48 protein-coding genes (2 of these 48 running past the window's edge) are annotated in these 57,671 nt (G+C 69.2%); 19 read left to right on the forward strand and 29 right to left on the reverse strand.

Annotated features, from left to right (window positions below):
• The 5 genes from ACFYV5_RS10990 to ACFYV5_RS11010 all read right to left on the reverse strand — a co-directional run.
• On the reverse strand, nt 1–2,211 hold the 5' portion of the coding sequence (locus ACFYV5_RS10990; protein ID WP_389166982.1) for a glycoside hydrolase family 3 protein. The gene continues 228 nt to the left of window position 1, outside the view; the window shows 2,211 of its 2,439 coding nt (coding positions 1–2,211); its start codon is at nt 2,209–2,211; its stop codon lies beyond the left edge, outside the window.
• Between the two features lie 28 nt (nt 2,212–2,239).
• The gene (locus tag ACFYV5_RS10995; RefSeq protein WP_389166985.1) at nt 2,240–3,316 is read right to left on the reverse strand and encodes a DUF1996 domain-containing protein; all 1,077 of its coding nucleotides are present in this window, start codon (nt 3,314–3,316) and stop codon (nt 2,240–2,242) included.
• 89 nt (nt 3,317–3,405) lie between these two features.
• Entirely contained in the window at nt 3,406–5,580 is a 2,175-nt protein-coding gene (locus tag ACFYV5_RS11000; RefSeq protein ID WP_389166988.1) for a discoidin domain-containing protein, read from the reverse strand.
• Between the two features lie 112 nt (nt 5,581–5,692).
• Entirely contained in the window at nt 5,693–7,891 is a 2,199-nt protein-coding gene (locus ACFYV5_RS11005) for a discoidin domain-containing protein (RefSeq protein WP_389166990.1), read from the reverse strand.
• Between the two features lie 220 nt (nt 7,892–8,111).
• Complete coding sequence (locus ACFYV5_RS11010; protein WP_389166993.1) at nt 8,112–8,711, reverse strand: VanZ family protein; 600 nt, start codon at nt 8,709–8,711, stop codon at nt 8,112–8,114.
• A 374-nt stretch (nt 8,712–9,085) separates the two neighbouring features.
• Here ACFYV5_RS11010 and ACFYV5_RS11015 point away from each other — a divergent pair, with 374 nt between their 5' ends.
• Nucleotides 9,086–9,502: an STAS domain-containing protein gene (locus ACFYV5_RS11015; RefSeq protein WP_389166996.1), complete on the forward strand. Its 417-nt coding sequence runs from the start codon at nt 9,086–9,088 to the stop codon at nt 9,500–9,502.
• A 75-nt stretch (nt 9,503–9,577) separates the two neighbouring features.
• On the opposite strand, the gene ACFYV5_RS11020 is transcribed toward ACFYV5_RS11015, so the two are convergent.
• Together ACFYV5_RS11020 and ACFYV5_RS11025 are read right to left on the reverse strand one after the other, a co-directional pair.
• Complete coding sequence (locus ACFYV5_RS11020; RefSeq protein WP_389166999.1) at nt 9,578–12,085, reverse strand: SpoIIE family protein phosphatase; 2,508 nt, start codon at nt 12,083–12,085, stop codon at nt 9,578–9,580.
• Nucleotides 12,082–16,392 carry a HAMP domain-containing protein gene (locus ACFYV5_RS11025; protein ID WP_389167002.1) on the reverse strand — a complete coding sequence of 1,437 codons (4,311 nt, stop codon included), beginning with the start codon at nt 16,390–16,392 and terminating at the stop codon, nt 12,082–12,084. Before ACFYV5_RS11025 ends, ACFYV5_RS11020 begins: the two co-directional genes overlap by 4 nt.
• Nucleotides 16,393–16,653: 261 nt before the next feature.
• Here ACFYV5_RS11025 and ACFYV5_RS11030 point away from each other — a divergent pair, with 261 nt between their 5' ends.
• The gene (locus ACFYV5_RS11030; RefSeq protein ID WP_389167828.1) at nt 16,654–17,505 is read left to right on the forward strand and encodes an RNA polymerase sigma factor SigF; all 852 of its coding nucleotides are present in this window, start codon (nt 16,654–16,656) and stop codon (nt 17,503–17,505) included.
• Here the strand turns inward: ACFYV5_RS11030 and ACFYV5_RS11035 are convergent.
• A complete protein-coding gene (locus ACFYV5_RS11035) occupies nt 17,446–17,973 on the reverse strand; it encodes a MarR family transcriptional regulator (protein WP_355114232.1) in 528 nt (175 codons plus the stop codon). The genes ACFYV5_RS11030 and ACFYV5_RS11035 overlap by 60 nt on opposite strands.
• Nucleotides 17,974–18,513: 540 nt before the next feature.
• Between ACFYV5_RS11035 and ACFYV5_RS11040 the strand changes: the two genes are divergently transcribed.
• Nucleotides 18,514–19,713 (forward strand): globin domain-containing protein, encoded by a 1,200-nt coding sequence (locus ACFYV5_RS11040; protein WP_389167005.1) that lies wholly within the window; start codon nt 18,514–18,516, stop codon nt 19,711–19,713.
• A 54-nt stretch (nt 19,714–19,767) separates the two neighbouring features.
• Here the strand turns inward: ACFYV5_RS11040 and ACFYV5_RS11045 are convergent, their stop codons facing one another.
• Entirely contained in the window at nt 19,768–20,613 is an 846-nt protein-coding gene (locus ACFYV5_RS11045) for a PP2C family protein-serine/threonine phosphatase (RefSeq protein ID WP_389167008.1), read from the reverse strand.
• 407 nt (nt 20,614–21,020) lie between these two features.
• On the opposite strand from ACFYV5_RS11045, the gene ACFYV5_RS11050 reads away from it, so the two are divergent.
• The 3 genes from ACFYV5_RS11050 (at nt 21,021) to ACFYV5_RS11060 (ending at nt 22,826) form a co-directional block, all read left to right on the forward strand.
• Nucleotides 21,021–21,527 (forward strand): MarR family transcriptional regulator, encoded by a 507-nt coding sequence (locus ACFYV5_RS11050; RefSeq protein WP_355114226.1) that lies wholly within the window; start codon nt 21,021–21,023, stop codon nt 21,525–21,527.
• A 170-nt stretch (nt 21,528–21,697) separates the two neighbouring features.
• Nucleotides 21,698–22,105, forward strand: a complete 408-nt coding sequence (locus ACFYV5_RS11055) for an STAS domain-containing protein (RefSeq protein WP_389167011.1) — start codon at nt 21,698–21,700, stop codon at nt 22,103–22,105.
• A gap of 214 nt (nt 22,106–22,319) precedes the next feature.
• Nucleotides 22,320–22,826, forward strand: a complete 507-nt coding sequence (locus ACFYV5_RS11060; protein WP_389167014.1) for a MarR family winged helix-turn-helix transcriptional regulator — start codon at nt 22,320–22,322, stop codon at nt 22,824–22,826.
• A 55-nt stretch (nt 22,827–22,881) separates the two neighbouring features.
• Here ACFYV5_RS11060 and ACFYV5_RS11065 read toward each other — a convergent pair whose 3' ends face one another.
• On the reverse strand, nt 22,882–24,078 hold the full coding sequence (locus tag ACFYV5_RS11065; protein ID WP_389167017.1) for a PP2C family protein-serine/threonine phosphatase: 1,197 nt from the start codon (nt 24,076–24,078) through the stop codon (nt 22,882–22,884).
• Nucleotides 24,079–24,317: 239 nt separating this feature from the next.
• On the opposite strand from ACFYV5_RS11065, the gene ACFYV5_RS11070 reads away from it, so the two are divergent.
• Nucleotides 24,318–25,295 (forward strand): YihY/virulence factor BrkB family protein, encoded by a 978-nt coding sequence (locus tag ACFYV5_RS11070; protein ID WP_389167020.1) that lies wholly within the window; start codon nt 24,318–24,320, stop codon nt 25,293–25,295.
• 12 nt (nt 25,296–25,307) lie between these two features.
• Here the strand turns inward: ACFYV5_RS11070 and ACFYV5_RS11075 are convergent, their stop codons facing one another.
• The 5 genes from ACFYV5_RS11075 to ACFYV5_RS11095 all read right to left on the reverse strand — a co-directional run bounded on the left by ACFYV5_RS11075 (nt 25,308) and on the right by ACFYV5_RS11095 (nt 29,428).
• Nucleotides 25,308–26,549, reverse strand: a complete 1,242-nt coding sequence (locus ACFYV5_RS11075) for a PP2C family protein-serine/threonine phosphatase (protein WP_389167023.1) — start codon at nt 26,547–26,549, stop codon at nt 25,308–25,310.
• Nucleotides 26,546–27,550: a SpoIIE family protein phosphatase gene (locus ACFYV5_RS11080; protein WP_389167026.1), complete on the reverse strand. Its 1,005-nt coding sequence runs from the start codon at nt 27,548–27,550 to the stop codon at nt 26,546–26,548. The genes ACFYV5_RS11075 and ACFYV5_RS11080 overlap by 4 nt, the downstream gene beginning before the upstream one ends.
• Nucleotides 27,547–27,930 (reverse strand): ATP-binding protein, encoded by a 384-nt coding sequence (locus tag ACFYV5_RS11085; RefSeq protein WP_389167830.1) that lies wholly within the window; start codon nt 27,928–27,930, stop codon nt 27,547–27,549. Before ACFYV5_RS11085 ends, ACFYV5_RS11080 begins: the two co-directional genes overlap by 4 nt.
• A 170-nt stretch (nt 27,931–28,100) precedes the next feature.
• Nucleotides 28,101–28,520, reverse strand: coding sequence for an STAS domain-containing protein (locus tag ACFYV5_RS11090; protein WP_355114215.1), 420 nt, complete (start codon nt 28,518–28,520; stop codon nt 28,101–28,103).
• The gene (locus ACFYV5_RS11095; RefSeq protein ID WP_389167029.1) at nt 28,517–29,428 is read right to left on the reverse strand and encodes an STAS domain-containing protein; all 912 of its coding nucleotides are present in this window, start codon (nt 29,426–29,428) and stop codon (nt 28,517–28,519) included. Before ACFYV5_RS11095 ends, ACFYV5_RS11090 begins: the two co-directional genes overlap by 4 nt.
• A gap of 638 nt (nt 29,429–30,066) precedes the next feature.
• Here ACFYV5_RS11095 and ACFYV5_RS11100 point away from each other — a divergent pair.
• On the forward strand, nt 30,067–30,489 hold the full coding sequence (locus ACFYV5_RS11100) for an ATP-binding protein (protein WP_389167032.1): 423 nt from the start codon (nt 30,067–30,069) through the stop codon (nt 30,487–30,489).
• A gap of 129 nt (nt 30,490–30,618) precedes the next feature.
• On the opposite strand, the gene ACFYV5_RS11105 is transcribed toward ACFYV5_RS11100, so the two are convergent.
• Complete coding sequence (locus ACFYV5_RS11105) at nt 30,619–32,325, reverse strand: SpoIIE family protein phosphatase (RefSeq protein ID WP_389167035.1); 1,707 nt, start codon at nt 32,323–32,325, stop codon at nt 30,619–30,621.
• A gap of 140 nt (nt 32,326–32,465) precedes the next feature.
• Nucleotides 32,466–32,888 (reverse strand): DUF6003 family protein, encoded by a 423-nt coding sequence (locus tag ACFYV5_RS11110; RefSeq protein WP_389167038.1) that lies wholly within the window; start codon nt 32,886–32,888, stop codon nt 32,466–32,468.
• 613 nt (nt 32,889–33,501) lie between these two features.
• Here ACFYV5_RS11110 and ACFYV5_RS11115 point away from each other — a divergent pair.
• The 3 genes from ACFYV5_RS11115 (at nt 33,502) to ACFYV5_RS11125 (ending at nt 35,195) form a co-directional block, all read left to right on the forward strand.
• Nucleotides 33,502–33,810: an ATP-binding protein gene (locus tag ACFYV5_RS11115; protein ID WP_389167041.1), complete on the forward strand. Its 309-nt coding sequence runs from the start codon at nt 33,502–33,504 to the stop codon at nt 33,808–33,810.
• 132 nt (nt 33,811–33,942) lie between these two features.
• Entirely contained in the window at nt 33,943–34,356 is a 414-nt protein-coding gene (locus ACFYV5_RS11120; RefSeq protein WP_389167042.1) for a DUF4190 domain-containing protein, read from the forward strand.
• A gap of 311 nt (nt 34,357–34,667) precedes the next feature.
• The gene (locus ACFYV5_RS11125; protein ID WP_389167045.1) at nt 34,668–35,195 is read left to right on the forward strand and encodes a hypothetical protein; all 528 of its coding nucleotides are present in this window, start codon (nt 34,668–34,670) and stop codon (nt 35,193–35,195) included.
• Between the two features lie 137 nt (nt 35,196–35,332).
• On the opposite strand, the gene ACFYV5_RS11130 is transcribed toward ACFYV5_RS11125, so the two are convergent.
• Nucleotides 35,333–35,725, reverse strand: a complete 393-nt coding sequence (locus ACFYV5_RS11130; RefSeq protein WP_389167048.1) for a DUF2267 domain-containing protein — start codon at nt 35,723–35,725, stop codon at nt 35,333–35,335.
• A 179-nt stretch (nt 35,726–35,904) separates the two neighbouring features.
• Nucleotides 35,905–37,077, reverse strand: coding sequence for a PP2C family protein-serine/threonine phosphatase (locus ACFYV5_RS11135; RefSeq protein WP_389167833.1), 1,173 nt, complete (start codon nt 37,075–37,077; stop codon nt 35,905–35,907).
• 103 nt (nt 37,078–37,180) lie between these two features.
• Between ACFYV5_RS11135 and ACFYV5_RS11140 the strand changes: the two genes are divergently transcribed.
• Entirely contained in the window at nt 37,181–37,681 is a 501-nt protein-coding gene (locus ACFYV5_RS11140; RefSeq protein ID WP_389167051.1) for a MarR family winged helix-turn-helix transcriptional regulator, read from the forward strand.
• 286 nt (nt 37,682–37,967) lie between these two features.
• Here ACFYV5_RS11140 and ACFYV5_RS11145 read toward each other — a convergent pair whose 3' ends face one another.
• From ACFYV5_RS11145 to ACFYV5_RS11165, 5 genes are all read right to left on the reverse strand, one after another.
• Entirely contained in the window at nt 37,968–38,309 is a 342-nt protein-coding gene (locus ACFYV5_RS11145) for a hypothetical protein (RefSeq protein WP_389167054.1), read from the reverse strand.
• A gap of 67 nt (nt 38,310–38,376) precedes the next feature.
• Nucleotides 38,377–38,745, reverse strand: coding sequence for a PRC-barrel domain-containing protein (locus ACFYV5_RS11150; protein WP_355110504.1), 369 nt, complete (start codon nt 38,743–38,745; stop codon nt 38,377–38,379).
• A 90-nt stretch (nt 38,746–38,835) separates the two neighbouring features.
• A complete protein-coding gene (locus ACFYV5_RS11155; protein WP_389167056.1) occupies nt 38,836–38,997 on the reverse strand; it encodes a hydrophobic protein in 162 nt (53 codons plus the stop codon).
• A gap of 498 nt (nt 38,998–39,495) precedes the next feature.
• Entirely contained in the window at nt 39,496–39,972 is a 477-nt protein-coding gene (locus ACFYV5_RS11160; RefSeq protein ID WP_389167059.1) for an ATP-binding protein, read from the reverse strand.
• Between the two features lie 252 nt (nt 39,973–40,224).
• On the reverse strand, nt 40,225–40,566 hold the full coding sequence (locus ACFYV5_RS11165; RefSeq protein ID WP_355110501.1) for an STAS domain-containing protein: 342 nt from the start codon (nt 40,564–40,566) through the stop codon (nt 40,225–40,227).
• Between the two features lie 726 nt (nt 40,567–41,292).
• On the opposite strand from ACFYV5_RS11165, the gene ACFYV5_RS11170 reads away from it, so the two are divergent.
• On the forward strand, nt 41,293–41,556 hold the full coding sequence (locus ACFYV5_RS11170) for a hypothetical protein (protein WP_355110500.1): 264 nt from the start codon (nt 41,293–41,295) through the stop codon (nt 41,554–41,556).
• Nucleotides 41,557–41,990: 434 nt separating this feature from the next.
• On the opposite strand, the gene ACFYV5_RS11175 is transcribed toward ACFYV5_RS11170, so the two are convergent.
• The 3 genes from ACFYV5_RS11175 to ACFYV5_RS11185 all read right to left on the reverse strand — a co-directional run bounded on the left by ACFYV5_RS11175 (nt 41,991) and on the right by ACFYV5_RS11185 (nt 45,360).
• A complete protein-coding gene (locus ACFYV5_RS11175) occupies nt 41,991–42,380 on the reverse strand; it encodes a VOC family protein (protein WP_355110499.1) in 390 nt (129 codons plus the stop codon).
• Nucleotides 42,381–43,014: 634 nt separating this feature from the next.
• Nucleotides 43,015–43,698 carry a class I SAM-dependent methyltransferase gene (locus ACFYV5_RS11180; protein ID WP_389167063.1) on the reverse strand — a complete coding sequence of 228 codons (684 nt, stop codon included), beginning with the start codon at nt 43,696–43,698 and terminating at the stop codon, nt 43,015–43,017.
• 144 nt (nt 43,699–43,842) lie between these two features.
• Complete coding sequence (locus ACFYV5_RS11185; RefSeq protein WP_389167066.1) at nt 43,843–45,360, reverse strand: DHA2 family efflux MFS transporter permease subunit; 1,518 nt, start codon at nt 45,358–45,360, stop codon at nt 43,843–43,845.
• Nucleotides 45,361–45,707: 347 nt separating this feature from the next.
• Here ACFYV5_RS11185 and ACFYV5_RS11190 point away from each other — a divergent pair, with 347 nt between their 5' ends.
• Both ACFYV5_RS11190 and ACFYV5_RS11195 read left to right on the forward strand, forming a co-directional pair.
• Entirely contained in the window at nt 45,708–46,082 is a 375-nt protein-coding gene (locus tag ACFYV5_RS11190) for an FKBP-type peptidyl-prolyl cis-trans isomerase (RefSeq protein WP_389167069.1), read from the forward strand.
• Between the two features lie 1,409 nt (nt 46,083–47,491).
• Nucleotides 47,492–47,665, forward strand: coding sequence for a hypothetical protein (locus tag ACFYV5_RS11195; RefSeq protein WP_389167072.1), 174 nt, complete (start codon nt 47,492–47,494; stop codon nt 47,663–47,665).
• 786 nt (nt 47,666–48,451) lie between these two features.
• On the opposite strand, the gene ACFYV5_RS11200 is transcribed toward ACFYV5_RS11195, so the two are convergent.
• Nucleotides 48,452–48,583 carry a hypothetical protein gene (locus ACFYV5_RS11200; protein WP_389167074.1) on the reverse strand — a complete coding sequence of 44 codons (132 nt, stop codon included), beginning with the start codon at nt 48,581–48,583 and terminating at the stop codon, nt 48,452–48,454.
• Nucleotides 48,584–48,828: 245 nt separating this feature from the next.
• On the opposite strand from ACFYV5_RS11200, the gene ACFYV5_RS11205 reads away from it, so the two are divergent.
• The 3 genes from ACFYV5_RS11205 (at nt 48,829) to ACFYV5_RS11215 (ending at nt 51,406) form a co-directional block, all read left to right on the forward strand.
• Nucleotides 48,829–49,566: a hypothetical protein gene (locus ACFYV5_RS11205; RefSeq protein WP_389167077.1), complete on the forward strand. Its 738-nt coding sequence runs from the start codon at nt 48,829–48,831 to the stop codon at nt 49,564–49,566.
• Nucleotides 49,567–49,659: 93 nt separating this feature from the next.
• Nucleotides 49,660–50,190, forward strand: a complete 531-nt coding sequence (locus tag ACFYV5_RS11210) for a toxin-antitoxin system, toxin component (RefSeq protein ID WP_360790968.1) — start codon at nt 49,660–49,662, stop codon at nt 50,188–50,190.
• 13 nt (nt 50,191–50,203) lie between these two features.
• The gene (locus ACFYV5_RS11215) at nt 50,204–51,406 is read left to right on the forward strand and encodes a DUF6545 domain-containing protein (RefSeq protein WP_389167079.1); all 1,203 of its coding nucleotides are present in this window, start codon (nt 50,204–50,206) and stop codon (nt 51,404–51,406) included.
• A gap of 456 nt (nt 51,407–51,862) precedes the next feature.
• Here ACFYV5_RS11215 and ACFYV5_RS11220 read toward each other — a convergent pair whose 3' ends face one another.
• Nucleotides 51,863–56,209, reverse strand: coding sequence for a ricin-type beta-trefoil lectin domain protein (locus ACFYV5_RS11220; protein ID WP_389167082.1), 4,347 nt, complete (start codon nt 56,207–56,209; stop codon nt 51,863–51,865).
• Between the two features lie 368 nt (nt 56,210–56,577).
• On the opposite strand from ACFYV5_RS11220, the gene ACFYV5_RS11225 reads away from it, so the two are divergent.
• On the forward strand, nt 56,578–57,671 hold the start of the coding sequence (locus ACFYV5_RS11225; RefSeq protein WP_389167085.1) for a ricin-type beta-trefoil lectin domain protein. 5,968 nt of this gene lie beyond the right edge of the window; the window shows 1,094 of its 7,062 coding nt (coding positions 1–1,094); it begins with the start codon at nt 56,578–56,580; its stop codon lies beyond the right edge, outside the window.

A 57,671-nucleotide genomic window follows, 5' to 3' on the forward strand; every position in this document is an offset into this window, starting at 1 on the left:
CACGGCCGACCCCGGCCGGGCGGCGTAGACCTGAACGACCTCCCGCCCGGCGCGAACCCCCGTGTTGCGGAGCCGTACCCGAACGGTGAACGCCTCACCCGCCGCGATCTTCGTCGGCGCGTCGACGGTCTCGTACTCCCAGGTGGTGTAACCGAGCCCGTGGCCGAACCAGAAGGCCGGTGCACGGCCGCCCCGCAGCCACGCCCGGTGGCCGATGTGCAGGCCCTCGGCATAGTCGAGACGGCCCCCCACGGGTCGCGTACGCGTCACGGGTGCGTCCGTGAGGGACGCACCCCAGGTCGTGGGGAGCCGGCCGCCGGGCTCCGCCAGGCCGAACAGGACGTCGGCGAGCCCCGCACCGGCCTCCTGCCCCGGGAACCAGGCGAGCAGCAGCGCGCCCACCTCCTCCCTCCACGGCATCTCGACCGGGCCGCCGCTGTTGACGACCACGACCGTGCGCGGGTTGACGGAGGCCACCGCCCGCACGAGGTCGTCCTGGCACCCGCCGAGGGACAGGCCGCTCCGGTCGTACCCCTCGGTCTCCTCGTGCTCGGTGGTACCGACGACCACGATCGCGACGTCCGCCGCCCGGGCCACTTCCACCGCCGCCGCCGACGCGCCCGCCGCATCGGGCTCCGGCGGCGCCGCGGTGACGACGGTGGCACGTCCGCCGCCGGGGACCAGCTCGCGCCGCGCCACCACGTGCACCGGCCGCTTCGAGGCCAGTGCCGCCCGGGCCGTGTGCACGGGCGGATTCACGTGGACGACCGCCGGGTCGTCCGTCTCGCGGGGGAACACGCCGTCCAGGATCGTGAGTCCGTCGAGGGTGAGCGTCATCCGGCCGAAGCCTCCGACCCCGAACGTCCACGTTCCTGTCCGCCGCGGCCGCAGCAGCGCGCTGATCTCCACCGTGCGCGCCCCCGCGGGCAGGGCCGGCTCCAACTGACGGCCCGAGAGGCGCCGCTCCGCGTACAGTTCGCGCCCCGACTCGTCCAGAACGCGCAGCAGCACCCCGGGGGCACCCGACCTCGGGTCGCTGCACCGGTCGATGTCGAGCGGGGTCGCAGCGGACCCCGGTGGCGGTCCGGGAACATGCACCACCCGGGCGTGGCCGCGCAGCCGGGCCCGGATCCCGGCCAGCGGGGTCACCACGTCGGAGGGGAAGACACCCGCACTGCCGCCGCCCTGCGTGCGGGGTGACGCGGCGTGCGCGCCGATGACCGCGACGGTGGAGAGCTCCGTCGGATCGAGCGGAAGCACCCCTCGGTTGGTCAGCAGGACGGCGCCGGCCGCTGCCGCCCGGCGCAGCAGCGCACGGGTCTCGTGCGAGCCCCGCACCGACACGCGGCGGCGCGGTGCGAAGGCGCCCACACGATCGGCGAGCCGGAACAACCGCCGTACCTTCTCGTCGACGGCCTCCTCGGGCACCCGTCCGCCCTTCACCGCCCGCACCAGCGAGGCGCCCCAAGGACTCCGCGGACCCGGCATCGCCAGATCGAGTGCGGCGCGGGCCGGCTCCTCGGTCGACCGCAGAGCGGCCCAGTCGGACACGACGACTCCGTCGAACCTCCACTCCTCCTTGAGGGGCTCGTCGAGGAGGGGGTGAGACGTCATCGGCCTGCCGTTGACGGCGTTGTAGCCCGCCATGACGAGCCATACCCCCGCCTCGACGGCCGCCTCGAAGGGCGCGAGGTAGACCTCCCGGAGGGTGCGTTCGGACACCCGTACGTCGACGGTCAGCCGGTCGGTCTCGGAGTCGTTGGCGACGTAGTGCTTGGCCGTGGCCCCCACGCCGTGGGCCTGGATGCCCCGGATGAGCGCGGCGCCGGTGCGGCCCGTCAGTTCGGGATCCTCCGAGAAGCATTCGAAGTGCCGGCCCCCCAGCGGGGTCCGGTGGAGGTTGAGCGTCGGGGCCAGCACCACGTCGACGCCCTTGCGGACGGCCTCCGCGGCCAGCAGGCCGCCGAGTTCCTCCACCAGTCCCTCGTCCCACAGGGCTCCCAGGGCCGAGGCGGACGGGAGGAGGGCGGAGGGACGTCGCTCGTCCCACGCCTCACCCCGGACACCGGCCGGCCCGTCCGACATCACCATCTCCCGCAGCCCGATGTCGGCCTCCCCCGCCGTGCGCCACGTCGTCGCGCCGGTGAGCAGACGTACCTTCTGCTCAAGGGTCAGCTTGCCGATGTGCCGGTCGAGCGTCCGGTCGTCCATGTCCCGCCCCTCTCTCACGGTTGCTCGGTCAGGGCAGTCGGTAGTCCGCGTTCAGGACCGCGCCCCGCTCCGGGTGGTACAGGTCGTATCCGCGCGCGTCACACTGGAAGCCGCCCACGATGCAGTGGTCGACCAGCGCCTTGAGGGTGCGCTCCTCCCACGCGTTGAAGAAGTCGTAGTGGAAGGAGTAGCCGCGGCCGCCGGCCAGTCGGACCCGGCTCATGTCGCCGTTGACCGGGAAGGCCATCTTGAACTCGATCATCGGCACGGCGACCGGGTGCGAGGCCGGGCACATGTTGTCGTTGGTGCCGGGCTTGACGACCGGGTAGGCCATGTGGCTCTTGTGGTCGGGGGTGTCGAGGTACGTGCCGTCCCAGCAACTGGGGGCCTGGAACCGGAGGTTGAGCTGCACGTCGGGCCGGCTCGGGCAGCTCGCCGGGAAGTCGACGTTGAAGAAGCTGTCACCGCATTCCCAGCCTTCGACGAAGCCGCGGTGACGGCGGAACTCGTCGGCGCTCTGCATCGGATCACCCACGACGTACCGCAGCCCCTTGGGGAACGGCTGCACGCTGGTGTAGTCGGTGACCCCTGCCTTGTAGTAGATGACCTGCGGGCCCACCGGGAGGATCTTCGTGTCCCCGTTGTACAGGGACGGCATCCAGTACGCGGACGCGTCGGCGGGCGCCTTGCAGGTGGTCCTGCCTCCGTAGAGGCTTCCGGTCGTGCTGCCGGCGTGCGTCGTCGTGTTGCCCATGAAGGTGTGGTCGTGGGACTTGCCCGGCTGTCCCGGGTACACGATCGGGTCGTCCGGCGCCGTGTGCGTGACGGCGCAGTTGGCCTGGAACTCCTTGTGGTAGCGCGGCGGCGGAGTCTGCGTGGACGGTGTGACGCCGGTGACTTGTGGGACGGCCGGTATATAGCCGTCCCCGTCGGGGTCGTCGCCGGACGCCTGGGTCGACACGGCCATCGTGTGCCCGGCGTGGCTGCCGGCCTGGGCGGAACTTCCCGGATCGGCGGCGGTGGCGACGGTGCCGATGCCGAGGACGGATGCGACGAGAGCGCTGCCGAGAAGGAGCGCGGGGAGTCGTTTCGAACGCCATCTCATGGAGGGCCTCCAACCCGTGGGGTGAGGAGTGGTGACCCGGCAGGGGGCTGAGCGCCACCCCGTGCCGGGGGCGTGGCGTGCGGGGTGCGTCAGCTGTAGACGCCGAACTCGTGGAGCGAGTAGCCCCAGCCCGTCCCGCGGGCCGTCAGATGGAGACGGACGTGGCGCGCGGTCGCCGCGACGTCGATGGTGTCGATGTCGCCGTTGCCGGTGGTCGTGGTGTGAAGCGTGCGCCAGGTGTTTCCGTCGTCGGAGGCCTGGACCTCGTAGGACCTGGCGTAGGCCGGGTCCCAGACGAGTTGGAGCTTGCGGATGGCGGTGGGGGCGCCGAGGTCGACGCGGATCCACTGCGGGTCGCTCCAGTCGCTGGCCCAGCGGGTGTCGGCCCTGCCGTCCGTCGCCTTGGCGGGCTCGCAGGGGCAGTCGCCGTAGGACGCCTGGAAGGAGGAGGCCGTGGTCGGCTTGTTCAGCGCCAGGTTGGTGCCGGTGACCGGCGGGGCGACGACCTTGACCGACTTCGTCTCGATGCCGGCGTTCCCGCGTCCGTCCTCGGCCTGGACGTACACCTTCCAGACGCCCAGCTTCTCGGGCGCGGTGACGGCGAAGGTACCGTTGCCGGTGGAGCGCCACCGGGCCTCGACGAGCCGCTTGTCGCCGTTGGCGTAGTTGCCGCTGAGGAAGATCTTGTACGTGATCGGGTCGCCGTCCGGATCACGTACGTCGGCACGCACGCTGAACTCGCCGCCCGCAGGGGCTGAGGAGGCGGGGCTGACGGCCATGTTCGTGATGACCGGCGGTGTGTTGTCGCCGCTGGTCGATCCGGTGTAGGCCTTCTTGACGGAGTAGTACGACAGGCGCTTGAGGCCGTCGGGCACGAGGTTGAACCAGACACCACCGAAGTCGTGCTCGATGCCGTAGTGGAACAGGGTGGCGCCGAGCGCGACGCCCTGGTGGCCGGTGACGCAGCCCCACGCCTTGCTGTAGCCGTCGGCCTTCTGCACGTCGGTGGGCTCGTCGGGGACGCCGTTGGCGTCGTCGGGGACCTCCCACTCACCGGCGGGGCCGCCCTCGGTGATGATGTAGGGCTTGGTGTAGCCGCCCTGCTGCCAGTCCTCCTGGACGCCGCAGATGTCGCCGTAGGAGTTCATGGAGTACAGGTCGAGGTCCGGGGCGTTGCGCTGGTAGTAGGGCCAGGCGCCGGTCCAGGCGTCGGTCGAGGTGACGGGGTGGTCCGGGTCGATCGTGTGGATCTTCTTGGCGACGTCGTTCACGAAGGCGGTGTAGGCGTTGCGCTGGACCTCCAACTCGCTTCCGCCGTAGCAGTTCTGGAGGCCGAGCACCGATTCGTTGCCGACGTTCCACATCAGCGTGGCGGGGTGCGACTTGTAGGTCTCCACCCACGTCGCGAACTCGGTCAGCATGGTGTTCTTGTACGCCGAGTCGGTCACGTAGTTCACGCAGCCGCCGCTGCCCGGGCCGCCGCCGGGCTGCAGCCAGAAGCCGTTGATCACGCGGATGCCGTGGGCCGCCGCCGAGTCCAGCAGCGGCTTGGTGCCGCCGTCGGTACCCCAGGTGCGGATCGTGTTGACGCCCATGGACTTCACGTCCGGCATGTACCGGGGTGCGTCGGCGATGGCCGGGCCCCAGGTCAGCCCCTTGACGGTGTAGGGCTGTCCACCGACGGTGAGCCGCCAGTTCCCCTGGGAGCCGGCCACCCGGACCGGGCCTCCCGTGGGCGGCGGCGTGGTGCCGTCCGTGTTCCCGTAGACCTGGAACTCCCAGAGGGAGTAGCCGTAGCCTCCGGACCGTTCGGTTCCCAGCATCCGCACGTAGCGGCCGGAGCCGGACAGGGCGAGGTCGTCCGTGCCGCCGTCACCGCCGGTCACGGTCTTCAGCGTCCGCCAGTCCGTGCCGTTGTCGGACGCCTGGATCTGGTAGCTCCTGCCGTACGCGCCTTCCCACGTGAGGACGGTGCGGCTGAGGTTCGCGCGTTGGCCGAGATCGACCTGGAACCACTGCGGGTCGCTCCACCGGCTGGCCCAGCGGGTACCGGTGAGATCGCCGTCGACGGCCGCCGACGCGACGAACCCGTCACCCTCCTGGGACGAGGCGGTGGCCGGCCTTCCCTGCGACAGCAGGGCGTCGGCCGCCCGGGCGGGCGGGGCGGCGAGGGTGAGCGAGGACGCCACCAGCGCGCCGAGGGCGAGCAGGGGAAGGCCGGCGCGACGGCGGGCCGGGGCGGGTGATGAGGGAGGTCTGGTCACATCTGCTCCTGGCGGGTGTGGCCCCTCCGGGCCGCGTCGCGGGGATGGCAGGCCCGGAGGGGAGTCACTGCCGGCGCGCGCCGGATCATCCGGTCGGTCGGCGGAGGGAGTGTCAGGGGAAGGACACGAGGGTGGACGGCACGGTCGAGGTTCCGGCGGGGACCGTGGACGCTCCGGTGTCGTTGATGACGTGGTTGTAGTGGCCCATACCGCCGAGGGACACGACCAGCAGGCTGTGGAACTTCACCCCGGGTTTGACCGGGGCCTTGAAGCCGTGGTGCTGGCGGATGGTCGGGTCCACGTTGTAGTTGCAGTAGCTGCCCAGGCCCCACGCCTCGTGGGTGGTGACGGAGTCGTCGACCCGGTAGGCGGCGTAGCCCTGGGTGGCGCCGTTCTGGATGGCGGCCTGGTTGGGCGCGTCGTAGGCCTTCTCGTTCTGGTAGAAGATCGTGCGGCCGCGCTCGCCGTACCACTCGACGTCGTACTTGTTGAAGTGCTCGACGAACAGGCCGGTGGCGAGCACGTCGTCGCCGTTGACGCGGACGCCGTAGTCGGCGCGGTTGGTCTCCCAGCCCACGCCCTCGCCGTGGTCGGCTCGCCAGACCCACGTGTGGTCGATGATCGTGTCGTCGCTGTTCACGACCATGCTGGTGGTCGCCTTGCCCGCGCCCGCACCGCCGATGCGGATGTAGACGTCCTGCACGGTGGTGGGGTTGGCGGCGTGGTCGGCGGCGGCCCCCTGCGGCCCGATCTCAAGCAGCGTCGGGGAGTTGACCGTACCGGCGTCGATCAGGAAGCCGGCGAGCTTCACTCCGTCCACGTCGGCGACCTTCATCGCCGTCACCCCGTTGTCGGGGATGATCGTGGCCAGGCCGAGGCCGAGCACGATGGTGTTCGCCCGGTCGACGTTGATGGTCCGGTCCACGTGGTAGACGCCCGGGGTGAAGAGCAGGTGCAGCCCCTGGGCGAGCGCGGCGTTGATGGTGGCCGCCGTGGCGCCCGGCTTGACGACGTAGAACCGGCTCAGCGGGATCGACTCGCCCTGCGGGGTGCCGTTCGCCCAGGTGGTGCCGCGCGCGTCGGTGCGCTTGGCGGGGGCGAAGACCTTGTACTCGTTGCCGTCCAGGTAGAGGAACGGCTTCTCCCGGGAGATCGGGGTGGTGTTCAGGGTGGTGTAGCGGGGCTCGGGGAAGCTCGTGGCCGGGGCGCCCTCGACACCGGAGAAGACCTGGTTCCACACGGAGTTGGACCAGCCGCCGATCGAGCTGTCCCGGGTGTACCACTGCTGCTGCGAGTAGTTGCCGACCTGGCCGTCGATCTTGCTGTCGGCGATGTAGCCGCCACTGGCCCAACCGTAGCCGTTCGGCGCGAGGTTCAGGCCGCCCTTGACGTGCATCCGCCGGAAGGACGCCGCCTGGGAGACCGCCCACCGGTTGGTCCCACTCACGGGGTTCAGTGCCAGGTTCTCCGCGGCCCGCCAGAAGTTCTGCGTGGCGTTGCCGTTGAACCAGCCGGCGTCGACCGTCACGTCACCGTTGATGGTCGTGTCATCGGGCCGCAGCCCGAGACCCGCGATCTGGGTGTAGAAGCCGATCTGGGCGTTGAGGCCGTTGTACGTCCCCGGCTTGAAGAGGAACGCGTGCCGGCCGCTGCCGAACTGCGCGGACTCCTGCTGGCGGAACACCTCGTCCAGCTTGGCCTGGATACCGGGGGTGGACGGGTCGAAGACGTGCACGTGGGGACCGAGGTCCCCGCCGCCCGGCAGGGTCGGGCCGCCGTCGCCGCCCGTGGAGCCGTAGACCTTGAACTCCCAGAGCGAGTAACCGTATCCGGTGGCGCGGGCGGTGCCGAGCATCCGGACGTAGCGGGCCGTCCCGGAGACGTTCAGCGTCTCCGTGCCGCCGGCGCCCGTGGTGGTCGAGTGGACGGTCGACCAGTCGGTGCCGTTCGGGGACGTCTCGATGCGGTAGGCCTTGGCGTACGCGGCCTCCCAGCGCAGCTCGACCTGACTGATCGTGGCCGTCGCGCCGAGGTCGACGCGGATCCACTGCGGGTCGGAGGCGGCGCTGGACCACCGCGTGCCGTTGTCACCGTCCACCGCGGCCGTCGCCGGCGTGCCGTAGTGCTCCTGACTGGAGGCGGCGACCGGCTTGCCCTGGGAGAGCAGTACGGGCGCGGCCGCGGCCTTCTGGGCGGGAACGAAGGCGAGAAGCGTGGCCGCGAGAGCGGCGACCACCACGCCGACGACACCGCGGCGAACGGATCCGCGGGGTGTCGGTGGCGCGACGGACGGTATGTCAACTGTGGGCATGTGGGGGCTCCTTGGGAACGAGAACGACACACGGGAGAGCGCTCTCCGGAACCTTGCCCGTAGCGACACGGACGGTCAAGGGATCTGTCACTACTTATCTTTTGGCTTTCATTAAGCGGCAGTTGACGTCCGCCGAGGCGGTCCAGGAGGCTCACCGCACACGCCGCCCAGACCCCATACGCCGACGCTGCCCCCGCAGGTGCAGCGCATCAGGCCAGGGTCAGGTCGAGCGCTCTCCCGAGGACGCCTCGGGCCGTACCGCTCGCTCCTTCGTCCAACGGTGCCACCAGTGGTGGCGGCGCGGGTGGACGGCCCTGCCCAGCCGGCGGCCGAGCAGCAGATAGCCCAGCATCGCGCCGATGGTGTTGAGGATGACATCGTCGATGTCGAAGGCCCGTCCCGTGACCAGGGCGCCCTGTACCAGTTCGACCAGCAGCATGGTGAGGGCGGTGATGACCACCACGCGGAACAGTCCCCGTGCTCGCGGTGCCAGTACGGGGAGCAGCAGGCCGAACGGAATGCCCAGGACGATGTTTCCACCCAGCTGCTTGACGGTGTCCTGGAACGCCGGTTGGCCGAGGTAGGCGCTGATCGAGTCACCCGGTCGAAGATTGCTGTGCGTCAGAGCTTCCGACGCGACCGACGGTTCGAGGGTGAGGTGAGCGAGCACCACGCTGAAAGCGACCGTACCCGCGAAGGCGGCGAGCATGGCGAGCGCACGGAGGAGAGGGCGGGCCGGTGGCTTACCGGTGCCGTGGGGCGTTCCGTGGGCACTCGCGTCACTGCCGCCATGATCGTCATTGCGAGACGTGCGCCTCATCGTGACTCCCCCTCCGCTGCTGTTACGGCACTGGCCTTGCGGTTACCCGCAGTGAGAAACGGCATGCCGCCCGCGTCGCCCCGTCCCCGAGAGTTGACCCACCCGCTAATATTTGCCGGGTGACAAGCTACCGACCTGGGCAATGTGGAGTTGATCTCACTCACCGGTCGCGTGGATGAGGCGACCGCTGCCTGGGCACCTGACATGGCGATCCGCCGTGAGGCTCGGTCGCTGGGAGGCATCTGGCTGTGCTGCCTCGGGGATGCGCTGCCCGTCGTCGATCGCAGGCGGCACACAGGCGTGCAGGACAGCCGCTGCCAAGCGGCGGTCCGTCGCTCAGCCCGAACCGACCATATTCGCAGAAAGCAGGAACCATGCCCGTTCGAGAAGAGAATCTGGACATTGAGGTCAAGGTCTGCGACGCCGTCACCGCGATCCTGACCGTCGGCGGCGAACTGGACATCGAGACCGCCACGCTCCTGCACCACCACGTCGCCAATCAGTTCCTGCACGGGCGCCGTCACCTCGTTCTGGACCTTTCGGCTCTGGGCTTCATGGATTCCTCGGGTCTCAACGTGGTGATCAAGGGAGCCCGAGAAGCCCGGGAGATGGGTGGGGATCTGCACCTGGTGGCACCGACTCCTGCCGTACGCCGCCTCCTCGAGATCACGGGGCTCCATGTGACGACACCTATCCACGCGGACGTCGAGGCGGCACTCGCGGACGTGCGGCAGAAGGATTCTGTCGCCGAGGCTCAGGCTCGACCCGCGAGCCGGGAGAGTGCGGAGTAACAGACCGCACGGGCCCCTGGAGCGACGCATGGCGTGTGGCCACGCACGGAGAGCGGCGCCAAGCCCTGCCTCGGTTCACGAGACCTTGATGCCGATCAGGCAGGTGTCGTCGTCCGTGTCCGACTTGCTGTGCAACAGCAGCCGGTCGAGCCTGCGTTCCAGTGAGGAAGCCGGGTCCTGTGCCGAGGCGAGCAGCTGGGACAGGGATTCCTGAACCGCGGTGTCCCTGCGCTCGACGAGGCCGTCGGTGTACATCAGCAGCGTGTCGTCCAGTTCGAGCTGCACCTCCCCCTCCTCGTACTCCGCCTCGGGAAGAGCGCCCAGGAGGAGTCCGCGGAGCAGGGGAAGGGTGCTGGCTTCCTCGCCGCGGACCAGTACCGGTGGCAGATGGCCTGCCCGGGCCCAGCGCAGGACGCGGGTTTCGGGGTCGTACACGCCGCACACAGCAGTGGCGGTGACCTGTTCGCTGAGGTGATGCGCCACGATGTTGAGCCACGACAGCAGCTGTCCGGGGCCGGCTCCGGTGACGGCGAGGCCGCGCATGGCGTTGCGCAGAACGACCATGCCGGTCGCCGCCTTTATGCCGTGACCGGCGATGTCACCGACGCACAGCAGGATGCGCTTGGACGGCAGGACCACGGCGTCGTACCAGTCGCCACCGACCAGGGACTCCGTCTCGGCGGGCCGGTAACGCACGGCGACGTCCAGACCCGGGGCGTCGAGAGGGGCGCGGGTCGGGGGCATGATGGCGTGCTGGAGCTGCAAGGCCAGCCGGTTGCGCTCCGCCGACTCCTGCTCCGTGTGGGCGAGTTGGTCCCGCGTGGCTGCCAGGGCCACCTCGGTCCAGTGCTGGGAGGAGATGTCCTGGTACGCGCCGCGCACGGCGAGGAGCCGGTCGTCGGCGTCGAGGACCGGTTCGGCGATGACCCGGATGTGGCGTGTGACCCCGTCGGGCCGCTGCAGGCGGAAGGCCGTGGAGGTGGCGCGGCGATGGTGCAGCACCGCCTGCAGGAAGCGGCCGATGGCCACGGCGTCGTCGGGGTGGGCGTGCTCGGCCAGGTCCTGGAGGGGCACCGGGTTTTCGGTGACCGCTCGTCCGTAGAGCGCGAAGAGCTGCCCGTTCCACGTGATGTCCCCGGTGACGAGGTTCTCTTCGAAGCCGCCGATGCGACCCAGGCGCTGCGCGTGCTGGAGAAGACTGGCCAGCCGTGCCGTCTCGTCCTCGATACGCCAGATCAGCAGGACGCTGTCGGCGTGCCGGCTGATGCTGAGGTCGGCGACGGCGGCCAGCGGCACCTGGTCCACCAGGGCGGTGAGCGTCATGCGCTCGGCGCGGAAGGGCTCGCCGGTGGCATAGACGCGTTCGATCTTCTCGAAGAGCTCGCTCTCGCCGCCCGCCGTCGGATAGGCCTCCAGCAGCAGGGAGCCGTTGACGGCGCTTCGTGGACGCCCGGCGGGATCCAGGAAGCGGTTGTTGGCGTGGCGGATACGGAAGTCCGTGAGATGGCCCGCGGGATCGAGCTGCGGGGTGAGGACGAGTGCCGGGTCGTACAGGCCGTCCGAGAGGTCCACGAGTTCCGAGACGTCGGCCGATTCCCGCGTGCCCGTCAGGAGCCCGACGGACGGCGGCAGGTTTTCGAGCGTGTGCGCGCACAGTTCGGCCAGGGCTTCGATCTGGCGGGCGATGGCCGGGGAGTGGGGTGTGAGCGCCTCGGGCCAGCAGATCTCGAGGACTCCGTGGATACGGCCCCCCGTACCGGCGGGCAGTGCGACGCGGCCGCCGTCCAGGGACTGGGCACGGCCGATGGTGGGCAGGCCCACCGAGGAGAGGGACTCGATCCGTACGGTGCGTCGCTCGTCGAGGGCCTGTCGGGCCACGGTGGAGACGCCCGGGGGGACGTACCGCCAGCGGTTCGCCTCGTCCTCGCTGAATCCGGCGTGGCCGCAGAGGGTGAGGGAGGCTTCCAAGCCCGCTGCCCATACGGCCACGGCGGTCGCTCCCAGCGGGGCGAGGGCGTGTTCCAGAAGGGATTCGGCGACGGCTTGGGTGTCGCTCGCGGCGAGCGCGGCGCTCTCGGCGGTACGCAGCCGGACGGCGACGGACGGGGCGGGCTCCTTCTCCGGTCCGTTCGCGTGCCGGACGAGGTCTTCCGCCACCGCGGCGACCTGGTCGTGAGCGGCCTGGTTGACGATGTCCGCGGCGAGTTCGAGCGAGGACAGGCCGGCCTGCTGGGCCAATTCGGTCAGCTGGCGTGCGGCCTGTGCCGGCCCGCACCCGAGCCGTTCGATCATCACGCCTTTGGCGAGCTCGATCAGGGCTCGGCCCTCGGCGGCGGCGTGCGCGGCGCGTACCTCCGCGCGCAGCCGTTCCACCGTGGCCGCCAGGCGGCCGACCGTGGACGCCTGATGCCCTGCCTGCGCGGCCGAGGCGAGGTCGAACCGGGCCGCCGACGGGTCCAGGCCGTGGCTGGGTTCGGTATTGCTGAGGCCCGCTTCCATCGAGGTGATCACCGAGGGGGCGGTGATGTCCTGGGCCGAGCCGCTGAAGGGACGCTTCTCGTCGGAGCTCCCGCGGGCGGTCATGACGTCACCCGCGCGTCGTGCTGCGGGTTGAGCCAGCGACGGACACAGGCGATGAGATCGTTGGCGTCGACGGGCTTGGTGACGTAGTCGCTGGCACCCGAGGCGAGGCTCTTCTCGCGGTCGCCGGGCATGGCCTTGGCGGTGACCGTGATGATGGGCAGGTCGGCGTGGTCGGGCATCTGCCGGATCTCGGCGGTGGCGGTGTAGCCGTCCATCTCGGGCATCATCACGTCCATGAGGATCAGGTCGATGTCCGGGTGCTCGGTGAGCGCCTCGATGCCCTGGCGGCCGTTCTCCGCGTGGACGACCTGGATGCCGTGCATTTCCAGGATGCCGCTGAGGGCGAAGAGATTGCGGGCGTCGTCGTCGACGACGAGGACGGTCCGGCCGTGCAGCGAGTCGTCCACGCTCTGTGCGGTCGGACGCGCTTCCTCGATACGGACCAGGGGCACGACGTCGCCCGGCTGCTCGGCGGAGAGGTACAGGGCGATCCGCTCCCGCAGTTCGTCCAGGCTGGAGAGCAGTTCCAGGGGCCGTTGGCGGGCCCGGTCCTGCAGCGTGGATTCGAATGCGGCGTCGAGGCGCCGGTTGTTGTGCGCGAGGACGGGGACGCTGCGCAGCGCGGCGTCCCCGTCCATCGCGTCGAGGAAGTGCATGGCATCGCTGTCGGCCCGGTCGAGTTCGAGGACCACGCAGTGCACGGGTGCCGTCGCCAGGGCGCTGGCGGCTTCCTCCGGTCCGACAGCTGCCACGAGTTCGATGGTGGCGCGGTCGTGGCCCCCGGCGAGCTCGGCGACGGCGCTTTCGGCGACGAGGGACAGCAGTCCCCGCGGGCGTTCCTCGATCACGAGCAGTCGGCGGGGCTTGCGCGGTTCGCTCTCCGCCCGGACGGAGCGGCGGATGTCGGAGGGCTCGGCCACGGTCGAGGAGCCCGCCGTGCCGGTGTCCTGGGTGGTCCCCGCGGTCTCGCGCTGGAAGCCGAGGCGCCTGACCGGGAGGTAGAGGGTGAAGGTGCTGCCCTGGCCGGGGCTGCTTTCCGCGGTCAGCGCACCGCCGAGCAGGTGCGCGATCTCGCGGCTGATGGACAGGCCGAGACCGGTACCACCGTACTTGCGGCTCGTGGTCCCGTCCGCCTGCTGGAAGGCGCCGAAGATGGCTTCGAGATGCTGCTCGGGGATACCGATGCCGGTGTCCTTGACCCGGAACGCCAACACAGGTCCGTCACGGTGGACCGAGGCGGGAAGTGCCGCTTCGGCGGCTCGCTCGATACGCAGCTCCACGCTGCCCTGCTCGGTGAACTTGACCGCGTTGGAGATCAGGTTCCGCAGGACCTGTCGCAGACGGGAGTCGTCGGTGACCAGATCGGCCGGGACACCCGGGGCGGTGGTGATCGTGAAGTCCAGGCTTTTCTGGGTCGTCATGGGCCGGAAGGTTGCTTCGACGTAGTCGAGGAGCTGCCGCAGCGCGACGCGCTCGGGGTTGATGTCCATCTTTCCGGCCTCCACCTTGGACAGGTCGAGGATGTCGTTGATCAGCTGCAGTAGGTCGGACCCGGCCGAGTGGATGATGCCCGCGTACTCGACCTGCTTGGCCGTGAGGTTGCGGGTCGGGTTCTGAGCGAGCAACTGGGCAAGGATCAGCAGGCTGTTGAGCGGGGTACGCAGCTCGTGGCTCATGTTCGCCAGGAACTCGGACTTGTACTTCGAGGCCAGCGAGAGCTGCTGGGCGCGGTCCTCGAGTTCCTGCCGGGCCTGCTCGATCTCCAGGTTCTTGCCCTCGATGTCGCTGTTCTGGGCCGCGAGCAGCGCCGCCTTCTCCTCCAGCTCGGCGTTGGAGCGCTGGAGTTCTTCCTGCTGCACCTGCAGCTCTTCGGAGCGGGCCTGGAGTTCACGGGCCAGGCGCTGGGATTCGCCGAGCAGTTCGTCGGTGCGGGCGTTGGCGACGATGGTGTTGACGTTGACGCCGACGGTTTCCATGAGCTGTTCGAGGAAGTCACGGTGGACGGGCGTGAAGGCGGTGAAGGAGGCCAGTTCGATGACGCCGAGGACCTGGTCGTCCACCACGATGGGCAGCACGATCAGGCTGCCCGGTGCGGTGCGGCCCAGGCCGCAGGAGATGCTGATGTAGTCGGCGGGGACTCCGTCGGCGGCGATGGTGCGCCGGCTGCGGGCGGCCTGACCGACGAGTGACTCCCCCAAGGCGAAGCGGTCGTGGCCCGTGGTGCCAGCGGGGCGGCCGTAGGAGCCGACCAGCCGCAGTTCGGTGCCTTCGGGGGCTTCCTCAGCCAGGTAGAAGGCTCCGTACTGTGCCGAGACCAGCGGGGTGAGCTCGTCCATGACGAGCTCGGCGACGACGGCCAGGTCGCGGTGGCCCTGCATCAGCCCCGAGATCAGGGCGAGGCTGGACTTGAGCCAGTCCTGCTCCTGGTTGGCCCGCGTCGTCTCCCGCAGAGAGCCGACCATCGCGTTGATGTTGTCCTTGAGCTCGGCCACCTCCCCGGAGGCGTCCACGGTGATCGAGCGGGTCAGGTCGCCCTCGGCGACCGCGCTCGCGACCTCGGCGATGGCGCGGACCTGCCGGGTCAGGTTCCCGGCCAGCTCGTTGACGTTCTCGGTGAGCCGCTTCCAGGTGCCGGAGACTCCCTCGACCTCGGCCTGGCCGCCGAGGCGGCCCTCGCTGCCGACCTCCCTGGCCACGCGCGTCACCTCGGCCGCGAACGAGGACAACTGGTCCACCATCGTGTTGATGGTGGTCTTCAGCTCCAGGATCTCGCCGCGGGCGTCGACGTCGATCTTCTTCGACAGGTCGCCGTTGGCGACGGCGGTGGTGACGAGGGCGATGTTGCGGACCTGCCCGGTCAGATTGTTCGCCATGGAGTTGACGTTGTCGGTGAGGTCCTTCCAGGTGCCGGCCACGTTCGGCACCCGGGCCTGGCCGCCGAGCCGGCCCTCGGTGCCGACCTCCCGGGCCACGCGGGTCACCTCGTCCGCGAACGCCGAGAGGGTGTCGACCATGGTGTTGATCACCGCGGCGAGTGCCGCGACCTCGCCCTTCGCCTCGACCGTGATCTTCCGCGACAGATCACCGCGCGCCACCGCCGTGGCGACCTGGGCGATCGAGCGCACCTGCCCGGTCAGGTTGGACGCCATCACGTTGACGTTGTCCGTGAGGTCCTTCCACGTACCGGATGCGCCTCGTACGGTGGCCTGGCCACCGAGATTGCCTTCGGTGCCCACTTCGCGGGCCACGCGGGTCACTTCGTCGGCGAACGCGGACAGTTGGTCGACCATCGTGTTGATGGTCTCCTTCAGCTCCAGGATCTCGCCCCGGGCCGCCACGGTGATCTTCTGCGACAGGTCCCCCTGCGCCACCGCCGTGGCGACCTGGGCGATGGAGCGGACCTGCGCGGTCAGATTGCCCGCCATGAAATTGACGGAGTCGGTCAGATCCCGCCAGGTGCCCGAGACACCCTTCACATCGGCCTGGCCCCCGAGGATGCCTTCCGTACCCACGTCACGGGCCATGCGCGTGACCTCATCGGCGAACGACGAGAGTTGGTCGACCATCGTGTTGATGGTCTCCTTCAGCTCCAGGATCTCGCCCCGGGCCGTCACGGTGATCTTCTGCGACAGGTCACCCTGCGCCACCGCCGTGGTGACCTGGGCGATGTTGCGGACCTGCGCGGTCAGATTGCCCGCCATGAAATTGACGGAGTCGGTCAGATCCCGCCAGGTGCCCGAGACACCCTTCACATCGGCCTGGCCCCCGAGATTGCCCTCCGTGCCGACCTCACGGGCCACCCTGGTCACTTCGTCGGCGAACGCGGACAGCTGGTCGACCATCGTGTTGATGGTCTTCTTCAGCTCCAGGATCTCCCCGCGGGCGTCCACGTCGATCTTCTGCGACAGGTCACCCTTCGCGACCGCCGTGGCGACCTGCGCGATGTCACGGACCTGGGTGGTGAGGTTTCCCGCCATGGCGTTCACCGAGTCGGTCAGGTCCGCCCACGTGCCGGAGACGCCGGGTACCTCGGCCTGCCCTCCCAGGGTGCCTTCGGTGCCGACCTCGCGGGCCACGCGGGTCACCTCGGAGGTGAAGAGGGACAGCTGGTCGACCATGCCGTTGAACACCGTGGCGATCTCGCCGAGCAGGCCGTCCGCGTCGTCCGGCAGGCGCGTGCCGAAGTCACCGTCGCGTACCGCCGTCAGTCCGGCCAGGAGCTGCCGCAGCTCCGGCTCCCCCACCTTGCCCGTACCACGCGCGCGTGTCCGGGGTACACGCGCGTTGTCGACCGTCGTCTCAGCCATGACCATTCCTCGTTGAACGCTGATAGGAGCCCCGCCGGAGAGCCGGACACCGCCACGGCCTCGCACAGGCCGCCCCCCTCGTCGGCAATCATTGCCGTACGACAAATACGAGGCAGCCTACCCCGTTGCAGGTGACGGGCGAAAGCCGCGCAGGCTTTCTGCAATTGGCGTACATACGCCTCGGCTCTCGGGGTATGTGGCGCTCACCGCCCGGTCCGCTCTGGTCGGCGGGCACCGAGGGAGGGGAACATCATGAGCGTGATGGCAGCGTCCGCATCAACGGCCACGGCTACGGCGAAGGCTCCGGTACTGCCCGAGGTGGCGGCGCCGCACAAGATGGCCCCGAAGGACGCCCGCTCGCTCTCCCAGCTGTTCTTCGACCAACTGGCCGTACTCGAAGAAGGCACGCGCGAGTACCAGTACGCGCGCAACACCTTGATCGAGATGAACATGTCGCTCGTGCGGTACGCCGCCGGACGCTTCCGCGGCCGGGGCGACGACATGGAGGACATCACGCAGGTCGGCATGATCGGCCTCATCAAGGCCATCGACCGGTTCGACCTGTCGCGCGAGGTGGAGTTCACGACCTTCGCCGTGCCGTACATCGTCGGGGAGATCAAGCGGTTCTTCCGCGACACCTCCTGGGCGGTCCATGTCCCGCGCCGGCTTCAGGAAGCCCGGGTCGAACTGGCCAAGGCGACCGAGGAACTCAGCGGCCGTCTGGGCCGCGCCCCCACGGTCAGCGAGCTCGCCACCCTGATGAACCTCTCGGAGGAGGAGGTCATCGAGGCCAGGGTCGCCGCCAACGGCTACACCTCCTCCTCGCTCGACGCCCCCATCGGCGGGGCCGACAGCTCCGACGGCGAGGGCGCCTTCGCGGACGTCATCGGGACAGAGGACCCCGCCATGGAAAGGGTCGAGGACTTCCACGCCCTCGCTCCCCTCATCACCGCCCTGAACGAGCGCGACCGACAGATCCTCCACTTCCGCTTCGTCGACGAGCTGACCCAGTCCCAGATCGGTGAGCGGCTCGGCGTCAGCCAGATGCACGTCTCACGCCTGCTCTCCCGCGCCCTCGCCTCCCTCCGCAAGGGCCTGCTCGCCACCGAGTGACGGTCGCCGCGGACAACCGGCACCCGGCAACCCCGTGAGGGCGTCGCCCAGTCCTTCGAGTCCTCGCGCCAGCGCCACCTGCGCCGACCTGTCGAGCGACGCGAGCATGCCGGTCATCCGGTCGAGTCGCTGCCTCCGGACACTGTCGAGGGCTCGCTTGCCTGCCTCCGTCAGCGCGAAGTCCACCCGGCGGCGGTCGTGGGACGCACGCCGGCGGGACAGCAGACCGGCTGTCTCCAGACGACCGCACAGCCGGCTCACCGATGGCGCGCGGGATCCCAGCCGCTGTCCCAGTACGCTCGCCGTCATGTGCCCGGCGGCGTCGATCACCGCCAGCGTGCGCTCCTGCGTGCGCGGCAACTGGTGCGCCGCGGCGAGCTCGTCGCTCTCCCAGAGGGAGACGAGCATCGCGGCGGCCCGGCGTGCTTCCTGGTCACTCACGTGCGGGGGCCGGTGCGGTGAGGTCATGGAGTCCGGCTGTCCGTATACGTCGCGTTGATGTGCGACAGCCCACTGTTTTCCGGCGATCAACGGTCGCCGATCCCGGCCGCGCGTGCGGCGCGACGCCGGCCCCTGGCTCCACCTCGAACCCACACCCGGTGGTGCCCGCATCGCCGTCCGTGACGAAAGCCCCGCCCAGCCCGCTCAGCGAGCGCCCGGTGTCACGACCGCCACCGGCGGTTTCGGACTCCACCTTGGCCCGGACGACACATCGGTGCGCATACAGGGACGTTCCGCGGGCACATGGTGATCCGGACGGGGTGAACGCCCCGGCTTGCCATGAGCCCTTCCCATACATTACGAATGGAAAGCGTTGCCGCACGGCAATGCTCTTTGTGGCCTGAGGCCTCGGACCGCAGCGGCCCCGAGCACATCCCACGATCCGACGCCATGGAAGAGGACGCATCGCGTGAACGGGCAATACAACGCCAGAATCAACGGATCTGACGTGGGAATCACGCGAGCACCGCGGTGAACCTACGCTCCCGCCGGCCGCGTCCCGCACCCGTGGCCACGCTGCCCGCGCCCCTCGCACCCGAGGATGTGGCGCTCGTACGGGCCAGTCTCACCCTCGTGGAGCCGCGGTCCGAGGAGATGGCGGTGTACTTCTACGCCATCCTCTTTCTGCGCCATCCCGAGGTTCGGAGTCTGTTCCCGTCGGACATGGACGTCCAGCGGGACCGGCTGCTGCGCGCCCTGCTCCGCATCGTGGACCTGGTCGACGACGCCGACAACCTCGTCCGCTTCTGTTCCCGGCTGGGCCGCGACCACCGGAAGTTCGGTACCCTCAACGCCCACTACGCGGCAGTGGGCGAGTGCCTTCTCGACGCTCTGGCCCGATTCGCGGGACCGGCGTGGAGCCCCGAACTGGCGGGCGCATGGCAACGGGCGTACGCCACGGCCTCCCGCACCATGATGCTCGCCGCCGACGACGACACCCGGCTGCGTCCGGCGCAATGGACCGCCCGGATCGTCGACCACCGCCGGTACGGCCACGACATCGCCGAAGTGACGGTGCGGACGGACGAGCACTACCCCTATGCGGCCGGCCAGTATGTGAGCGTGGAAACCCCGTGGTGGCCCCGGCAGTGGCGCTCCTACTCACCCGCCAACGCGCCCCGGCCGGACTCGACGATGACCTTCCACGTGAAGGCCGTGCCCCAGGGCCGGGTCAGCACCGCCCTCGTCCGCCAGGCACGACCGGGGGACTTCCTTCGACTTGGGCCACCCGAGGGTGACATGACCTTGCCGCCCGACTCGCACCGAGACCTCCTGTGCGTGGCCGGCGGCACCGGGCTCGCTCCCATCAAGGCGTTGATCGAGCAGGTCGCGGCAGAGCGCTCGGACCGTGAGGTCGCGCTGTTCATCGGAGCCCGCACGGCCCGGGAGCTCTACGGCCTGGACGACATGCTCCGTATGTCGCAGCGGCACCACTGGCTGAGTGTGCGGGCCTCCGTCTCCCATCAGCGCATCCCCGGAACCGAAGGCAGCCTTCCCGAGGTCATCTCCGAGTTCGGTCCATGGGGCGGTCACGAGGTGTTCCTCAGCGGACCGCCCGGCATGGTCACGGCAGCGGCGCACGTGCTCACGGAACGAGGGGTACCACGCGAGCGGATCCATCACGACCCGCTCGATGTGCCCGTGTTGGACGCCCCGTTGGAGCCCGCCCGCCTCCCCGAGGACGAGACGCCCACGCCGTGGTCCTGAGCCGGTGCGCCGGCCGGAAGCCCGTGGCCGGCGGCCGCGTCAGGTGCCGCCCGCCTACGGTCCGCGGAAGTCGAGGGAGAGCACGAGACCGCCGTCCGGTGCGACTCCGTACGCGGTGAGTTCGCGCAGGACGGCCTTGGGGGTGTCCGCGCCGGGCAGGTGTCGCGTACGGGTGATCGCCCGGCTCACGGCCTGCTCGAAGGCCGCGTGGGCCGGGTGTGAAGCCGGCAGGTCCGGACCGCAGGCGACGAACAACAGCCTCTCCCGCGGCCGGGTCCGCAGATGCTGGGCGGCGTAGACGGTGTCCTCGAACATGCCCAGCGGGAGCTGCCTCTCCAGCTCCACCCGCTGCGCCGTCGACCCGGACACGCGCCACACGCTCGGGGAGCCGGCGTCGACGATCTGCGCCTCTCCGGTGCGCAGGTCGAAGCACATCAGCAGGGTGGACAAGTGCCTCCTGCCGCGGTGCTGTCCGTACAAGGCCTGGTCTGCCAGGGCCGCCTGGCCCGCGAGGTCGAGGCCGGCGCGGCGGGCGTTGCGGATCGCGTTGACGGCGAGGTTGTTCACCAGGCCGGCCTCGGCATCCGTTCCGGCGCTGTTGGCGACGACCAGCGTGAGCTGGTCCGCCGAGGCCGACCAGTCGAAGAGGTGTCCGCCGGAGGCGTAGGCGGGTTCGCCGTGCGCGTGGAGCTCGAACTCCTCGCGCGAGCACGAGCGTCCCGGCATCAGCTCCCACTGCATCTCGGCGGAGAGGGTGAGCGGGCCGTTCCGTCGTGCTTCGCGGTACACGTCGGTGTGCCGCTCGGCCACCCTCAGAGCATGACCCAGCATCTGGGCGATGGCTCCGAGATGATCGAGCAAGACCTCGGGCGGCTCGTGGCCCTGCGGCAGCGTGACCACAAGAACTCCATACCTGTCACCTCGAACCGCCACGGGAAGGTACGCCGTCACCGTGGGGCCCGCCCCGGTGGAAAGATATGGTTGTTGCGCGGAGAAGACCCTGCCCGCTGGGCTCGACTCCACCGGAACCGGCCCTCGAACGGCGTCACAGGGACCAAAGGGACGGAGACTGCTCAGCCCGTAGTCGATCAGCAGCAGGTCGACAGCGGTTGCCGCGAAGTGCTGCGCAAGATGAGTACGGAGGGAGTCCAGAAGGCCATGGGGCGGTGCTCCGCGCAAGGCGCGTTCCACCATCACACGTCGTTCCACCGAACCATTACCGCTTTCTGGGGAGATGTGGAGACTAGAAACGTGGCGCACAAGAAGCGCCGCCGGCCGAGGACGTCTGATTCGGAGTGTCACTAGATATGGACGCGAACCCCGCCTCTTCTCAGCGTCGGCCGCAGGAGACCGCTCAGGCCGCCCGCGAGCTCATCGAGCTCCTGGAAGTGCTGTGGGAGCGCGGCAAGGACATGGTGTCCTCGACCCCCGTCTCGGCGTCCCAGCTGCGCGTCCTGTACTGCCTCGACCGGGATGAGGGCATCAACCTGCGCACGCTGGGCAAGGTCCTGGGTTCCGCTCCCCCGTCCGTGAGCCGCCTGTGCGACCGACTGGAGGCGCTCGGGTTCGTCCAGCGGCTCCCGAGCCCGGTCAGCCGGCGCGAGCTGGAGCTGCACCTGACCACGCGGGGCAAGGCGTACCTGCACGATTTGAGGGCCCAGCGCCAGGAGGCTCTCCTGGCGGTCATCGACTCGATGACCCCGTCGGCGCGCAACGCGCTGCTGAAGGGGCTGACGAGTTTCCAGGACGCGCTCGACGTTACGGGCGGTGTCCCGCAGCGATCCTCTTCGGTCAAGGGCGTCCGGTCCGCCTGATCCGGCCGCACGCGGACTGCCGAGTCGATTCGCACTCCCGACTTCTCACTTCCGATGCTGGGACGTCACTGTCGGCACCTCGCGGCCCGACCCATGGTGTTGCCTCAAGGGTACAGTTGTTTGGAGGCAACTATTGACAAGGGTTGCCGCGGGATGGGCGGGGAGGCTGCGTGTACGGCGACAAGGCCCGGATCATCGTCACGGAACTGCTGGCGAGCGGCTCGTGCGCCGTCCTGCGGGTGACGGGGGAGCTGGATCTGCGGACCGAGACGGATCTGCTCGACCAGGCCGGAAGACGACTCGCCGACGGACGCCGATACCTGGTCCTGGACCTGACCGCTCTCGCCTTCTGCGATTCCCGCGGCCTGAACTGCCTGCTGTCGCTGAACTGGCTCTGCGGGCACATGGAGGGCCGGCTCCTGCTCTCGGGTGTGGGCACCCAGGTCATGCGTGCAGTGACGGTCAGCGGCGCGGGCAAGGTCCTTCGCTGTTTCCCCTCCGTCGGCCATGCCCTGGCTGACGTACCCGGCGCCGAACGGCCCCCGTGGCCTCCTCCGCCCCCTCTGCCACAGAGCTAGGAAAGGTGAACGCAGCGGGGGAACAGCGGCCCCGCACCGTTCCCCCGTCCCGCTCTCGGCGAGGTCCCGGTCCGGCGGCTCACCGGTTGTCCGCCGGCTCCAGCGCCGCCCGCCGGAGGCCGTCGCACACCCGCCCGGACGTATACGGCTATCCCCGGCGTCCCGGGGCAGGAGAGATATGGTTGCGGTCCGGAGTGAAGCGGAGTGTCACGGCATGAGCACAGATCCCGGCCCCCGTCCGAAACCCGCAAAAGGTGCCGCCCAAGCCGCGAGTGCCGTCATCGAACTGCTCGATGTCCTGTGGGAACGGAGCAATGACGCCACCGCCTCCTCGTCGGTCTCCGCCTCCCAGCTACGGGTGATGTACTGCCTGGAGCGGGAGGAGGGGATAAACCTCCGCCGCCTGGGCCATCTCCTGGGGGCCGCCCCTCCATCGGTGAGCCGACTCTGCGACCGCCTGCAGGCGATGGGCTTCGTCGAGCGCACCCCCAGTCAGGTGAGCCGCCGCGAATTGACGCTCCGCCTGACCAGCCGCGGCAAAGCCCACCTGGCCGAGCTGCGAGCGCTGCGCCAGGAGATCCTCATGGCGCCGATCCAGAACATGCCGCCCGCCGCCCGCGCCGCACTGCTGGACGGCCTCAGCGCCTTTCGTGAGGTCCTGGAGGCCTCCGAAACCGTCCGCGAACACGCTCCGCCGCGCACCTCGCCACAGAGCGCCTGAGGCCGGCCGTCCGAGGAGCACACCCAGGAGCGCCCCCAGGGGCGCCAGGAGCCGGCTAGAGGGACCCGCCGGCCTCCACCCCGTCCCCGCCCTCCGGCCGCCCGTGCCAGTCGAGGCAGACCACCAGGGCGTCGTCGTCCAAGGGCGTCTCCCCGTGATACCCGGCGAGCTCGCGCAGCACCGCTCCCGGCACCTGAGCGGGGGGCAGCAGCCGGGTGGACAGCAGGGAACGGGCCAGGGCCCTTTCCCCGTAGCGCTCCCCCGCCGGGGAGGACGCCTCGTAGACACCGTCGCTACCGAACAGCAGACGGTCGCCCGACTCCACGGTGAACCGCTCGGGGACGTAGACCGTGTCCTCGAACATGCCGAGCGGCAGCTGGGCGTCGAAGGAGACGGCCTCGACCGAACGCTCCCGCAGCCGCCACATACGCGGGGAGCCGGCGTCCACCGCCTCGACCTCGCCGGTGTCGAGGTCGAAACGCAACAACAGCACCGAGACGTACGCACTGCCTCGGTACTGGGCGTACACCGCCTGGTCCGCGAGCGCCGCCTGGCCCGCGAGGTCGAGGCCGGCTCGGCGCGCGTTGCGCAGCGCGTTGACGGCGAGGTTGGTGAGCAGGGCGGCCTCGATGCCCTCCCCCATGCCGTTGGTGACCGTCAGGGTCAGGTGGTTGGCCGAGGCGGACCAGTCGTAGTTGTCGCCGAAAATGGCGTAGGCGGGTTCCAGGTGCGCGCCGAGGGCGAACTCGGGGCGTACACAGGAGCGCCCGGGCAGCAGCTGCCACTGCATCTCCGCCGCCAGGGTGAGCCGTGCCGCGCGACGGGCCAACACGTACAGGTCGGTGTCACGCTCGGCGACCAGGATCTCGTGGCCGAGGGCCTGGCAGACGTGTTGGATCTCGGGCAGCAGCGACTGCGCGTAGCGGTCCTCCGGCAGCCTCACGGTCAGCACGCCCATGCGGTCGCCACGGATGGTGACGGGCAGATGGACGTCGAAGGAGCCGTTGTTCCGTGTCACGCACGGTTCTTGAGCGCCAAAAGCACGCCCCTGGGGCGAGTCGTGAATGAGCACCGGCTCCGTCGTGTAGGGCACGCTCTCCACGGCTTGCAGCGAGCGCATTCCGTAGTCCGCCAACCGGAGTTCGACACGCTCGGCGCCGTACTGCTCCTTGAGCGCGACGGTCACCACATTCAGCAGGGTGTGCGGTGCAGCGCTGCGCAGAGCCCGCTCAACAGCGGCAAATTTGTCCACGTCATCCAGCTTCTCTATGTGCCGGGAGCCAGACCCGGCAGGCCAGGGCCAAGCACGCTCCCACGCCAGCCAGCGTACGACGGCCCGCGGCACAGTCACACTCTCTATCCTACGAATCCAGCACAACATTTGCTACACGGCAATTATATTCGGGTATTCCCCGGGCAGAGGTGCACAGCAGATCACACGCAGCGGCAACACAGCTGCGGAAAACCGACGGCTGAAGGCAGGGGTGGGACATGGGATCGGCTGTGCGCGTGCCGCAGACCCGGGACATGGCCGGCGAAGAGCTCTCGGGGGACGAGGCCTGGGTGGCCCTGAGGCGGTACGGCGGGCGCGAGCTCCTGACCGACGCCTTCCTCCGATTCCGGTACGCCGACGGCTTCAGCCACTCCCGCGCTCTGGCCTTCCAGGTCGCACTCGCCGTCGTGCCCTTCATGATCGCGCTGGTCGGGGTGGCGTCCACCCTGCACTCCGACGGCATCGGCCGGACGGTCGAGCTCACCCTCACACAGATCGCACCGGGCGCCAGTTCCGAGCTGATCGAAGATGTCCTCGGCGCGGGGCGCCGCAGCGCCGGCACCGATGCGGCGGGCGCGCTGGCGATGTGGCTGGGGCTCGGCTTCGCCGTGCTGAGCCTGGTCTCGGCCATGGCACAGATCGAACGCGGCGCGAACCGCATCTACGGGATCGAACGCGACCGGCCCTTCGTCCGCAAATACGGCAGGAGTCTGCTGCTGACCGTGGGGGCAGGTGTGCCGATGGCTGCCGGGTTTCTCGTCCTGGTGGCCGGCGACACCCTCGCCGAGGCCGTCGTCACCGCGTCCGGCACCGCCTCCGGCCCTGCGGCCGGTCTGCCCCAGTGGTGGCACTGGACGCAGATACCCGCCGGTGTCGCCCTGGCGGTGATCGCCTCCGCGGTGCTCTTCCGCTGGGCCCCGCGTCGCCGCCAACCCGGCTATACGTGGCTGGCCTTCGGATCGGCCGTCCATCTCGTCCTGTGGATCGCCACGACCTGGCTGCTGGCCCTCTACGTGGAGTACAGCGGCTCGTTCGGCGCCGTGTACGGCCCGCTCACCGCCTTCGTCGCCCTGCTCCTGTGGGCGAATCTCACCGGCATCGCTCTGTTCTTCGGCGTCGCCTTCGCCGCTCAGCTGGAAGCCGTACGTGCCCAGATCAGCGAACCGGTCCATCCGGACCCCGGCACGGACTTCTGACCCGCGGCCGTTTCAAGGGCCGGACGCACGGCCCAGGCGACGCAGTGTGAGGGCCAGGGTGTCGTCGGGGTGGTGGACCACGGTGTGCATGTCATCGGCGATGGCGCTGGGAATCTCGTGGATGGGGCGTCCCGCGTTGCGGGTGGCCGATGCGGCAAGGCGTTGTTCACCCTCCAGGGGGTCTCTGCGGCTCTCCGTCAGACCGTCGGTGTAGAGCATCAGCAGGTCACCCGGGTGAAGGTGGCTGCGCAGGACCTGTTCGCTGCCCGGCAGGGGGTATCCCACGCCGCGACCGGGTACTTCGAGGTACTCGGTCGGCCCGTCGGTCCGTACGACCAGGGCCGGCGGGTGGCTGCCGTTGGCCAGGAGCAGTTCCCCGTCGGCGGGGTTGATCCGGGCCAGCAGCACGGTCGCCATCAGTTGGGGGTCCATGCCGTTGAGGACTTCGCTGGCACGACCGACGATGGCTTTCATCGGATAGCCGTCCAGCGCGAGCGTACGGACGGTGTGGGTGACATCGAGTGCGGCGCGGGTGCTGCCCACTCCGTGGCCGAGCGCGTCGACGACGGTGATGTGGACGCTCCCGTCGGGAAGGACGAACCAGTCGTAGAGGTCGCCGCCGGTGGGGGCGTCGGTGTCGGCGGGTGCGTAGTGAACGGCGAGTTCGAGGCCCGGGACGCTCAGCGGCGCCGGCCGCAGGGCATCCTCGAGCTCGCGCAGCATCTGTCCGTGGGCGCGGCGCAGTTGCTCGTCGCGTTCTTCGAGCTGGACGTAGAGAGCGAGGACGCCGCTGTTGGTCTCGTCCAGCTCGGCCTTCAGTCGCTGGTGGTCGGCGCCGAGGGCGTCGAGGTCCGCCAAGAGGGCGGCCAGTTCTTCCTCGGCCGCATCGTCCGAAGCAGCCGCCTCAGGCTCCTGCCCAGGAGAAGGGAGAGCGATGCGCCATTCGACTCCGCCATCGGTGGCCACAGCGGGAAGCGGGAGCTTCGCCAGGGTCCCGAGGGCCGTCGGCAGAGAGGTGGTGAGGGCGAGCGTCAGTGTGCCGACACCGGCCGGCTCCTCCCGCGGTCCGCGCCGAGTGGTGATACGGACGCTCTGCCCGTTCTCCAGGTCGGCGCGGGCCACCGCCGCGACGGAGGCGGTGAGTCGAGCGCGGATCCCCACCGGCAGACCGTGTGTGTCGGCGAGACGGCGCACTGCCCGCCGCACTTCGGGCAGTGCGGACAAGGGGCGTTCGCCGTAGGTGTGTTCGGTCATCGCAATCCCGTAAGGCTGAGTGCGGAGGCGTCGTCTCGTGACCGGCGGTGACGGTGGGCCAGCGCTGCCGGCAGAAGTTCCGCAGGAAGGCGGAGCAGGAAGGGGGACGGGTCGTGCGACCAGCGGGACTCGATGCCGTCCGAGTGCGCGAGGAGGATCTGGCCGGGTTCCATGGCAGCGCTCTGCACCTGCGGGGAGGGCAGGTTCCATCCGACGACTCCCGGCCTGCCGTCGAGACGGCGCTGCACGTGATGGACGGACAACAGGCAGAGCCGAATGTTACCGACACCGCAGAACTCCACGCCCCCGGCGAGGAGTCGGATCAGGCCGACCGCGGCGCCACGGGTGTGGCGCAGGGATCGGTGCAGTGAGCGCATGATGTCGGGCAGCGACTGGTCGCTCGTGTCGCGGAAGACCTGCAGCGCGCTGCGGGTCGCCCGGGCCGCCGCCTCTCCGTGACCCAGGCCGTCCACGACAGCGGCCGTGAGGCCACCGCCCGTTTCGAACACGACGCAGCCGTCACCGCACTCCTGCTCGCCGTCGGCGGGCAGACACACCATGCCCGTACCGGGTGCGGTCGTTCTGCCGACGGCGCTGATACGTACCGACGCGACCGTTCCCTCCGGCACGTGGGTGCGGATGAGGAAGTCGGTGGCGACTCGGCCCACCGCCCCGAGGCCCGTGCCCAGGGTGCCCGTGGTGGTGTACCCGTCGGTCAGGCACCGCTGGAGCTCGGCCATGCCGGGGCCACGGTCGACGGCGAGGATCTCCACCCCCTCCCCCATCGGAAGCGGCTGCAGGTAGACGATCCCGTCGGTCGCGTGCTTGTACAGATTGCTGGCCAGCTCGCTCGCCACCGCGGCCGCTTGATCGGGCCACGACGCCTCCATGCCGCAGCGCACGGCCATCTCGCGGGCGCGGGTGGTGGCCAGGTGGACGGCGCTGTAGTGGTCGATGGGCACGTGGTGGGTGGGCGGCCGCAGGTACGGGCGAAGGGTCACCGGTCGGTCCACCGGACGGCGGTCACCGTGGTGCCCTGACCGGGCGCGGAGCGCACCTCGAACTCGTGCATGAGACGCCGCGCTCCGCCCAGTCCATGGCCCAGCCCCCCGCCGGTGGTGAATCCGTCCGTGAGCGCCCCTTCCAGGTTGGCGATGCCCGGGCCGTCATCGCGGACGATCAGACGCAGGCCCACTGCGCCGGCCCGGCGCAGACACTCGATCGAGAGCACGCCGCCGCCTCCGTGGATGAAGGCGTTACGGGCCAGTTCACTCGCCGCGGTGACGACCCTCGTCTGATCCACGAGGCTGAACCCGAGCTCCTGCGTGGCAGCGCGCACCGCATGGCGGGCCCGCAGAAGGTCCTCCTCCGTACGCACCAGGCACTCGACGGGGGTGCTGCTGCCCGTGCCTCCGAAGTCCCTCGGGCCGCGGGAGGTGGCGAGGGAGCCTCGCTGGGCTCCGACGTGCCCGCCCGTCGCCGTCGCCGTGGCGCCCCCTGCCGACCTGGGTGACCCGCCGGACCGTGCCGGTCCTGCCTCCTCGGAGCGCATCACACTGACATCCCATCCACCGTCGGTTGCCCCGGCACCGATCCCGAGCCGGTCTTCGACCAACCCAGGGCGGCCATGCCCTGCTCGGCGTTGAGCGCCGTCTCGACACCGGTGAGGTCGATGCCCAGCTCCACCAGTGTCACGGCCACGGCCGGGCTCATACCGGCAACGATCACCCGCGCCCCCAGCAACTGAGCCATCGTGCTGAGTTCCATCAACGCGCGCGCGACGAACGAGTCGATGATCTGCACCCGCGAGATGTCCACGAGGACGCCACGCGCTCCGTCGTCCGCGATGCGGGCGGTCAACTCCTCGGCCAGCGCCACGGCCGACGTGTCGTCCAGTTCACTGAGCAGCCCGGTGACCAGGGTGTCGCCCAGTCGCAGGATCGGTACACGGGCGGATTCCGGTCGGCTCATCGCTCCACCCGCCCGTGGTCCGTCCCCCCTTGCACCGCGCCCACGGCACCCGTGGCGGGTTCCTGCCGGGTCAGTTGCACGGCGGTCGCCAGCGCGTCCGCGAGGCTGGCGCGGGTCAGGATGTCCGACAGGTCGATGCCCAACTGAACGACCGTCTGTGCGATCGCCGGCCGGATTCCGCTGACGATGCACTCGGCACCCATCAGCCGCACCGCCTTCACCGTCTGCATCAGGTGTTGGGCGACCGAGGTGTCCACGGTCGGAACACCGGTGATGTCGATGATCGCGACCAGCGCCTCGTCCTTCTGGATGGACTCGAGGAGGTTCTCCATCACCACCTGGCTGCGGGCCGTGTCGAGATTGCCGATCAGCGGGACGGCCAGGACGTGCCGCCACAGCCGCACCACCGGCGTCGACGCCTCCAGCAACTGCCGGCTCTGCCGACGGATGATCTCCTCACGGCGCTCGACGTACGTCTCGAACGACAAAGCGCCCGCCGCGTCCAGGACCCGGTTGATCAGCACAGCGGCTTCGTACAGGTCGTCCTTCTCGAACGACTCCTGCCGTACTGCCTCCAGGAGAGCTTCCTTGAGCCCGAGCACGGCCGACGAGGTGGCAGTGGGAACCGCCCCCACCCTCGCCCGGCGCAGCGACATGTCGACCACGGTCTCCCGTAGTTCACGCTGCCGAGTGACCACGTGGTCGACCGGAACGTCGCTCTCCATCCCCGCGCGCAGAGCGGCGACGAGCGCGTCGGCCTCTTCGCGGAGCTCGGTCTCGTGCACGGTCTGCCCGCCGGGATCAGCACGTTCCTGCTGCAGCTGTACCCATCGGTCGGCGATCTCGGCGCCGCGCCGCGTCAGTAGCTTGGCCAGACGTTCCCGTACGGCGGACTCGGTGGAACTCATCCTTCGCCTCTCAGACGCCCTCTGCTTGCGTTACCCGGCCGAATCGACGACCTGCTCAAGATAGTAGCCGTACGACAACTATTCGAGCAGCCCCGGCCGCCGCCGAAGCCGAGCACGCACGCGGAAAGGAGAGGCGCACCCTCGCACCGCACCGAACGCCGCATCCAACGCCGCATCCAACGCCGCACGTCAGCAGCGCGCGGTCAGCGCGTCGGGCGCCGCTGACCCGCCGCCCGGGAAGGGCAGCCCCGAGCCGGCCGACCGAGGGCACCGGTCACCTCTCGACGGTCTTCGGGTCCACCACTCGGTCGGCCGGGGGCGGTTCCTTCCCGCCGCCGACCCCACAGCCCGTCGGCGCCGTCGGCCCCGGAGACACGACCGCCGCCCTCCCCATCAGCTTCTTCGTCATCGAACTCCTCGAAGATCACTCCGCGGCGCGTATACCCCCGCGCCGCATTCGAAACCGCATGGAACCGGCCATCTCCCACCGCCACGAGCGGACGCTCACGTGTGAAGCCCCGGCCAGGCCCCCGAGCGGCACGGAGGCAAGCAGAAAGCCACTTACCGTGTGCAACCCGCCCTAGTCGGGCAGACGCACGCCGTACGGACACCCAGAGGCCGAGCAGGGGGTTCCACCTATGACAACGGATGAAACGTCAACCGTTCGGAAGGAGACCCTGGAGCGGGCGCGTGACGTGACGGCGGCGACCGCCCGGGACGAGGTGCGCGGATTCCTCGACGAGCGGTTCTGCCGCGAGCAGCCGGCGACGAGCGAGGACGTCGTCCTCGCCGACGCACTACTGGTGGCCTCGGAATTGGTCACCAACGCCATCCGACACGGTGGCGGCGTCCGCGCCTTCAGGCTGTCCCTCGCCGACGAAGGCCTCTGGATCACGGTCACGGACCGCAATCGGTCCTGGCCCACCGCTCCTGCCTCCGGCTCGGGATCCCCGCGTCCCGGAGGGTTCGGCTTGCGACTCATCCGGCGCCTCAGCAAAGAGGTCACCATCACGCCCGCGCCCGGCGGGAAGTCCATCCACGCGCTGGTGCCGCTGAGGTGAGCCGCCTTGGCGCTCAGCAGGTCGTTCGTCGCCGACCGGCCGCGCCGCGAGGTGTACGAGACCTGTCTGCGGGCGGCCGGATTCCGAGGCCTGACCTGGGTCCCATGGACGATGACGGAGGCCGGTGGGTCACTGGGGCCTCAGGGCCAGGACGGCGACGTCGTCGTCGTTGGCCCGGTCCGGTCGGGCGCGCTCCAGCAGAAGGTCGGTGAAGGCGGTCAGTGGACGGTGCGCCAGCGAGGCGGCGTGTCTGCGAAGCCGGTCGAGACCGTCGTCGATCGAGCGGTCACGGCTCTCCACCAGCCCGTCGGTGTAGAAGACCAGCGTCGACTGCGGAGGAAGCGTGATGTGCGCGTCAGTCCGGCTGGACGAGAGGCCGGTGCTGAGCAGCAGCCCATGTCCTTCCGTGAGGTAGCGGGCCTGCCCGTCGTGCGTGACGAGGAGGGGCGGCGGGTGGCCGGCGCTCGTCCAGGTCAGCTGCCAGGCCCCGTCGACGGCCTGGTGGAGGGTGCCGAAGACCAAGGTCGCCATCGACACCCCCGCGATGTGCATGACCGACTCGTCCAGCCGCTTCACGATCGCGCTGGGCGGCTCGTGGTGCGTCCAGGCGTACGCGCGGAGGATGCTGCGGACCTGGGCCATGCCGGCCGCGGCGTCCAGATCGTGCCCCACGACGTCACCGATCGCCAGCGCCGTGGTGCCGTCGGCGAGGGTGAACACGTCGTACCAGTCGCCACCGACCTGCGAGGCGTCAGGTGAGGGGACGTAGCGCGCGGTCATCTGCAGCCCCGGGATCGAAGGCAGCTGCGGCAGGAGGTGGCGCTGCATCGTCTCGGCGACCTTGCGTTGCCGCTGGTAGAGGCGGGCGTTGTCGAGAGCCAGTCCGGTACGGCGGGTGATGTCCTCCACCAGGGACAGGTCTGACGGGGTCATGGCGTCCGGGCGCTCGGACCGCCCCAGGGTCAGGGCTCCCAGCACGTCCCGTACACCCCGTATCGGTGCGATCGCCGCCGAATGCATGCCCGTCACCTCGAACAACCGCCGCTGTTCCATGGCGATGCCGGAGTCCGGGGGTCCTTGATACGTCGCCGGCGTCACCAGCGTCGAAGCCGCCCCCCGCAGCGCCCGAGACAGCGGCATCGGCGACTCGTCCGGCACCGGCGGCATCGGCCCCTCCAAGTCCTCCCGGGAGACCAGCTCGCCGTCCTGGTGATGGACGACGATGACCCGCTCCACCTCGCCGACCTCGGTGATCAGGTCGACCACCACCCAGTCCGCCAGCCTGGGTACCACCAGTCGCACAAGGCGACGCAGCGTCTCGTCGCTGTCGAGGGTCGATGTCAACTGCGTCGTCGTCTGGGCCAGCAGCGCCAGGCGCTCGAGCTCCGAAAGCGTCGAGCCGCCTCTCGCGTCGTCGGCGTCTGTCTCGGGAGTGAGCGTCTCGGTGTGGTCGTGGAAGATCATCAGCGTTTCCGCGCCGGAATCCCACGTCGCGGCGCAGGGGACAATCAACCAGGACAACTGGGTCAGACCTCCGTCGCCCTGCGCGAACCAGCCGTGGCCGGCCTGCGTGCGCCGGGCCAGAACCGCTTCTTCCACCCGGCACTGGGCCCTGGCCAGTAGCTGGCCGTGCGCGTCGCGGTGCAAGAGGTCGTGGGCGTCCTTGCCCACGACACGGGCGGCCGTCATCCCCAACAGCTGCTCCGCGTAGGTGTTCACCGCGCTGATCACTCCGCAGTCGTCCACGATGCAGGCTGCCGCCCCCAGCCGGCTCGGCAGGTCCAAAGACGAGGCCGCACCGCATCCGGGGTCGCTCTCGACTACCTCGTCCTTCATGGCCGCCCGTGCCTCCCTGGCTGAGCTTGGCGTTGTCGTCCGGATTCCTGATGACCCCGGGACATCACTCGCAAACACTCTTGCCGTGATCGCTGACCAAGCGGACAACGTCTCGGCGGCCGCGGCGGACCGGCGAGAGGTCACATGGTCAGGCGGCCGATGTCATGAGGATCGATGCCGGTCAGCTGGGCGATGCGCGGAGCGGGGATGCCCGCCGTCAACGCCCGGTGGACGAGCGACTCCCAGTCCTGGGTCGCCTCCCGGAAGTCGAGCAGCTCGCTCTCCATGTCCGTGACGGACCGGGGCGCACACTCCTGCCGCACCCGGAGCGCTTCTTCCTCGCTCAGCGGGAGAGGCAGACGCTCCGCGCCCTCGGGGAGGAACGCCTCCGCCTCGGCCGGCAGGATCCTGACCTGCTCCGAAGAGGCCGAGGCTCCATGGGCGTGCAGCCAACCCTGTACGGCGGGTGTCTGCGCGCATTCCAGAACACCGACCGAGGCCAGGGCCGCGCCCAGCCGAGGGTGACGGTCAGGCAGCAGGAAAAGGTATGCGTCATCGGCCATCGCGTGGAATCGCCTTCTCGATCGAACCGCAGAGGGGTTGTGATGCTATCGCCCACACACGACGCCGGATCCCAGCCGCAGGCGGCCCAGCTGCCATCGTCCCGGACGCAATGCGGTCGGCTGCTCGGCACCTTCGGCTGCTCCTGGATCGCCGAATGGTGCCGACCTGGACCGTGGCGCCACTCTCTCGGGTGAGCATGAGGGCAGAGACTCGGGCAGTGCGTGGTACCCAACGCCTTCGTGATCGAACTGCTCCCGGAGATCCACCGGCGGCTCACAGCTCATGGTGTGCCACTGGAGCCCTGTCTCGTGAACGTGGTGCGAGAGAGCGCGAAGCGGTCGACGGCCTTGATCAGGCCGGTCAGCCGCGCTTACCCCACCTGCGCACTTCACGCCCACGGCGAGGTCGCGGCCGGACGCTGCCGGCACGACGTCGCCGCGTGTGGCAGGTCCGCTTGGGGGCAGGTGGGCGTCTCACACAACGGCCACGCCATACGAGGAGGGGCTCATGCGGACACATCACGGGCGCCTGAACACCGGACCGCCGCACGACATGGCTTTCACCAGGCGGCCGGAAGCCGTCGCAAAGGCTCGGGAGACCGCCCGTGCGTTCATGAGTACGCTCCACCCTGCGGCGGACGCGCAGGCCGCCGCGACCGTCGAACTCGTGGTGTCCGAACTCGTCACCAACGCCGTACGCCACGCGCGGGGTGCCGCGGGCTCCCTGTGCCTCCAAGCCAAGAACGACTCGATCACCATCGACGTCAGCGACGCGGATCCCCGCCCGCCGCGGGAGCGGACGCCCGACTTCACCGGCGGCACCGGCGGATTCGGTTGGCCCATGGTGCAGAACCTGGCCACAGCCGTCGCCGTCACGACGAGGCCGAGCGGCAAGACCGTCCGAGCCATCCTACCCCGATAGCACCGGCCGACTGCGCCGTACGCTCGGTGGCACCCACGCGCAAGGTCGGCCGACAACGCATTCATCGCCAACTCGCGGGCACACGGCACGAAGACAACTCGTTGGAACGGCAACAGAGATGAGTGTGATCGCGTGTCCTTCTCCGAACACCCCGCGATGCCGAACGACTCCACGCAGACCGCCCCGGCCGCGGGCGTGAAGCGGAGCAGCGGCCTGGCGATCGCTTCGCTCGTTCTCGGCATCGCGGCGATCCTTCTCTTCTGGACCGTCTTCGGCGGCATCGTGCTCGGCCTTCTGGCCTTGGTCTTCGGCATCATCGGCGCCCGCAGGGCGCGTGCCGGCGGCGCCGGGCACGGAAAGATGTCCGTCATCGGTGCGATTCTCGGGGCGCTGGGAATGATCGCCTCCGCCGTGATCCTCGCCATCGGCGCATCGATCCTCAACTCGGACGAGTTCAAGAACCTCGACGACTGCGTCGAACACGCCAAGACTCAGAGCGAGCGCGACGCGTGCGCGAAGGACTTCGACAAGGAGATGAACGACTGACCTGCTTTCGACGGCGTTGCCCGGCCCGGCTCCATGCGACACGGAGCCGGGCCGGGCCGTTTCTCGAGGTGACAACACTGCGCTACGCACAGGGCACGCACACATTTGCTACTGAGACGCCTCGGCCGGGGGCGACCCCACCATGCACTGCGGCCCTGTAAGGTCTACGGCCACGTTCTCTAGCCGTAGGGAAACAGTTGCGCTTCTTCAAGTGCCGTCCGTGTGGATCCAGTTGTTTGCGGATTGCAACACCACAGTCATAGTCTGCAGGGGTAGTCCCCTGCCCTTATGCCTGCCTACAGGAGGCCGCCATGTCGTTGCCAGTCACCGGAACGGACAGTGTCGAAGCCACCACTGCTCAACTCAAGGCGGAGCTTCCGTATTTGGAAAAGCGCCGAGCAGCGCTGGAAGAGGACATCGCGGCAGTCACGCTGCGACTCGAATCGGTGCGCACGGCCCTGGCTGCCCTTCAGGCGCTGTCCGCCGTGGGCTCTGCGATGATCCCGGGCGTCGAAGCCGGCGCACACGTACCGGCGCCGCGGCAGGCTGAGGTTGGGGAATCCGAGGAGGCGACGGCGAAGGTGCCGAGTGACACGGCGGCGACCGGAAGGAAGGACGCGCCTTCCCTTTCCCATGCCGATGGCCTCACCGACCAGGTGGTTGCCGTGCTCGCCGGCAAGCCCGGTACGCCCATGCGCGCCAGGGAGGTTGCCGCGGTCATCGGCCGCGACGGCTCGACCGGCGCCATCAACACCGTACGCTCCACCCTCGACCGCCTGGTCGCGACTTCCCGCGCCCACCGCGCGGGTCGGGGCCTCTACCAGGCTCCCACGGCCTGAGGAGTACAGGCCTGGCCGGCGACCATCCCGATACGTCCGCAAGCCGGCCACGCCATACCGGCACGGTGACGGATGAGCAACTGAAGCCGGATGCCAAGCAGTGGCTCAACCGTCGGCGCGCACGAGGCACAGATCGTTCACGCAAGCCCCGCGCGCCCGAAGAGACCCGCGTGTCCCGGCGGCAGCTGCGTGAGGATGCGACGCAACAGCGCGTCGTCGACCACGTCCGCCACCGAGCCGAGTACCGCGGTGACGGCACGCCGCGCTTGTGTCACGTCCATGGCATCGCGCGAGGCCACCGCTTGGACGAACCCCGACGGCGTAAGAGGCTCACTCGCCGCTTCCGCGTCCAGCAGCAGACGACCGCATTGACACGGAAGCAGGCGGCCGAGATCTGTGCGGTCGGTACCGACGAGATGTGCCCCGAGCACCTCCAGCACACTGTGCACCGCCCCGGCCGCTTCCGGCCGGTGAGCGTACCCTCCACGCTCTTGCACCCGATCAAGCAGCACTTCCACGGACTCTTCCACAGCCGCTCCTTCCGTCAGCCGGCCCCGCAAGGGGGGCGACACCATCCGTTGTCACGGAGAGCAATAGTGCAGCTACCCGACATTACGGGTGGTAGTCCCAATGCAACGGAGATGAGTTGGCGGAGCAACGCCAGGCGTCAGACCATACGGAGCAGACCACCTGGCTCATACAGCAGTCGCTACGGTGACAGCCTCGACTCCGTGCGGCCATGCCAGTCGAGGCAGACCACCATCGCGTCGTCTTCGGCATCGATGGGGCCGCGATGCCCGGAGAGCTCCTGGAGTACCGCGCGGGGCACCTGTGACGGTGGGAGGAGACGGGTGTTGGCCATCGCGCGCACCAGGGCACGCTCGCTGTAGCGCTCCCCCGCCGGGGACGCCACGTCGTAGACGCCGTCGCTGACGAAGAGGAGCCGGTCCCCCGGTTCCACCTGGAAGCGCTGCACCGTGTAGATGGTGTCCTCGAACATGCCGAGCGGGAGCTGCGCCTCGAGTTCCATCGGCTCGGCCTTGCCGTGCCTCAGACGCCACATCCTGGGGGAGCCGGCATCGATGATCTCCGTCTCTCCGGTCGCCAGGTCGAACTGCAGGAGCAGTACGGAGAGATGGACAGCCCCCTGGTACTGGCCGTAGATGGCCTGGTCGGCCAGGCACGCCTGGTCGGAGAGGGACAGGCCGGCACGGCGGGCGTTTCGCAGGGCATTGATCGCGAGGTTGGTGAGGAGGGCCGCCTCGATGCCTTCTCCCATGCCGTTGGTCACGGTGAGAGTGAGATGGTGGGCGGAGGTGGACCAGTCGAAGTTGTCGCCATGGATCGCGTAGGCCGGTTCGAGCTGGGCGCCGAGTTCGTACTCGGGACGGGAGCAGGAGCGGCCGGGCAGCAACTGCCACTGCATCTCCGCGGCGAGTGTGAGGCGGTCCGCGCGGCGGGCCTGGAGATAGACGTCGGTGTCCCGCTCGGCGACCACGATGGCGTGGCCGAGGACTTCGGCGATGTCCTCCAACTCTCGTGCGGTGTCGCGGTCGTAGAAGTCGGCCGGCAGCCTGACGGTGAGGATGCCGATGCGGTCCCCTCGTACGCTGACAGGAAGGTGCGCGGTCACTAGGTCGGTCCGGCTGTCGGTCTCGACGTATGGTTCCTGTGCGCCGAAGGCCCTGCCGGGGGCGCTGGTGTGGACAGGAATGGGCTCGGCAGTATAGGGAAGCGCGCTGACGGGTTGCAGTATGGTCATCGCGTAGTCGGCCATGAGGAGGTCGACGGCGTCGGCGGCGTAGTGGGCGGTAAGCGTGTCTTGGACCGCTTCGAGGAGGGCGTGGGGCGCGGCTCTTCGCAGTGCGCGTTCCACGACCATGAATCTGTCCACCGTTGGGTTCCCACCTATTTGAGATGAATGAGGAAAATCTCTCATGCCTCAGCGACTGACAGAGCCATTGTGCAGTGTCACAGTTAGGGGCATGCATTCCGAAACTTCCCCGCAGCGCGATCGGGATGCTGTGGCGCAGACCACCCGCGGGGTCATCGAACTGCTCGAGGTGCTCTGGAGCCAGGGCCGGGACCTGACACCGACCGCGCCTGTCTCCTCGTCGCAGCTACGCGTGCTGTACGTCCTGGATCGGAACCAGGGGATCAACCTACGCACCTTGGGCGAGGCACTCGGCTCGGCGCCCTCCTCCGTGAGCCGGATGTGCGATCGCCTCCACGCCCTGGGATTCATCAAACGCTCTACCAGCCCGGCCAGTCGACGCGAGCTCGAGCTGCGTCTGTCGAGCCGAGGCGAAACCTACCTCAGGGATATGAGAGCCCGCCGCGAACTCGGGCTCATGAAGATCATTACATCCATGCCCCCCGAGGACCAAGCCGCCCTCGCCAGGGGCCTGAACAGCTTCTGCTCGGCCGTCGAGGCGGTCGGCCCGAGGAACGAGGGACGCGGCAGCAGCGCCGTGGAATCCGCCTGACATCGCCCTCGGCACCAGCCCTGGCCGGCGAGCGAGCGACTCCTCCCAGGTGTCGCCACGCCAGAGATGCGGCCTCGATGACGTCGACCTGGTGGGGCGGACGGAGAAGGCCTTGGGACCTGCAGGCTGACGCGGCGGCCCAGAAGACTCGTCCAGGAAGAGGATGGGCTGGTTCCTCCCCTCGCACCTGACGAGCCCGCTGGATCGCCCACCGCGCAGTTCGCTCTCCGGACGGCCACGACTCCTCACGAGCGGTCGGCTGAGGCCTGAGGGATCACGTCGAGAGTCAGGCGGCCTGGTCCCGCTGTCCGCAGATCCAGGCGAGGGCCTGGTGTGCTCCCCGTACGTACTCGTGGCTGCCCTCCGGAATGGCAGGATCCCCCAACTGGACGAGAGCCGCATCCACTTCAGCAGTGAGTGTCGGCAGGTCCGGGGTGCCGCTGGCGTCCGCACCGGTGATGGGTGAGCGCTCGGTGCGGCTCATCGCCCATTGGTACGCGGCAGCCGCGCCGGCACAGAATTGCGGTGTTTCTTGCGTCCGCGTCTCCACCCTGTCGAGGGCCAGGTCGACATCTGTGTACGTCCGGACGCCGATGCGCGGCTCGCCCCCTGCTGTACGCGTGGTCATGTCGTTCCACTCCCCTTCCGGGGCCGAAGCCGACCCCACCACGGCATCGGCCCCAGCAGTCCGGTCGTCAGGCCGGCGTACCGCCGAAGGGTCCGCCTGTGCGGTAGTGGATGCCGATCTCCTCGCGGTACTGCTGGTCGGCGAGGTGCTTGTCCGAGTGGAACTCGGGCGCGGCCTTGATCTGCTCCTTGGTGCGGTCCACGTAGACCGCGTGCTCGACCAGGTCGACCCGTGTCACGGTGCCGGCCGGGAGCAGCACCTCCTTGCCGAAGATCCACACCCCCGTGTCGACCACCAGGTAGGCGTCACCGACCTCGTCCGAGTGCTTGTCCACCTTCCCGATGTGGCCATCGGTCGCCTCGACCCTCCACCCGGTCAGATCCGTGCCCGCCACGTGGCCCGACGTCTCCGCGAAACTCCACGCGTTCTCACCCATGTGAAATCCACTCCTCTTCCGAATACGGTGACTGCCCGCATTTCTGGGGCACGTGCGAATATGCCTTGCGTCGGCCGGTCGTCGACGTGGCTACCAGCGATACCAGCGGCTTCCACCCGCCCGGGACCGGGCGAGGAATCCGAGCAGCCAGAGCACCAGCGCAGCCAGTGCGACCCACCACAACGCCTCGACCATGAATCCCGCGCCGAAAAGAATCAGCACAAGAAGCAGAACAAGCAGCAAGGGAACCATGAATCCACCTCCAGAACTCCGCGTGCCCCGTCAAACGGATGACACACCGAACGTGGCAGAACGCTCGTCGAGGAAGCAGTCCTGCAGACGGTCGGTCCCGAAGCGTCGACGTAGGTGGGCGTGACGACGTAGGCGGCGGCCGCGTCGGGCTGGGCCGGCAAGGTGCGGCGAGGGCCTTGAGGGTGATGCCATGGGCGATGCCGAGGTTGCTGTCGATCGAGGGCTGGACGAAGGCGGCTTGGAGTCCGGCGAGGACGCCGGAGTGGACGCCGGAGTGGACGCCGGAGTGGACGCCGGAGTGGACGCTGCGCTGGACGACGATGCGGCCGCCAAGGGATCGGGTGGCGCTACAAGCCCGTACGGACGGTGCAGCTGGGATGCGTCTCCTCGGTGGGGAGAGCATCCGCCCCGCGCCTACGCCGCACCCGCCTACGCCGGGGAGAGCAGTCGCGGGTCAAAAAGTCGGCGTCGGGCTTGTTCGGCGGTCTGACGGAGCCCTTACAACTGGCGGCCGGTGATGTCCCCGCCGGGATCGTCGACCAGCGTGATGGCCGTGGTGATCCGCTTGCCGACGGGTTCGCGGTGGACCGCGAAGCTCTGGCCGACCGCCATGACGATCTCCAATCCGTGCTGGCCGATCCGGGTCGGGTCGGGCGCCAGGACCGCCGGCGGCGTCGGGTTGCTGTCCCACACGGTCACCTCGACCGCGCCGCCGCTGATGCTCAGCGTCAGCAGGCACGGCCCGGGTGCGTACTTGCGGGCGTTGGTCACCAGCTCACTGACCACGAGCTCGACCATCCCCATCACCCGCCCCGACACCGGCAGCCCGTGTACGGCCTGCACATCGGTGAGAAAGCTACGGGCCAGATCGCGTGCGGCGGCAATGTCCTCGCTGCCCTCGAACGCCTCCGTCACCGAGATGTCGTCCTCCATCAGCGGTGACTGCCGGTCCTCACCCTCCGCCGTCTCATCCATACCGATCCACCCCACCCTTATGCCCATGCGGCCCCTCTACCCCCAGACCTTCACATCAAGCGCACCCGGGTCAGGCCGGAAACCGGAGAGTAGCGCGACGGGAGCGCTCCCGTGGAGGTTGCGGTGTCGGATGCTCAGATCGGGCCGGGGGGGTGGCGCCGGGCGCAGCGAAGAATGCCGCGGCGGCGCCTCAACGGCCCCGACCTCAGGCCGAGGCATGCAGACGGGAGAGTGGGTGGCGTCCTCTGTCACCTACGGGCAGAACTTGCCAAGGGAGAGCCGCTCGCCATCGGTGAGGAGCAACTCGTATGCCCCGGTCAGGTGCAGCAGGTCCGTCGGTTGTCTTTGAAGGCCGCTCACCACGAGCCGGCCGCTTTCGGCGAGGAGACGCCGGCGCAGGCGCAGTAGGAGGTTCAGGCCGCTGGAGTCCATGAACCGGATCCCGGACAGCTCCAGGTGCAGCACCTTGCCGCCGAGCGGGATGACGAGGGTGGCTTCCTCGAGGGCGGGAAGCGTGTGCAGGTCGAGTTCCCCAGCCGCACTGACCGTAGTGCGCTGAGGGTCTTGTTTCACGGTCACGGTGAAGTCGTTCATGGTTCGCCCCTCGTTCCAGGGGTCGAGCCCATCACGCCCCGGAAAGGGGATCGTCAAGCGCGCGGCGTGGGGCCGCGCACAGTCGAGCGAGACAACCCGTACCGCGCCCCGGCCACCGAGTGACCCTGAAGGGCGGCGCGGGGCCTCCCACCAGACCAGGCTGGCTGTCCTGGCAGCGTTGCATACATCGACTGCTTCCCACCAGCCTCATATCGGCTGCCGACTTGGCATGGGGTGGCCAGGGTTGCCTCGGAGCCCGGGTATCGCCCAGGGAGTTGCGGGGCCATCGGCACTCGAACCACATACGGATGGAGGCGCTGCACCCAAGATGCCCGCATTCGGCAACACGTTCAAATAGCACCACAATAAGAAAGATCCCCGTCGAACCGTGTCCGGGGGCAGTCGGGTCATTCTTCACGATGGAGCGGACCGCACCACTTCCTGCTGCGGGTCTTTTCACCGCCGACAGATTGGCCAACGCGGCAAGCGCGGGCCCGACAGGGGAAGCGGGGTTGTTCGGCAGGCATCCGTCCGGCCTCCTCTCGGCGGCCGCGCCCGGCACACCGACATCGGCGCGCCTCTCCGAGAAAGCGGCAATTCGCCATATAACGTCTGGCTCGGCAATATCACTCAAGAGCAACTCGTGCTGAGTCTGACGAAAGTGGAGATGTCGTGCGCAACCTTCGCAAGGCCGCTGTTGTAGCCGCAATTGTCGGGAGCGTCAGCATGTTCGGAGGGGGCGTGGCCTCCGCCGACAACGTGTACGGAAGCGGCAACGGCGCGGACCCGGCGCTGTGCCACCAGGAGAGTCACCAGGGGACGGTGCAGAACGGCCTCATCAACATCGAGGACCTGGGGCTGGGCATCCTCGGCAACGGCTCGACGCCCGCCCGCGCAAACCAGCAGATCTGCGCCAACGGTCCCGTCTTCGCCGGCAACGCCGCCGACTCCGGCTCGAACGAGAACGGCCTCCTGCTCGGCCTCCTGTGAGCGCCTGAGTCTGAACCCTCCGGCCGGCCGGGATCGGGCGCCGAAATAGCCGAAATAGGGGTTGGTGGCGGTGGTGCGGACCACTGCCACCTCTGGCCAGTGGTCACGCCACTGACCGTCGCCCCTTGCTCCTGAACCGCGCCTGTCTGAGGGCTTGCGTTCGCGGAACGGTCACAGTGACCGTTCCGCGAACGCCTTCGCCGTTTACGGACCATGCTCTCGTCGGTGATGGCTGGGCGCCTGCTGGGGCTTCGACACCGTTACGACCTCGCTTCGAAACCCCGTCTCGCCCGGTGTACGCGACCAAGTGGACGTGGACGGGGTGCAGTCGGGCGACGGGGCAGTTATCGCTGGGTGTCGACCGCGATCACAGCAGGTACAAGCATCGGTTGAGGGAGCCGCACGCTGCGCCGGGTGGGGCCCTGCGCGTGTGTTTACGAGGTCCAGCCGCCGTACGGCACGGTGATGAGCTCGAGGAGGTGACCCGCCGGATCCACGAGGTACACGCCGTGGCCGCCGTCGTTGTGGTTGATCGTACCGGGCTGCTTCCGATGAGGATCGGCGTAGTGCTCGATGCCGCGCTGCCTGATCTGCGCGTACGCCGCGTCGAACTCCTCCTCGGAGACCAGGAAGGCGTAGTGCTGGGGGGTGATTTTGTCCGAGGGGATTGCGGCGAAGTCCAGCGTGACGCCGTTGCTCAGGTCGACGGCGATAAACGGGCCCCACTCGGCGGTGATCTCAAGGCTGAGCAGGTTCGCGAAGAACTCTGCGGACTCCCGGTTGTCCCGGGCGTGGACGATCATGTGGTTCAACTCGACTGCCAAGGAATTCCTCCGAAGGCATGTCCTGACACCTCCATGTCTCACCCGGACGGTGACCGACACGCGATGCCGTCACGAATTCTAGTCACTGCCGCCCAGTGTTGTGACCGCGAACCTTGCGAGATGGCTCGTTGTGTCGGCGGGAACTGGCGATGCTTGCAACCAGGGGAGGCAAGATGGCGCAACCGGCCAGGGTCCACAGGCTGACCGAGCAGGAGGATCAGAAGGGCTGGAGGGTGCGGCCCTTCTCGGCGTACGCGCGCGCGTGAACTCCCCTGGCCAGCGGCTCGCCGCTGCGGCGCGCGGGACACCGGCGGCGGGGATGGCTGCGATCACCCCCGCCGGGCCTCGCGGCCGGCGCCGACTCTCAGTTGTTCGCGTACGAGGGGCTCAGGCACCCCAGCATGATCCCGCCGGACCTACGCTCCTCCGAGCTCCGGAGTGACACGGAGGCTACGGTCCACGTGCCGGTCGCGCTGCCGCTCGACCTGGTCCTGTTGAACTTCACTGCCCCCGCCTACGGTGCTCATACGACGGCTCACCGACAACGACGCCACTCATGTATGCCGTCCCCGGACCCGGACGAGGCGCGCACTCCCGTCCCCGTCACGTCGTGATCCAACGGCGGGCCGCCCCGCTAGTGCCGCTGTGCGGGCCCGAAGGCGGGTGGCCTCTGGTCGTCACCGGCAGGGCCGACGTCGCCGTTCCTCCACTCCGGGTCGTACGCGCAGGGAACGCTGGCGCCGCCGGTGAAGTACTCCCGGTCCGAGTACCAGGTGAAGGACATCCGCTCGTCGCCGTCGTCCCGCTGGACGTACAAGTCCCCGTTCCTTCCCTGCTCGCCTTCGCGGTAGGACGTGATCTCCCAGCCATTGTCCTTGAGGAACCGGTGCAGTCGCCGAAGGCCGGGCACCGCCTGGCTCGCCGGCACGTGGTCCAGAGCCCACGTGTGGCTCATCGAGTAGGCGCCGTCGACGGTCTCGTCCTCCAGCCCCAGCAAGCCCCCGTCGTAGCAGAAGCTGGAGCCGTACGTGTTCTCCGTGCTGACGCCGATGTCCTCGACTCCGGGTTCTATGGTGCGCTTGAACCCCAGGACACCGTAGGCCTCCTGGGAACGCTGCAGGGCGCGGTTCGCCATCTCCCCGGGTGCGACGCGAGGGAAGTCCGTCGACCCCCACGAGCCCCATGCGAGCGTGACGACCAGAACGAGTACGCCGACGAGCGCGGCGCCGCCGCATCCCAGGGCTCCGAGGACGCAGGAGGAGGCCCTGGACTCGGTCGAGTCGGGGGTGGCGGCGCTTGGCACGGTCTCGTCGGGCATACGCGGAGACTAGGTGAGCGGGGAGGCGCGGCGGATGAGTACGGTCACCGGACTCGTGCGAGTACGTGTACTCAGATGATCTGCCGCTCGCACCCCGCCCCGCCCCCTTCGTCGCGGCGACCACCGGGGCGATCGTCCAGGGCGTCAGGTGGGTGTGTGGGCGGTTTTGTTCGTCGTGGTGCCGTCTTCTTCGTCCTGGGCCTCCGACACAGCGGGCTGCTGCGGAGCGGGCGGGGTGCGGACCAACAGCGCGAGCAGCACGGCCAGTCCGCCGAGCACGGCGCCGATGCCGAATCCCCACCGGATGCCCGCGGCCAGGGCCCCGGTGGCGTCGGCGCCATCGGCTGCTGCCGTCGCGGCCTGTCCCGACATGACACTGATGACCAGGGCCGTGCCGGCGGCGGCCGAGACCTGCTGGAGCGAACCCAGGATGGCGGAGCCGTGCGCGTAGAGGTGCGGCGGCAGTACGGACAGGCCGGAGGTGAAGATCGGGGTGAAGACGAACGCCATACCGGCACTCAGGGCCACGTGCAGGGCGAGCACCAGCCACGGTGAGGTCTCTTCGCCCGCGAAGGCGAACAGCGCGAGGCACAGCGCTGTCAGTACGGCTCCGGGCACGACCAGGCGTGGTGCGCCGAGCCGGTCGTAGAGCTTGCCGACCTGCGGCCCGAGCAGGCCCATCGTCAGGCCGCCGGGGATGAGGAGCAGCCCGGTCTGCAGCGAGGTCAGGCCGCACACGTCCTGCAGGTAGATCGGCAGCAGGATGAACGCGCCCATCAGGGCCATGAACGACAGGCACATCAAGGCGAGCGCCACGGAGAAATGACGGAATGTCAGGCTGCGCAGGTCCAGCAGCGGCGTGGACGATCGCTGCAGTGACAGCTGTCGCCATACGAACAGGCCCACCAGCACGGCACCGACAACGGTCGTGGCCGACGGCGGCAGGGTGGCCTGGTCCGCGTTCCCGGCGCCGAGCCCGCTCAGGCCGTAGACCAGGGCGCCGAAGCCCGCTGCCGCCAGGAGGACGGACAGCCAGTCGATCGGACCGGCCTGCGGCTCGCCGATGTTGACCAGTTGGCGCAGGCCGAATATGGCCATGGCTCCGGCGATGGGCAGCACGGCCAGGAACAACAGCCGCCATGTCCCGAGTTGCAGGAGCACACCGGAGACCGCCGGGCCCAGGGCGGGTGCGACGGAGATGACGAGGGTGATGTTGCCCATGACCCGGCCGCGGTCGTGCGGGGGCACGAGGGTCATCAGCGTCGTCATGAGCAACGGCATCATGACGGCGGTGCCGCTGGCCTGGATGACGCGGGCGGCCAGCAGCACGGGGAAGGCGGGCGCGGCCGCGGCCAGCGCCGTGCCGGTGAGGAACAGTGCCATGGCCAGGCCGAAGGCGGTCCGCGTCGTCACGCGCTGGAGGAACCACCCCGTGATCGGGATGACGACGGCCATGGTGAGCATGAAGGCCGTGGACAGCCACCCGGCGGCCGCCGCGGTGACCTCGAACTCGCGCATGAGCCGCGGGATCGCATTGACCATGATCGTCTCGTTGAGGAGGACCACGAACGTGGACAGCACGAGAATCCGCAGCACGGAGGTGACGCGGGCGGGCGAGAGGGTGGGCGTTGCGTGCGGTGCGAGCATGGTGCCTTCCGTCATGTGAGTGTCCTCCGCGGAGGCGTGACACACTGACAGACCACGGCGGCGGGAAAAACTCATCGGTGTCACCCGATCCTGCCGGTGCCGCCGCCAAGGCTCAAACGATTTTTTACCGACTCGGACCGGCCGAGTCAGGGCTTCCGGAGCAGGCGGGCGCCAGGCCGCTGGAAGACCTGCCCGGATTGCTTTTCTCACCGCCACGCTTCCCGGGCGCTGTGCGAGTGGCTGAACTGGACGCCGGCTACTTTGCGGAACGCCCACTATCGGTAGCGTGATCATCCACTGCATGGAGTGTCTATGTGCCCGGCTGGTCCGTGAGGGCTTCCGGCGGAGAGTGTGAGGCAGCAGTGAGTGAACTGACGAAGCCCGAGGTCAACGTTCCGAAGGGGGACGCGCCCACCGAGCTGACCGTCCGGGACCTGGTCATCGGGGACGGGGCTGAGGCGAAGCCGGGCATGGTGGTCAGAGTCCACTATGTCGGGGTCACGTTCGAGTCCGGGAAGGAATTCGACGCCTCCTGGGACCGGGGCGAGCCGTTCAAGTTCGCCCTGGGCGGTGGCAGGGTCATCAAGGGCTGGGACCGAGGGGTGAGGGGGATGAAGGTGGGTGGTCGGCGCGAGATCATCGTTCCCCCGCGTCTCGGCTACGGCAGGCAGTCACCCTCGCCGTTGATTCCGGCGGGTTCGACGCTGATCTTCGTGGTGGACCTGCTGTCAGTCTGATGCAGACCTCCTGCTCACCGGGCAGAGCAGGGCAGGCGGTTGTACATCCCGGCCCCGGAACTTCCCAGACCGCCGGGACAGCCCCTGAGGACGCGCTGGGAGGAGGCCGTCGCGGATGGCGGCCCGGCGGAGGACGTACGTGGGCTTTCCGTCTCTCCTCGTACGGGACGGATGGGCCGGGCCGGTAGCCGCGGGCTCCCCCAGCCGTCCAGGCGCCCATGGGGCGTCTCGAGTCCGGCCTCCGCCGCGGCGCGTACCGCATCGTAGACCTCGTGCGCGGCCTTCATGGCGGCGCTGTCGCTGCCGGCCCGGCCGGTGAAGACGTGTACGCCGCGCAGGCCCGGCGTTTGGGTACTCAGTATCGGGACGTCTACCTCGAAGCAGCGCTCGGTCATGACGTCCACCTCCTCTCTTGCTCGCGGTGGTGAGGAACCACCGCGACCGCCCCGGCCCCGGCCGAAGTGGCGAGAGCGGGGCGGTCGCGGGCGGCGGCGTCGTACAGGGTGTGTGCTGCGGGCTTCGGCGAGCGGGTGCTTCCAGGCCGGCGTCCAGGCGGCCCGCAGAGGATGGCTCTGACCCGTTCGGCAGGCGGACATGGGCACCGGCGTCATGCCCTCGCCGGGTCGGAAGTCAGCACCACACGACCACAACATGCCCGACCACCACAACTCGGACATGGCATCTCCAGGGCCCTCGAAGCCCTCCCGAAGCGCCATGACAGCGGGCCATGGAGGCAGGGCGCACACGGCCCACCCTAACTATGGTGTCCCACCACATACGCCGGTGACCTGCATGTTTCTACGGTGTGGCAACACGAAACGTCCCCGCACATCCCCTGGAAGTGGTGCACATGGCCTCCCCCGCAGCGGCTCCACCCGCCGAGTCGAACCTCAAGCGCATCGTCGCCGCCAGCCTCATCGGCACCACCATCGAGTGGTACGACAACTCATTCGACCGGGGCTAGGACCTGCGCCTTTCTCGTCTCCAGACCCCCGAAGTCAGCACCGAACCAGCACGGGAACTGCCGTGCTGATCGCGGGCGCGAAGCCGAGCACGTCCACGCCTTTCGCGGCCAACTACTGACGCCTCCGTCTGTCACCCAAAGTAATCAGTTTGCCCGGCATCGACCGCCCCGGACCGGCCCCGACACGCTCTCGCCGCCGCCGACGTCGTCGCCCGACACCTCGATCAGCTGGCCGAACGCTTCCCTTCCCACGCCCGCCCGCTGCCCGCACGCCGGCCCCGCAGCCGGCAGTGCGGGACGAGGGCGTGGCTGCTCGCGAGCTCCGTGTCCCGACCAGAGCAACTGAAGGGGAAGCGCTGGCTGACCGCCGACGACTTCCTCGTTCGACCCTGTCCACGCCTGTCTGTGGCAGTGTGTGACCGAGCTGGCCCACTGCGGAGATCCGGTGGATCCGGTCACGGTGCTGTGGGAGGCCCAGCAGCGCGGCCTCCTCTCCACGGGCATCGCCCCTGCCGCCGTGGTCGCCCTGCTGTCGACGCCCGTCGGCTCCGCGGAGTATGGGGGCGAGCGGCTTCTCGAACGGAACCTGCTGGCTCACGCTCTCCACGCCGCCGGGTAGATCACCGCCTACACCGCCGACCCCGCCAACAGCGTGCACCAGCTCGTCACCAGCAGCCGCCGCGCGCTCGCCGACCTGCACACCGTCCGCAGCCGCTGGCAGCAAGCCACCCGCCCCAACCACGCCTCCATCTCGTCGGCCGAAGGCACCGCGGCCCCACGAGCCGGCCCGCGCAGCCCCCTCACCACCCAGCCCGCTCCTACCTCTGCCCGGGCCCGCCGCCCCATCGCCGGGCGGGTTGCGTAGCCGAAGGATCCCGATGCCTCCCGCCCCTGCCGACGCCCACATCCACAACGCGTCACGCACGACTACGTCCGCGGGCCGGCACCATCACTCTGTTCGCCGCTCTGGAGGTGGCCACCGGCAAGGTGATCGGCTCCCTGCACCGGCGCCACCGGGCCGAAGAGCTCAAGACGTTCCTGTGCGACATCCCGTGAATTGTCCTGAGCCGCTTCGGCATTCCTGAAGCGTTCTCAGTTCGTCTGACCGTGTCACACTGCCGACCATGCCCCCGTTTCGTGGCTGGGCTTCGTCGACACCTTCACCGAACGCCACGCCTCCGTTGTCAACGGCACCGAGATCACCGTGGACCAGGCACTCGCCAGCGAGTTCGCCGAACCCCTATGGGAGTGGCTGCTCGCGGGGCAGCAGGTGGGAGCGGCCCTGCACGGCGTCCGGATGGCTCTGCTGCGAAAGGCAACGTCCTGGGACTTGCCTACACGGCGTACTGCTTCGCCGGGCTCCGCCCGTGCTCCACCGTCTGACCGCCGACCGGGCCGCCGTCCGTCACTCCTCCTCCGCGAACTGGTTGTTGACGACCGCGCCACCGCCCAACGCCGCGATGATCGTCACGAGATCGGCGATCCTGGACCCGCCGTTCGCACGCCGCAGCGTCCGGTACGCGATCCACCCGATCACCGCCCCGAAGGCCCCGGCCCCCAGAGACTGAGCATGGAAACCTGCACCGGCGCTCCTCACTTCTATCCGAACGCCCCAAGGTACCGGCGTGACAGGGGGCTTGGCGCGGCGCGGAACGGGGACGAGCGTCAGTGAGGAGGCCGAACGAATGCGACCGGAGCCGTCCATGTCGGCCTTCCGAGAAAGACGGACCAACGGTGGTTGCTAGCCTTGCAGTACCTCGTCCGATGACCGCGGGAGTTCTTGTGAGTGATGGGCCTGCTCAGGACCTGATGGGCACGGTGTGTCGGATCGACTCACTGTTGGACCGCATGGGATTGAACCGCGACGACGTGTTGCGGGTAGAGGGGGAGGGCGGACTCTCGTACGCCTCCGGGGTGGCGGTGGCGGACGTGCGGAAGCTGCTGCGTGGTGAGCGCCCCGCTGAGCCTGGACCGGAGGTGGACGTGGTCGAGGCACGCCACCGGCGTGTGGTCGAGCGGATCCTTTTCCTGCGCTCGACGCGGCTACGTGCGGCCGCGGACGGCAGCAGGCGGGCCCACTCCCTGGCGGAGATCGCGGCCGGCGCGGGAACGAGCGCGCAGTGGCTCGACAAGATGATCAAGACCGGACGTGCTCCGAACCTCGACCACGCCGCCGGGATCGCGGGTTTCTTCGGAGAGAAGATCGAGTTTCTGGTCGCTGAGCCGGCCGAGGCGCTGGACCGCGCCCTGCAGCAGATCCACAAGGACCTGTTGGAGCGGACCGTGGAGCGCCAAGACGAGGACCTGCGACGCCTGCAAACCGCGGGGCCCGCGAGCGAGGTGGATCCCGCACTCGGCGTCGTCGCGTACGCCGCCCGGGCCCTGGCCGACGTACCGGACGACACCGCCCAACCCCTGATCGCCCTGATCGAATCCGTCGCACGGCGCTCCCGGGAAGAGCGCGCCCGAGAGGCCCGCGCCGCTCTTGAGACAGCGTTGGTGCACAATGACGTCGACTGATCGCGACGGCGGACGCCACGACTCACCAGCGGTAACGCACAAGTAACGATGCATGGGGGCTGTGCATCCGGGACGAGGGACGGGTGGCACGGAGTGCGGTTCTCGCGCGAGATGAAGCGGTATCGCGACGCGCTGCTCAGGGGTCTGCCGGAACCGGTTCCCGAGCAGCCCATGGAGCTACTGAAGGCGATCTGCGCGGGTGCCGCACGAAGCAGCGGGCGCGAAGTGCGTCTGATGCTGGAGGAGTTCCCGCCCGGCACGGTGACAGGCCTGTGGCTGGACATGGGCGACTACGACCTGATCGTCCTCGAGGCGAACACCTCCCCCTTGCACCAGGCCGTGATCCTTGGGCATGAGCTATGGCACCTCAAGGAGGGGCACTGCGGTCATGGAAGCGCGTCCGCTGCGATGGCCGCGGCCCGCATGCTGGGCGACCGCTGGAGCCTTGCCGACGCAGTCACCTACGTCGCCGCCCGTACGGAGCCAGACCTCGAAGAGGAGCGGCGTGCGGAGAAGTTCGGCCGGATGCTGGCCGACCGGGTCAGGCCTTTCCTGGAGCGCAGGCCTGGCACGACACCCTTCGGCGGAGTGGCCGACCGCATCTGGGCTTCGCTCAGAGGATGACAGGCGAGAAGTCGTGAATCTCTACGTCCCGGCGGCCGCGCTCGGCATCGTGCTGGTCGTCAAACTTCCCTCGTTGGTGAGGCGCCGGCACAGCCCCGTGGTCCGCAGCGTCAACGCCGTGATCTTCCTGCAGGCCGCGGCGTTCTTCTTCTCGGCGCCCCCGACAATCTCGTTCGTCAACGAGATGACCGGCGTCAGCAACTTCTCGGCGGTGCTGGTCTACTGCATCCTCTCCGCCTACGCGTGCGCCTGCCGGGTCCTCATGGAGAACTGGCGTGAGGACGTGGAAGTCCTTCATCGCACTCGCCGCCGGGTCAGGCGTTGGATCTGGGGCCATGGAGCCGTGACTATCCTGCTCATCGGCTGTTTCGTCTGGGGCGAGGCGCCGGTCGAGCGACAGCGTGACTTCGAGACGTATTACGCCAACACACCCTTTATGCGCGAGATGGTGCTGCTCTGCCTGTTTGCCGTCACCGCCGCTGCCGCAGCGGCGGCGGCCGCGTGCTGGAAATGGGCGCGCGACATCCGCAGGGAGTGCCCCGAGCGGAGGACACCGGCCGGGCGCTTGCTGCGTATCGGGCTCACCGTCCTGGCCGTCGGTTTCCTTACCAACGTCACCTACGGTACGGCCAAGCTGGCCGCGGTCGTTGCCGCCTGGAGCGAGCGGGACTGGGAACCGCTCAACCGGGCGGCCATGTCCTTCGCCTGCCTCGGCACCCTGCTCGTCGCGGTCGGCTTCCTGATCCCCATCGTCGGACCCTGGCTCGCCGCACAGGTGCTCGGGCCTCTGCGGACTCTGCGCGCCCTGGGCCCTCTGCGGCGGACGATAAGTCGGGGCGGCCATCATCGTGGCGGGATGCGGTTCCCCACTCCCTGGACCGCCGGCCCCGGCCGGCGCCTTACGGACCGGATGACCGACATACACGACCGGATGCTGGAGCTCGGGGCGCACTGCTCGGACGACGTGCGTGCGCACGCCTACGCCGAGGCCCGCCGGGGCGGCGGGACGGAGGCCGAGAGCGTCGCCATTGGGCTGGCTGCCATGTTCACGGCTGCGGCCGACGCCCGTGCCCGCGGCCTGCCGGCGGACAGAGCGGACGGCGTGATGGCGGTTCGGGCGCTGCGTGCGGCCGAGGCCGAGTACCGGGATCTCCTGGTCGGCATCTCCCGGGCCCTCGGCTCGGTCGCCGTTCTGTCGCCTTCGACCACGGACTGAGGCGGCAGCCCGTCGGCCAGACCGCCCCTCACCGTGAGGTGAGGCCGAATTAGGTGATCGACGGGAATTACCACTCGACGCTGAAAATCCGACTGGACTGGGGCGGCGCGGCACGCGATCTCCTCCCGGCAGATCCGGCACGGGGCCGAGTCCAAGTAACGAGGTACACAACCGCATCCACGCCGCAGGGCGGCGATGTAGATGAGGACGGCCTTGCACAGGTACCGCAAGGACACGAGAGGCGGCACCACCGCTCGATCGATGGTGCCGCCTTGTTGCCGTCGGACGGATTCGGTCCGTTGCGCCAGCGTCTGCCCGATCTTCGGATTGATCCCGAAGACCCGGCATGTTTCCTTGTTGTTCAGCCATTTCCGCATGAGCAGGGGCCGCCCGCTCCGCAGAGAGCTCCTGGCCCGTGCCCAGGGAGCGGCGGCGATGGATCAGGTGGTGCGGGTGTTACGGAGCGACCGGCAGGTCCGGGGTCAGGAGCGTCGGGATGCTCCAGCGCTGGGCGGTAGTGCCGTTACACCCCCAGATCATGAACTTCGTACCCCAGTCCCGCTTCGCCTGCGGCAGGTCGAAGCAGGCCTCCGACTGCGGGTTGAAGATGCTGCCGTCGGCGCGGGGCAGCCACTGCTGGCCGCCCTCGCCCAGGCACTGCCAGAAGATCAGGTCGGTGCCGTGCGCGGTCTGGTTGCCCCGGACAGCGACGCACTGACCCTTCTGGGTCAGGGTGCCGTTGGCGTTGACACTGAACTTCTGCGGGTCGGAGCCGTTGCAGCCCCACAGCTGCGGCTGGTTGCCGTTGCCGTTGGCGCCCTGCGGTGTGTCCACACAGAAGTCGGGCGACGCGGCGTACCGGATCGGCAGGTCCGTGGTCGTGGCCGGCGGTACGTAGTTCTGGAAGACGGACAGTCCGGCGATGGCGCCGTTGAGGTAGTTACTGGGCTTGCTGACGTACTTGTACCGGCCCAGGACCAGGGAACCGCTGGGAGCGGGGCTCGTGGCGGCCCGGTGGTAGCCGCTGGAGGCCAGGGTGCCGTTCACGTAGAGGCTCATGGCCCCCGTCGTGGCGTTGTAGGTGGCCGTCAGGTGGGTCCAGATGCCTTTCTTGAACGTGTTGGCCGGGGTGACAGTGGAGTTGTAGTCGTACGGCCAGCCGTCGTCGTCACCGCGCGCGATGGCGAAGCGCCAGTGGCCGGCGTCGGCCCAGAGCATGAACGCGCTGGCGTGAGCAGCGTCCTGGCTGACGATCACGCCGTCGGCGGCACTCATACGAGCCCAGGTGGAGATGGTGAAGGACTGCCGGGTGTCGACCGCCTTGGCCGGCCCGGTGATGACCGACCTCGCCACGTCATCAAAGACCGCGACCTTGCGTGAACGGCCGTCCACGGTCTCGGTGGCGTAGGTGATCGCCGTGGCGGTGGCGTCGTTCGACACGCCGCTGCCGTTCTTGGCCGGGATGGCCTTGGTGTCGCCTTCCAGACGCCACTGGGCGGTCGGGGCCTGGGCGTCGCCACGGACGTGGTAACCGCTGTAGCCGTTGACCGCGCCGCCGGCGGCGGTGCCGGCCCAGGCGTGCAGGGTGCCGTCGGTGCCGACCGCCCAGAAGTCCGGGATGTCGTCGCCGGTCACGTCTCCCTCGGAACCCACACGCGGGTAGTCCGTGCCCTTGATCCCGTATCCGATGCGGGTGGCCGGCTGCGCCGCCACGCCTGCGACCACGACGTACCCGTCAACCGCGCGGGTGGCGGTGGTCAGCTTGTACTGGAAGATGTCACCGTTGGTGCGGTTGCGCACCCACAGCGCCGGGGCGATGTCCGTGGTGGCACCGATGTTCAGGGCGTTGCCGGGGACCATCAGGTCCTTGTCGTCCCAGCTGCCGCTCGCGTCGACCAGGGTGGGTGCGGCGAGAGTCTGGTTGGACTTGACCGGATAGAACCACAGGTTGCCGGACTCCACGGACAGCAGGCCGGTGGCGTCGGTGACCTGGCGGCTGGGGGTACGCGTGGTGCGGGCCGGGCCGGTCGGGGTGATCTGGCTGGAGTACTCCCAGGTCGGCACGTTGTGGTAGCCGGTGCAGGCAGTGGTGTGAGTGGGGGAGCACTCCGGCTTCGCGACCGTGGTCTTCGTGCCCAGCGTGAAACGGCCCGGGTCGGAGAGGGTGTTGTCGTAGGCGAAGAGCTGCGCTCCGCCCAACGCGCCGGGGGTGGCCGGCTCCTGGTGGACGAACAGGTCGTCCACGTTGCGGCCGGGGTCGAGCGAGCCGCGGTGAACGGCGCGGTAGTCCTTCCACGTCCGGCCGGAGGAGGTCTCGGGAGCCTGTAGCGCGGTGGCCGCGGTGCCGCTGGGGATCATGCTGCGGCTGGTGCCGTCGGAGGCACGGCCGTTCGTGATCAGGTTGCCCGCGGTGTCCGGGACGAGGATGTCGGAGCGGGCGTCACCGGTGGTGTCACCGAAGGCGACCGCACCGTCCTTCCACGGCACGTAGAAGGCGTACGACTGGGTCTGCGAGGCGTTGCCGGCCTCGTCCAGGACCCGCGCGTAGACGATGTTGGTACCCCAGTGCGTGGGCTTGACGCTGAGGGAGCTCACGCTGAGCGGGCTGCCGCACTGCTGCTGGGCACCGACGAGCTGCGCGTCGAAGCCCCACTGGACACAAGCCAGTCCGGAGCTGCGCAAACCAGCGCCCGGGCTCGGGTCGGACGCGACGATGGGCAGGGAACCCGTGTCACCCAGGCGCAGGTTGGTGATCTGGCCGTTGCCGGCCGGCGGGAACTGGGTGGCGGGGTTGGTGAACTGACCGAACTCCAGGACCGGCGGGGTCAGGTCGACCGCGAAGTGGCAGGAGGTGGTGGCGGGGCCGCGCAGCAGGCCATCGTCGCCCTGGACCGCCCAGCCGTAGTTGTGACCGTCCTTCACCGCGTCGGACGGGGTGCTGTACGTGGCGTCGGTGCCGGTGCTGACGAATCCGGACCAGCCCTGGTTCACGGTCACGCCCGTGTTGTGCTCCCACATGTTCACGTACTCGGTGAGCTGGCTCTGGTTGGGGCTGCTGACCTTCGAGGTGATCGTGACCGTGGGGGTGGTGATCCACCCGAACTGGTCAGCGGAGATGTCACCGCAGGCCTGGGTATCGCCCGAGACCACGCGGCGTGGAGCGGGAACGGTGCGCTGGTTCTCCGGAACGCGCGGCGGGAAGTCGTACTCGGCGCTGAGGACGGCGGTGTACGCGAACCGCTTGAAGGCGATCTTGTCGCCGGTGCCCTCCTGGCCGGTCAGGGCGAAAGCCAGCGGGGTACCGGTGTCACGGATGCCGTCCCGCATGGCGTTGGTGATGTTGAAGTCCACGGGGATATTGCCGTAGCAGTCCCCGCTGTTGCCGTTGCCGCCGACGGACTGGTTCTGGATCCACTCGCGGATCTGGTGGTTGCTCCACTTGATCGTGGAGTTGAACGCGCCGGCCCGGTAGAGGTGCACCGGGTACTTGTTCGTGCACGACCAGTCCGCCGAAATGTACTGCTCCAGGCGGAGGTTGGCGTAGTTGATGGTTGCGCCCGCGTACCCGTTCAGATCGAACTCGTACAGCGCGCGCTCGATACCCTTGCTGGTCTCCCAGCCCTGGTAGCCCACGCCCGGACGGTCCCGGTCACTGGAACCGGTGCGGTCGTAGTTGCCCGCGTCGTACGCCTGCTGGACCCACGCGTGGTGCTGCTTGCCCCGGCTGTCCACGGACCACGAGGGGTCGACGTAGATGGGGTACTTGGTGTCGGCGCCATCGAGCAGTTCGGCGCTGGGGGCCAGGGCGATCTCACCCGTGGCACGCTTGGCGGACCCGGTCACCTTCGCGCCCGTCACCGGAATCCGGGCCACGGAAGCAGCGGCCCCTGGTCCATCGGCACTGCTGCGGCCCTCCGCGGCCTCGAAGTCGGCGTAACGAGACCCGCGCGCACCGGGCGTGCGGGCCTCGCCGGCCGACCACATCAGCGGAGCAGGGGCCCGGAACACCGTGTCCTTGCCTGCGGCGGCGGTGAGGCTGCCGTCCTTGTCCTTGGCCAGCGTCAGACCGCTGGTCTCCGTCGGGAACACCAGGTCGCGCACGGCCGGGTCGGCCGCCGCTGCCGGCGTGCGCAGCACGACCACCGTGGTGTAGCCGCCGTACTTGGTGGCGCTCACCTGGAGGTCGGTGTCGGGGGCCACGTTCTCGAACAGCGCGTCGTTGCCCCGCAGTACGGGCTTGGGCAGCGCGCCCGGGAACGGCGAAGACACCGACAGCTTCTTTCCATCCGCGGTCGTCATCGTCGCCAGCGGACCCATGCCGCCGCCGGAGATGACCAGGCCCGAACTCGCCGCCTTCGGCGTCACGGCGCCGTCCGCACGGACGGTCAGCGTGTCGTCCAGTGTCTGCCAGCGGCCCTCGGCGCCCTTGGTGCGCTGGGGCAGGACGTGGCTCTCGGAGCGTAGCTTGCCCTTCGGGGTGGCGACCGTGGTCGTGTACTCCGTCGTCAGCTCCGGGACCGGCACGTCCTTGCCGGTCTTCGCCGCCAGCTCCCATGCCTGCTCGACCCCCGTGCGAGCGGGCATTCCTGCCGGTGCGGTGGGCTTGGTCGGCTGGATCGGCTTGACCGTGGCGCCGGGCGCCACAGGGGCCGTCGATGCTCCCGGCGTGGCCCGCGCGTCGGGCAGAGGCACCGGTGCGGCCTCAGCGATGTACGGCGCCGCCAGTAGCAGAACCGTCGAGACCCCCACCGCCAGACTGGCGGTGACCGGCGTCCGCAAGCCGGTTCTTCGTGCATTGGACATGCGAGTGCCCGCTCCCCTAGACGTGTCGAGTCCCTGATCAGACAGGTCAGGGTCGGGGCACTGTGGCAGGCGAGCACACAGCGGATCAACAGGCGGAGGAACTAATACCGCCCTTCCTGTGCGGGCTTGTGCCCAATTGGCCGCCGCGTGACCTTTCCCACCTGTCCATAAACTGTCGTTGATAGTGACTCAACGATCGTTTGCTGCTAACTTCCCCCGTTCAGACCGGCATTCATCGGGATCCGGGACCTCCCTCTGCTTCCTTCCGCGGGCCCAGCTCCCCACTCTCCATACCTTTTTGAAAGAAGGTCCCGGCCCGCACGGCCGGGACCTTCGCTCTCTGCTGTTCAACGATGGAGGACATCCTCATGTCAGTCCACGGCGTGCGCCGAAGAACGTGCACGTTCCGCTCACGGGTGGCCGGTCCGGTCATCGTGGCGCTCGCGGCCTCACTGCTCGGCGCACCGTCGGTGCAAGCGGCGCAGGTCGGAACCGAGGCTGCCGAAGCGGACTTCTCGAAGATCTGGAAGCCGCCGCACCGCCCGCTCCCCGGCACCAAGCCGGTGAAGGCGACCGATGCCGGCAAGACCCAGACGGTCAAGCCCCGTTACCCGGTGCCCACGCCTTCCGCGGCGCAGCCCAGGATCCCGTTCGCCGCTCCGGTCGCCGGCAGCGCCGACCTGACGGGCGCCGTCGGCACGGCTCCGGTCCAGGCCGGCCGCCTGCCGGTGTGGGTGTCCCCGAAGGGCGTCACCGCCAAGGCAGGGGCAGCATCGCGGGGCTTCGACGGCAAGGTCACGGTGGTACGCACGGACGACCGTTCCGCCCGCGCCGTCGGGGTCAACGGGGTCCTGCTCAACCTCGCCGCACAGGCGTCCGGCGACTCCCCCACGGCTTCCCGCGTCCAGGTCGGCCTGGACCTCGCCGGCCTGCAGGCCGCCACCGGAGGCGAGTTCGCCTCTCGCGGCCGCCTGGTGACGCTGCCCGCGTGCGCGCTGACGACACCGAAGGTGCCGTCCTGCCAGGTGCGCACCCCGCTGACCACGCGCTACGACAAGACGACCGGGCGCCTGATCGCCGACGTGGCGCTTCCGACGGCGGCTGCCCCGGCTCCTGCCCCCGCCGCGGGCACGGCCCCGTCGAAGTCAAGCCGCCTCCTGGTCGCCTCCGCCGGCGCCCCGATGCTGCTGGCCGCCGAGACGGAATCCTCCGGCCCTGGCGGAACGTACGAGGCCACCCCGCTCAACTCCTCGCAGAGTTGGGCCTCGGGCAGCAGCTCCGGCGCACTCACGTACAACCATCCCATCCAGCTTCCTCCGGCGCTGGGTGGCCCCGTCCCCGAGGTCTCGCTGGGCTACAACTCCTCCTCGGTGGACGGCAAGACCTCCGTCACGAACGCCCAAGCCTCCTGGATCGGCGACGGCTGGGAATTCAACCCGGGCTTCATCGAGCGCGTCTACAA

This window comes from Streptomyces sp. NPDC003035, from assembly GCF_042888285.1.
Lineage (GTDB): Bacteria > Actinomycetota > Actinomycetes > Streptomycetales > Streptomycetaceae > Streptomyces.

Coding starts and splice junctions, on each gene's coding strand:
- ACFYV5_RS11115 (WP_389167041.1), top strand. CDS start 33,502: ATGAGTACGCTCCACCCTGCGGCGGACGCGCAGGCCGCCGCGACCGTC.
- ACFYV5_RS11220 (WP_389167082.1), bottom strand. CDS start 56,209: ATGTCCAATGCACGAAGAACCGGCTTGCGGACGCCGGTCACCGCCAGT.
- ACFYV5_RS11125 (WP_389167045.1), top strand. CDS start 34,668: ATGTCGTTGCCAGTCACCGGAACGGACAGTGTCGAAGCCACCACTGCT.
- ACFYV5_RS11005 (WP_389166990.1), bottom strand. CDS start 7,891: ATGCCCACAGTTGACATACCGTCCGTCGCGCCACCGACACCCCGCGGA.
- ACFYV5_RS11090 (WP_355114215.1), bottom strand. CDS start 28,520: ATGAGCCGACCGGAATCCGCCCGTGTACCGATCCTGCGACTGGGCGAC.
- ACFYV5_RS11095 (WP_389167029.1), bottom strand. CDS start 29,428: ATGAGTTCCACCGAGTCCGCCGTACGGGAACGTCTGGCCAAGCTACTG.
- ACFYV5_RS11015 (WP_389166996.1), top strand. CDS start 9,086: ATGCCCGTTCGAGAAGAGAATCTGGACATTGAGGTCAAGGTCTGCGAC.
- ACFYV5_RS11110 (WP_389167038.1), bottom strand. CDS start 32,888: ATGGCCGATGACGCATACCTTTTCCTGCTGCCTGACCGTCACCCTCGG.
- ACFYV5_RS11155 (WP_389167056.1), bottom strand. CDS start 38,997: ATGGTTCCCTTGCTGCTTGTTCTGCTTCTTGTGCTGATTCTTTTCGGC.
- ACFYV5_RS11185 (WP_389167066.1), bottom strand. CDS start 45,360: ATGACGGAAGGCACCATGCTCGCACCGCACGCAACGCCCACCCTCTCG.
- ACFYV5_RS11035 (WP_355114232.1), bottom strand. CDS start 17,973: ATGACCTCACCGCACCGGCCCCCGCACGTGAGTGACCAGGAAGCACGC.
- ACFYV5_RS11020 (WP_389166999.1), bottom strand. CDS start 12,085: ATGACCGCCCGCGGGAGCTCCGACGAGAAGCGTCCCTTCAGCGGCTCG.
- ACFYV5_RS11030 (WP_389167828.1), top strand. CDS start 16,654: ATGGCAGCGTCCGCATCAACGGCCACGGCTACGGCGAAGGCTCCGGTA.
- ACFYV5_RS11100 (WP_389167032.1), top strand. CDS start 30,067: ATGACAACGGATGAAACGTCAACCGTTCGGAAGGAGACCCTGGAGCGG.
- ACFYV5_RS10995 (WP_389166985.1), bottom strand. CDS start 3,316: ATGAGATGGCGTTCGAAACGACTCCCCGCGCTCCTTCTCGGCAGCGCT.
- ACFYV5_RS11180 (WP_389167063.1), bottom strand. CDS start 43,698: ATGCCCGACGAGACCGTGCCAAGCGCCGCCACCCCCGACTCGACCGAG.
- ACFYV5_RS11135 (WP_389167833.1), bottom strand. CDS start 37,077: ATGGTCGTGGAACGCGCACTGCGAAGAGCCGCGCCCCACGCCCTCCTC.
- ACFYV5_RS11160 (WP_389167059.1), bottom strand. CDS start 39,972: ATGGATGAGACGGCGGAGGGTGAGGACCGGCAGTCACCGCTGATGGAG.
- ACFYV5_RS11075 (WP_389167023.1), bottom strand. CDS start 26,549: ATGACCGAACACACCTACGGCGAACGCCCCTTGTCCGCACTGCCCGAA.
- ACFYV5_RS11010 (WP_389166993.1), bottom strand. CDS start 8,711: ATGAGGCGCACGTCTCGCAATGACGATCATGGCGGCAGTGACGCGAGT.
- ACFYV5_RS11140 (WP_389167051.1), top strand. CDS start 37,181: ATGCATTCCGAAACTTCCCCGCAGCGCGATCGGGATGCTGTGGCGCAG.
- ACFYV5_RS11165 (WP_355110501.1), bottom strand. CDS start 40,566: ATGAACGACTTCACCGTGACCGTGAAACAAGACCCTCAGCGCACTACG.
- ACFYV5_RS11150 (WP_355110504.1), bottom strand. CDS start 38,745: ATGGGTGAGAACGCGTGGAGTTTCGCGGAGACGTCGGGCCACGTGGCG.
- ACFYV5_RS11060 (WP_389167014.1), top strand. CDS start 22,320: ATGAGCACAGATCCCGGCCCCCGTCCGAAACCCGCAAAAGGTGCCGCC.
- ACFYV5_RS11050 (WP_355114226.1), top strand. CDS start 21,021: ATGGACGCGAACCCCGCCTCTTCTCAGCGTCGGCCGCAGGAGACCGCT.
- ACFYV5_RS11070 (WP_389167020.1), top strand. CDS start 24,318: ATGGGATCGGCTGTGCGCGTGCCGCAGACCCGGGACATGGCCGGCGAA.
- ACFYV5_RS11170 (WP_355110500.1), top strand. CDS start 41,293: ATGTTCGGAGGGGGCGTGGCCTCCGCCGACAACGTGTACGGAAGCGGC.
- ACFYV5_RS11145 (WP_389167054.1), bottom strand. CDS start 38,309: ATGACCACGCGTACAGCAGGGGGCGAGCCGCGCATCGGCGTCCGGACG.
- ACFYV5_RS11105 (WP_389167035.1), bottom strand. CDS start 32,325: ATGAAGGACGAGGTAGTCGAGAGCGACCCCGGATGCGGTGCGGCCTCG.
- ACFYV5_RS11025 (WP_389167002.1), bottom strand. CDS start 16,392: ATGGCTGAGACGACGGTCGACAACGCGCGTGTACCCCGGACACGCGCG.